Source organism: Sporosarcina obsidiansis, from assembly GCF_009651005.1.
Classification (GTDB): Bacteria; Bacillota; Bacilli; order Bacillales_A; family Planococcaceae; genus Sporosarcina; species Sporosarcina obsidiansis.
The window spans coordinates 1-57671 of record NZ_WHVW01000009.1 but is presented as its reverse complement, the minus strand read 5'-3'; the positions used below and the strand labels follow the sequence as shown (position 1 = coordinate 57671).

General features: G+C 41.0%; 63 protein-coding genes and 1 riboswitch (1 of these 64 running past the window's edge). Of the genes, 45 read left to right on the top strand and 18 right to left on the bottom strand.

Going from position 1 to position 57671, the window contains the following annotated elements; genetic code table 11:
* Nucleotides 1–199, top strand: the final stretch of a protein-coding gene (sufU, locus tag GD002_RS09290) for a Fe-S cluster assembly sulfur transfer protein SufU (protein WP_153732076.1). Its footprint begins 239 nt before the window's first position; only the last 199 of its 438 coding nucleotides appear in the window; its start codon lies off the left edge, out of view; it ends in the stop codon at nucleotides 197–199.
* Between the two features lie 43 nt (nucleotides 200–242).
* Nucleotides 243–1640 carry a Fe-S cluster assembly protein SufB gene (sufB, locus tag GD002_RS09285; protein ID WP_153732075.1) on the top strand — a complete coding sequence of 466 codons (1398 nt, stop codon included), beginning with the start codon at nucleotides 243–245 and terminating at the stop codon, nucleotides 1638–1640.
* A 117-nt stretch (nucleotides 1641–1757) separates the two neighbouring features.
* Here the strand turns inward: sufB and GD002_RS09280 are convergent, their stop codons facing one another.
* A complete protein-coding gene (locus GD002_RS09280) occupies nucleotides 1758–2180 on the bottom strand; it encodes a hotdog fold thioesterase (RefSeq protein WP_408020090.1) in 423 nt (140 codons plus the stop codon).
* A 444-nt stretch (nucleotides 2181–2624) separates the two neighbouring features.
* Here GD002_RS09280 and GD002_RS09275 point away from each other — a divergent pair, with 444 nt between their 5' ends.
* From GD002_RS09275 to GD002_RS09265, 3 genes are all read left to right on the top strand, one after another.
* Nucleotides 2625–3089, top strand: coding sequence for a MarR family winged helix-turn-helix transcriptional regulator (locus GD002_RS09275; RefSeq protein WP_153732074.1), 465 nt, complete (start codon nucleotides 2625–2627; stop codon nucleotides 3087–3089).
* A gap of 299 nt (nucleotides 3090–3388) precedes the next feature.
* Nucleotides 3389–4369: an NAD(P)H-dependent flavin oxidoreductase gene (locus GD002_RS09270; protein ID WP_153732073.1), complete on the top strand. Its 981-nt coding sequence runs from the start codon at nucleotides 3389–3391 to the stop codon at nucleotides 4367–4369.
* A gap of 16 nt (nucleotides 4370–4385) precedes the next feature.
* Nucleotides 4386–5924 (top strand): class I adenylate-forming enzyme family protein, encoded by a 1539-nt coding sequence (locus GD002_RS09265; RefSeq protein WP_153732072.1) that lies wholly within the window; start codon nucleotides 4386–4388, stop codon nucleotides 5922–5924.
* Nucleotides 5925–5991: 67 nt separating this feature from the next.
* Here GD002_RS09265 and GD002_RS09260 read toward each other — a convergent pair whose 3' ends face one another.
* Both GD002_RS09260 and GD002_RS09255 read right to left on the bottom strand, forming a co-directional pair.
* Nucleotides 5992–7545 carry a flotillin family protein gene (locus GD002_RS09260; RefSeq protein ID WP_408020089.1) on the bottom strand — a complete coding sequence of 518 codons (1554 nt, stop codon included), beginning with the start codon at nucleotides 7543–7545 and terminating at the stop codon, nucleotides 5992–5994.
* Nucleotides 7546–7562: 17 nt separating this feature from the next.
* Nucleotides 7563–8096: a hypothetical protein gene (locus GD002_RS09255; RefSeq protein ID WP_153732145.1), complete on the bottom strand. Its 534-nt coding sequence runs from the start codon at nucleotides 8094–8096 to the stop codon at nucleotides 7563–7565.
* Nucleotides 8097–8513: 417 nt separating this feature from the next.
* Between GD002_RS09255 and ureA the strand changes: the two genes are divergently transcribed.
* From ureA to GD002_RS09195, 12 genes are all read left to right on the top strand, one after another.
* The gene (gene ureA / locus GD002_RS09250; RefSeq protein WP_153732070.1) at nucleotides 8514–8816 is read left to right on the top strand and encodes an urease subunit gamma; all 303 of its coding nucleotides are present in this window, start codon (nucleotides 8514–8516) and stop codon (nucleotides 8814–8816) included.
* A gap of 16 nt (nucleotides 8817–8832) precedes the next feature.
* Nucleotides 8833–9213 (top strand): urease subunit beta, encoded by a 381-nt coding sequence (gene ureB / locus GD002_RS09245; RefSeq protein ID WP_153732069.1) that lies wholly within the window; start codon nucleotides 8833–8835, stop codon nucleotides 9211–9213.
* Entirely contained in the window at nucleotides 9197–10912 is a 1716-nt protein-coding gene (gene ureC / locus GD002_RS09240) for an urease subunit alpha (protein ID WP_153732068.1), read from the top strand. Before ureB ends, ureC begins: the two co-directional genes overlap by 17 nt.
* 42 nt (nucleotides 10913–10954) lie before the next feature.
* Nucleotides 10955–11401, top strand: a complete 447-nt coding sequence (locus GD002_RS09235) for an urease accessory protein UreE (protein ID WP_153732067.1) — start codon at nucleotides 10955–10957, stop codon at nucleotides 11399–11401.
* On the top strand, nucleotides 11343–12083 hold the full coding sequence (locus GD002_RS09230; protein ID WP_228548345.1) for an urease accessory protein UreF: 741 nt from the start codon (nucleotides 11343–11345) through the stop codon (nucleotides 12081–12083). The genes GD002_RS09235 and GD002_RS09230 overlap by 59 nt, the downstream gene beginning before the upstream one ends.
* A gap of 18 nt (nucleotides 12084–12101) precedes the next feature.
* Nucleotides 12102–12725 carry an urease accessory protein UreG gene (gene ureG / locus GD002_RS09225; protein ID WP_153732066.1) on the top strand — a complete coding sequence of 208 codons (624 nt, stop codon included), beginning with the start codon at nucleotides 12102–12104 and terminating at the stop codon, nucleotides 12723–12725.
* Nucleotides 12715–13482, top strand: a complete 768-nt coding sequence (locus GD002_RS09220) for an urease accessory protein UreD (RefSeq protein WP_228548344.1) — start codon at nucleotides 12715–12717, stop codon at nucleotides 13480–13482. The genes ureG and GD002_RS09220 overlap by 11 nt, the downstream gene beginning before the upstream one ends.
* Before the next feature lie 82 nt (nucleotides 13483–13564).
* Nucleotides 13565–15145 (top strand): ABC transporter substrate-binding protein, encoded by a 1581-nt coding sequence (locus tag GD002_RS09215; protein ID WP_228548343.1) that lies wholly within the window; start codon nucleotides 13565–13567, stop codon nucleotides 15143–15145.
* Complete coding sequence (locus tag GD002_RS09210) at nucleotides 15135–16103, top strand: ABC transporter permease (RefSeq protein ID WP_153732065.1); 969 nt, start codon at nucleotides 15135–15137, stop codon at nucleotides 16101–16103. Before GD002_RS09215 ends, GD002_RS09210 begins: the two co-directional genes overlap by 11 nt.
* Nucleotides 16100–16903 (top strand): ABC transporter permease, encoded by an 804-nt coding sequence (locus GD002_RS09205; RefSeq protein ID WP_228548342.1) that lies wholly within the window; start codon nucleotides 16100–16102, stop codon nucleotides 16901–16903. Before GD002_RS09210 ends, GD002_RS09205 begins: the two co-directional genes overlap by 4 nt.
* A complete protein-coding gene (locus GD002_RS09200) occupies nucleotides 16904–17665 on the top strand; it encodes an ATP-binding cassette domain-containing protein (protein WP_153732064.1) in 762 nt (253 codons plus the stop codon).
* Nucleotides 17666–17668: 3 nt separating this feature from the next.
* On the top strand, nucleotides 17669–18337 hold the full coding sequence (locus GD002_RS09195) for an ABC transporter ATP-binding protein (RefSeq protein ID WP_153732063.1): 669 nt from the start codon (nucleotides 17669–17671) through the stop codon (nucleotides 18335–18337).
* A gap of 240 nt (nucleotides 18338–18577) precedes the next feature.
* Here GD002_RS09195 and GD002_RS09190 read toward each other — a convergent pair whose 3' ends face one another.
* The gene (locus tag GD002_RS09190; RefSeq protein ID WP_153732062.1) at nucleotides 18578–19030 is read right to left on the bottom strand and encodes a hypothetical protein; all 453 of its coding nucleotides are present in this window, start codon (nucleotides 19028–19030) and stop codon (nucleotides 18578–18580) included.
* A gap of 168 nt (nucleotides 19031–19198) precedes the next feature.
* Between GD002_RS09190 and GD002_RS09185 the strand changes: the two genes are divergently transcribed.
* The 13 genes from GD002_RS09185 (at nucleotide 19199) to GD002_RS09125 (ending at nucleotide 31030) form a co-directional block, all read left to right on the top strand.
* A complete protein-coding gene (locus GD002_RS09185; protein WP_153732061.1) occupies nucleotides 19199–19435 on the top strand; it encodes a glutaredoxin family protein in 237 nt (78 codons plus the stop codon).
* Between the two features lie 168 nt (nucleotides 19436–19603).
* Complete coding sequence (locus GD002_RS09180; protein WP_153732060.1) at nucleotides 19604–19957, top strand: rhodanese-like domain-containing protein; 354 nt, start codon at nucleotides 19604–19606, stop codon at nucleotides 19955–19957.
* A 199-nt stretch (nucleotides 19958–20156) separates the two neighbouring features.
* A complete protein-coding gene (locus tag GD002_RS09175; RefSeq protein ID WP_153732059.1) occupies nucleotides 20157–21017 on the top strand; it encodes a DUF72 domain-containing protein in 861 nt (286 codons plus the stop codon).
* Nucleotides 21017–21841, top strand: coding sequence for a sulfite exporter TauE/SafE family protein (locus GD002_RS09170; protein ID WP_153732058.1), 825 nt, complete (start codon nucleotides 21017–21019; stop codon nucleotides 21839–21841). The genes GD002_RS09175 and GD002_RS09170 overlap by 1 nt, the downstream gene beginning before the upstream one ends.
* 5 nt (nucleotides 21842–21846) lie before the next feature.
* Complete coding sequence (locus GD002_RS09165) at nucleotides 21847–23226, top strand: bifunctional metallophosphatase/5'-nucleotidase (RefSeq protein WP_228548346.1); 1380 nt, start codon at nucleotides 21847–21849, stop codon at nucleotides 23224–23226.
* Between the two features lie 46 nt (nucleotides 23227–23272).
* On the top strand, nucleotides 23273–24040 hold the full coding sequence (gene yunB / locus GD002_RS09160; RefSeq protein WP_153732056.1) for a sporulation protein YunB: 768 nt from the start codon (nucleotides 23273–23275) through the stop codon (nucleotides 24038–24040).
* A 54-nt stretch (nucleotides 24041–24094) separates the two neighbouring features.
* Nucleotides 24095–24269, top strand: a riboswitch (Lysine riboswitch).
* 182 nt (nucleotides 24270–24451) lie between these two features.
* Nucleotides 24452–26020: a Na+/H+ antiporter NhaC family protein gene (locus GD002_RS09155; protein ID WP_153732055.1), complete on the top strand. Its 1569-nt coding sequence runs from the start codon at nucleotides 24452–24454 to the stop codon at nucleotides 26018–26020.
* Between the two features lie 166 nt (nucleotides 26021–26186).
* The gene (locus GD002_RS09150) at nucleotides 26187–27707 is read left to right on the top strand and encodes a sodium-dependent transporter (RefSeq protein ID WP_153732054.1); all 1521 of its coding nucleotides are present in this window, start codon (nucleotides 26187–26189) and stop codon (nucleotides 27705–27707) included.
* A complete protein-coding gene (locus GD002_RS09145) occupies nucleotides 27708–27845 on the top strand; it encodes a methionine/alanine import family NSS transporter small subunit (RefSeq protein WP_228548341.1) in 138 nt (45 codons plus the stop codon). It begins immediately after the preceding gene.
* 553 nt (nucleotides 27846–28398) lie between these two features.
* Nucleotides 28399–29364, top strand: coding sequence for a lipoyl synthase (lipA, locus tag GD002_RS09140; protein WP_153732139.1), 966 nt, complete (start codon nucleotides 28399–28401; stop codon nucleotides 29362–29364).
* Entirely contained in the window at nucleotides 29365–29685 is a 321-nt protein-coding gene (locus GD002_RS09135; RefSeq protein WP_408020088.1) for a YutD family protein, read from the top strand.
* Nucleotides 29686–29810: 125 nt separating this feature from the next.
* Nucleotides 29811–30257, top strand: coding sequence for a DUF86 domain-containing protein (locus tag GD002_RS09130; RefSeq protein WP_153732053.1), 447 nt, complete (start codon nucleotides 29811–29813; stop codon nucleotides 30255–30257).
* 5 nt (nucleotides 30258–30262) lie between these two features.
* Nucleotides 30263–31030, top strand: coding sequence for a TIGR01457 family HAD-type hydrolase (locus GD002_RS09125; protein ID WP_194841538.1), 768 nt, complete (start codon nucleotides 30263–30265; stop codon nucleotides 31028–31030).
* A gap of 39 nt (nucleotides 31031–31069) precedes the next feature.
* On the opposite strand, the gene GD002_RS09120 is transcribed toward GD002_RS09125, so the two are convergent.
* The gene (locus tag GD002_RS09120) at nucleotides 31070–31306 is read right to left on the bottom strand and encodes a YuzB family protein (protein ID WP_153732051.1); all 237 of its coding nucleotides are present in this window, start codon (nucleotides 31304–31306) and stop codon (nucleotides 31070–31072) included.
* Nucleotides 31307–31445: 139 nt separating this feature from the next.
* Between GD002_RS09120 and GD002_RS09115 the strand changes: the two genes are divergently transcribed.
* Nucleotides 31446–32513: an NAD(P)/FAD-dependent oxidoreductase gene (locus GD002_RS09115; RefSeq protein WP_153732050.1), complete on the top strand. Its 1068-nt coding sequence runs from the start codon at nucleotides 31446–31448 to the stop codon at nucleotides 32511–32513.
* A 178-nt stretch (nucleotides 32514–32691) separates the two neighbouring features.
* Here the strand turns inward: GD002_RS09115 and GD002_RS09110 are convergent, their stop codons facing one another.
* A complete protein-coding gene (locus GD002_RS09110; protein WP_153732049.1) occupies nucleotides 32692–33018 on the bottom strand; it encodes a YuzD family protein in 327 nt (108 codons plus the stop codon).
* A gap of 83 nt (nucleotides 33019–33101) precedes the next feature.
* Between GD002_RS09110 and GD002_RS09105 the strand changes: the two genes are divergently transcribed.
* Nucleotides 33102–33341, top strand: a complete 240-nt coding sequence (locus GD002_RS09105) for a NifU family protein (protein ID WP_009498020.1) — start codon at nucleotides 33102–33104, stop codon at nucleotides 33339–33341.
* A gap of 55 nt (nucleotides 33342–33396) precedes the next feature.
* On the opposite strand, the gene GD002_RS09100 is transcribed toward GD002_RS09105, so the two are convergent.
* Entirely contained in the window at nucleotides 33397–34092 is a 696-nt protein-coding gene (locus GD002_RS09100) for a DUF2225 domain-containing protein (protein ID WP_228548340.1), read from the bottom strand.
* Between the two features lie 119 nt (nucleotides 34093–34211).
* On the opposite strand from GD002_RS09100, the gene GD002_RS09095 reads away from it, so the two are divergent.
* The 3 genes from GD002_RS09095 (at nucleotide 34212) to GD002_RS09085 (ending at nucleotide 36743) form a co-directional block, all read left to right on the top strand.
* Complete coding sequence (locus tag GD002_RS09095; RefSeq protein ID WP_153732047.1) at nucleotides 34212–34577, top strand: HesB/IscA family protein; 366 nt, start codon at nucleotides 34212–34214, stop codon at nucleotides 34575–34577.
* A gap of 401 nt (nucleotides 34578–34978) precedes the next feature.
* Nucleotides 34979–36193 (top strand): NAD(P)/FAD-dependent oxidoreductase, encoded by a 1215-nt coding sequence (locus GD002_RS09090; RefSeq protein WP_153732046.1) that lies wholly within the window; start codon nucleotides 34979–34981, stop codon nucleotides 36191–36193.
* 223 nt (nucleotides 36194–36416) lie between these two features.
* A complete protein-coding gene (locus GD002_RS09085; RefSeq protein WP_153732045.1) occupies nucleotides 36417–36743 on the top strand; it encodes a YuiB family protein in 327 nt (108 codons plus the stop codon).
* A gap of 125 nt (nucleotides 36744–36868) precedes the next feature.
* Here the strand turns inward: GD002_RS09085 and GD002_RS09080 are convergent, their stop codons facing one another.
* Nucleotides 36869–37345, bottom strand: coding sequence for a divergent PAP2 family protein (locus GD002_RS09080; RefSeq protein ID WP_153732044.1), 477 nt, complete (start codon nucleotides 37343–37345; stop codon nucleotides 36869–36871).
* Between the two features lie 243 nt (nucleotides 37346–37588).
* Between GD002_RS09080 and GD002_RS09075 the strand changes: the two genes are divergently transcribed.
* Both GD002_RS09075 and GD002_RS09070 read left to right on the top strand, forming a co-directional pair.
* Nucleotides 37589–39097, top strand: a complete 1509-nt coding sequence (locus GD002_RS09075; RefSeq protein WP_153732043.1) for a leucyl aminopeptidase — start codon at nucleotides 37589–37591, stop codon at nucleotides 39095–39097.
* Between the two features lie 95 nt (nucleotides 39098–39192).
* Nucleotides 39193–39438: a hypothetical protein gene (locus GD002_RS09070; protein ID WP_153732042.1), complete on the top strand. Its 246-nt coding sequence runs from the start codon at nucleotides 39193–39195 to the stop codon at nucleotides 39436–39438.
* Nucleotides 39439–39455: 17 nt separating this feature from the next.
* Here GD002_RS09070 and mnhG read toward each other — a convergent pair whose 3' ends face one another.
* From mnhG to GD002_RS09035, 7 genes are read right to left on the bottom strand one after another with little or no spacing between them, the layout of a single operon-like run.
* Entirely contained in the window at nucleotides 39456–39836 is a 381-nt protein-coding gene (gene mnhG, locus GD002_RS09065) for a monovalent cation/H(+) antiporter subunit G (protein WP_153732041.1), read from the bottom strand.
* Nucleotides 39820–40101 (bottom strand): Na(+)/H(+) antiporter subunit F1, encoded by a 282-nt coding sequence (locus GD002_RS09060; RefSeq protein ID WP_153732040.1) that lies wholly within the window; start codon nucleotides 40099–40101, stop codon nucleotides 39820–39822. The genes mnhG and GD002_RS09060 overlap by 17 nt, the downstream gene beginning before the upstream one ends.
* Entirely contained in the window at nucleotides 40098–40577 is a 480-nt protein-coding gene (locus GD002_RS09055; protein WP_153732039.1) for a Na+/H+ antiporter subunit E, read from the bottom strand. Before GD002_RS09055 ends, GD002_RS09060 begins: the two co-directional genes overlap by 4 nt.
* A 6-nt stretch (nucleotides 40578–40583) precedes the next feature.
* The gene (locus tag GD002_RS09050; RefSeq protein WP_153732137.1) at nucleotides 40584–42071 is read right to left on the bottom strand and encodes a Na+/H+ antiporter subunit D; all 1488 of its coding nucleotides are present in this window, start codon (nucleotides 42069–42071) and stop codon (nucleotides 40584–40586) included.
* On the bottom strand, nucleotides 42064–42405 hold the full coding sequence (locus GD002_RS09045) for a Na(+)/H(+) antiporter subunit C (RefSeq protein WP_153732038.1): 342 nt from the start codon (nucleotides 42403–42405) through the stop codon (nucleotides 42064–42066). The genes GD002_RS09050 and GD002_RS09045 overlap by 8 nt, the downstream gene beginning before the upstream one ends.
* The gene (locus tag GD002_RS09040) at nucleotides 42405–42827 is read right to left on the bottom strand and encodes a Na(+)/H(+) antiporter subunit B (RefSeq protein WP_153732037.1); all 423 of its coding nucleotides are present in this window, start codon (nucleotides 42825–42827) and stop codon (nucleotides 42405–42407) included. The genes GD002_RS09045 and GD002_RS09040 overlap by 1 nt, the downstream gene beginning before the upstream one ends.
* Nucleotides 42814–45225 carry a Na+/H+ antiporter subunit A gene (locus GD002_RS09035; protein ID WP_153732036.1) on the bottom strand — a complete coding sequence of 804 codons (2412 nt, stop codon included), beginning with the start codon at nucleotides 45223–45225 and terminating at the stop codon, nucleotides 42814–42816. The genes GD002_RS09040 and GD002_RS09035 overlap by 14 nt, the downstream gene beginning before the upstream one ends.
* Nucleotides 45226–45560: 335 nt before the next feature.
* On the opposite strand from GD002_RS09035, the gene GD002_RS17770 reads away from it, so the two are divergent.
* Complete coding sequence (locus GD002_RS17770; protein WP_194841536.1) at nucleotides 45561–46133, top strand: YufK family protein; 573 nt, start codon at nucleotides 45561–45563, stop codon at nucleotides 46131–46133.
* Nucleotides 46134–46178: 45 nt separating this feature from the next.
* Here GD002_RS17770 and GD002_RS09025 read toward each other — a convergent pair whose 3' ends face one another.
* Nucleotides 46179–48032, bottom strand: coding sequence for a transglycosylase domain-containing protein (locus GD002_RS09025; RefSeq protein WP_194841535.1), 1854 nt, complete (start codon nucleotides 48030–48032; stop codon nucleotides 46179–46181).
* Between the two features lie 519 nt (nucleotides 48033–48551).
* Complete coding sequence (locus GD002_RS09020; protein WP_153732034.1) at nucleotides 48552–49793, bottom strand: MFS transporter; 1242 nt, start codon at nucleotides 49791–49793, stop codon at nucleotides 48552–48554.
* 248 nt (nucleotides 49794–50041) lie between these two features.
* Between GD002_RS09020 and GD002_RS09015 the strand changes: the two genes are divergently transcribed.
* From GD002_RS09015 to yugI, 4 genes are all read left to right on the top strand, one after another.
* Nucleotides 50042–50632 carry a peptidylprolyl isomerase gene (locus GD002_RS09015; protein WP_153732033.1) on the top strand — a complete coding sequence of 197 codons (591 nt, stop codon included), beginning with the start codon at nucleotides 50042–50044 and terminating at the stop codon, nucleotides 50630–50632.
* A gap of 141 nt (nucleotides 50633–50773) precedes the next feature.
* Entirely contained in the window at nucleotides 50774–50995 is a 222-nt protein-coding gene (locus tag GD002_RS09010) for a hypothetical protein (protein ID WP_153732032.1), read from the top strand.
* 143 nt (nucleotides 50996–51138) lie between these two features.
* Nucleotides 51139–51390, top strand: a complete 252-nt coding sequence (locus tag GD002_RS09005) for a DUF1871 family protein (RefSeq protein ID WP_153732135.1) — start codon at nucleotides 51139–51141, stop codon at nucleotides 51388–51390.
* 127 nt (nucleotides 51391–51517) lie between these two features.
* Nucleotides 51518–51892: a S1 domain-containing post-transcriptional regulator GSP13 gene (yugI, locus tag GD002_RS09000; RefSeq protein WP_153732031.1), complete on the top strand. Its 375-nt coding sequence runs from the start codon at nucleotides 51518–51520 to the stop codon at nucleotides 51890–51892.
* 37 nt (nucleotides 51893–51929) lie between these two features.
* Here yugI and GD002_RS08995 read toward each other — a convergent pair whose 3' ends face one another.
* Nucleotides 51930–53231 (bottom strand): sigma 54-interacting transcriptional regulator, encoded by a 1302-nt coding sequence (locus GD002_RS08995; RefSeq protein WP_153732030.1) that lies wholly within the window; start codon nucleotides 53229–53231, stop codon nucleotides 51930–51932.
* 166 nt (nucleotides 53232–53397) lie between these two features.
* Between GD002_RS08995 and pruA the strand changes: the two genes are divergently transcribed.
* The 3 genes from pruA (at nucleotide 53398) to GD002_RS08980 (ending at nucleotide 57553) form a co-directional block, all read left to right on the top strand.
* Entirely contained in the window at nucleotides 53398–54945 is a 1548-nt protein-coding gene (gene pruA / locus GD002_RS08990; protein ID WP_194841533.1) for an L-glutamate gamma-semialdehyde dehydrogenase, read from the top strand.
* Nucleotides 54946–54976: 31 nt separating this feature from the next.
* Nucleotides 54977–56170: an ornithine--oxo-acid transaminase gene (locus GD002_RS08985; protein WP_153732029.1), complete on the top strand. Its 1194-nt coding sequence runs from the start codon at nucleotides 54977–54979 to the stop codon at nucleotides 56168–56170.
* Nucleotides 56171–56308: 138 nt separating this feature from the next.
* Nucleotides 56309–57553, top strand: a complete 1245-nt coding sequence (locus GD002_RS08980; RefSeq protein WP_153732028.1) for a Glu/Leu/Phe/Val family dehydrogenase — start codon at nucleotides 56309–56311, stop codon at nucleotides 57551–57553.
* The last annotated feature ends 118 nt before the right edge of the window (nucleotides 57554–57671 follow it).

Here is a 57671-nt window from a genome sequence, read left to right as displayed (position 1 = left end):
CAAAGGTAAAACGACGGATGAAGCAACTAAATTGGCGCATACCTTTTCAGAGATGATGTTAGGCAAAGATTTGGACGATTCGATTGAGCTCGATGACTTAGAGGCACTGTCGGGTGTCGCAAAATTCCCTGCCCGCATTAAATGTGCAACATTGAGCTGGAAAGCGATGGAAAAGGGAGTTTCCGGTGAGTCGCAGTGACCTTGGCCAAAGTACGAGCAATTATAGAGCGGAGGAATAAATAATGGCGAAACAAATGCCGGAAATCGGCGATTATAAATATGGTTTCCATGACAAAGACGTTTCTGTATTCCGTTCAGAACGTGGTCTGACACGTGAAATAGTAGAAGAGATCTCGAACATGAAGGATGAGCCGCAATGGATGCTCGATTATCGTTTGAAGTCTTTGGAGATCTTCTACAGCAAACCGATGCCGCAATGGGGCGGAGACTTGAATTCATTGAATTTCGATGAAATCACATACTACGTTAAACCATCTGAAGCAACAGAACGTTCTTGGGATGAAGTACCTGAAGAGATCAAGCGTACGTTTGACAAACTAGGTATTCCTGAAGCAGAACAAAAATACTTGGCAGGTGTCTCTGCACAGTATGAATCTGAAGTGGTTTACCACAATATGAAAGAAGATCTTGAAGATTTAGGAATCGTCTTTAAAGACACAGATTCTGCACTTCGTGAAAACGAAGAACTATTCAAGCAATATTGGGGTACAGTCATTCCAAACTCTGATAACAAATTCTCAGCGTTGAACTCTGCTGTGTGGTCGGGTGGTTCTTTCATCTATGTACCACCTGGCATAAAAGTGGATACGCCGCTACAAGCGTATTTCCGTATCAACTCGGAAAACATGGGACAGTTCGAGCGTACACTCATTATCGTAGACGAAGGCGCAAGCGTTCACTACGTAGAAGGCTGTACAGCACCTGTTTACACAACCAACTCATTGCACAGTGCGGTTGTTGAGATCATTATCAAAAAAGACGCATACTGCCGTTACACAACGATTCAAAACTGGGCAAACAACGTCTATAACTTGGTAACGAAGCGTGCGGTATGTGAAGCGAATGCAACAATGGAATGGATCGATGGAAATATCGGTTCTAAATTGACGATGAAATATCCAGCTGTCATCTTAAAAGGTGAAGGCGCACGCGGTATGACATTATCGATTGCACTTGCCGGTAAAGGACAGCACCAAGATGCAGGCGCGAAAATGATGCACTTGGCTCCGAATACATCGTCTACGATTGTATCCAAGTCTATTTCACAACATGGTGGGAAAGTAACGTATCGCGGAGTGGTTCACTTCGGACGCAAAGCAGACGGTGCACGTGCGAACATTGAGTGTGATACGTTAATCATGGATAAACAATCTACTTCTGATACGATTCCATACAATGAAATCCTAAACGATAACATTTCATTGGAACACGAAGCAAAAGTTTCGAAAGTATCTGAAGAGCAGCTATTCTACTTGATGAGCCGCGGTATTTCTGAGCAAGAAGCAACAGAAATGATCGTAATGGGCTTTATCGAACCATTTACGAAAGAACTGCCGATGGAATATGCGGTAGAGATGAATCGCTTGATTAAATTCGAGATGGAAGGTTCTATCGGGTAATCATACAAACCCCCTTGTCACAATTTGTGACAAGGGGGTATCTTTGTTATTTCCTAGAAGTCCACGGAGTAAGCCTTCTACATAAAGAGTGGAAACGTAGTTTGAAAAATATCAAGACTAGAGATCTTTGTTACTTTTCTTCACAACGGCTATCGTACATCGTGAAACACTGATTAATTTATCTTCCTCGTCCGTAATTTGGATATCCCATACCATGGATGTACGACCTCTATGAAAAGGAGTTGCGGTTGCAGTCACAATGCCATCTTTTTTTCCTCTTATATGGTTTGCATTGATTTCTAGCCCCACAGGATAATGTGTTTCAGGGTTAAGATTCAGGGCAGCAGCCATACTAGCAGCTGTTTCAGCCAGAGCGACGGAAGCTCCTCCATGTAGCAATCCCATTGGTTGAATTGTTTTAGGTCCAACTGGCATATCACATACAACGCGATCAGGTGTTAACTCTTTAAAAGTAATTCCTAATGCACCAATAAGTGTTTCACTAAGATCTTTCCCGTTCACTAAATCCAAATTCATCATACACTCCACTCCTTAACTTTTTCGAATAATGGTAGACTATATTTTTATCTTTTGCATAAAACTGTTTTACTTGTTTCTCAGAAACTACTTCGAATACATGTATATACATATATTGAACTATGAAAAGAGTTTAATTCTATAAGAAACCAATCTTTCAAAAAAATCTGTATACATGTACAATAGTATAGTGTATAGATAATTTGTCAAGAATAACTGAAAATATAAACGATTTGAACTGAAAATTCTACCTCCATACGTGGTAGGAACCATGTGAGTATGACTATTGTTCAGTTGGTGTTCCACATCTACTGAGTCCATATAAAGCCACCAAGCCACCGTGGCATGTTTTGAATTTTGAAAGGTGTTGCTATAAAAAGCTCAATTCAAAATCCAAACGCAATCACGCCTAGATCACATGAATTTATAAGGAAGGAGCAAAATTTCATGAATAATAACCTTGATCAGAATAAAGTAGAACATATTATACAAGTTTGCGCCTGTGCGAACCTCCGGACAGTATCAGGCTCTCTCACTCAATTATACAACAAGCTTTTGAAGCCTACTGGTTTAAAAATTACACAGTACTATATGCTAGGCAATATATTTTGTTATCCAAATATCTCAATAAGTAAGCTGGGAGAAATCATGTTGCTTGATCAAACAACAGTCACACGCAATTTAAATATTTTAAAGGATTCCGCTTATGTAAAGATCACGAGGGCTGAACACGATTCCAGAACAAAAGTTGTTTCAATTACTGATACGGGGCTTGAGAAATTAAACGAAGCGGAGCCTATTTGGTCGCAAGTTCAAAATACCATTGAAGGTATTTTTGGCAAAGAGGAATATAGTGAGTTATTAAGGAAATTAGAGAATTTACATAAGGTGATAGAGGACTATGAAAACTAAGACCAGACGAACATCACTATAAGGAATTTTATCGTTGTGTGATACTGTTTTGAACGTTGTGACTTAGATGGTAAGATAAATTAAGTGAAGGGTCATTCATAAATTGATTGACAAGTCAGAGAAAACAGTTACAATACATGTATATACATGTATTGTAAGTATGCTTACGTTTTCTATTTGTGTGTAAAGAAAAGCATGATTGCAGATTAACGCTGAAGAAGAAGGTAGTAGGACATTAGTTTTCTTGGCGGTATATGCGGCAAATAGATTGAAAGCGCTTACGGAAAAGGAGAGTGTACATGATGAATTTAGTAGATTTGAAAAAAAGTATGAGTATTCCGGTGATTGCTTCGCCCATGTTTATTATTAGTAACCCGAAGACAGTGATTGAACAGTGTAAAGCAGGAATTATCGGTTCTATGCCATCTCTAAATGCCAGACCGTCTTCTCAATTTGAAGAGTGGCTTGCAGAGATTACAGAAGAATTGGCAGATTATAATACGAAAAATCCTGACAAACCAGCCGCACCTTTTGCGATTAACCAAATTGTTCATCGGTCCAATGAAAGACTTCAAGAAGATATGGAGATTTGTGTAAAGTATAAGGTTCCAATCATCATCACGTCACTTGGTGCAAGGGAAGATGTGTATGAAGCGGCACATAGTTATGGCGGTATCGTACTGCATGACGTAATTAACAACTTTTTCGCAAAAAAAGCGATTGAAAAAGGAGCCGATGGTTTGATTGCGGTCGCAGCAGGCGCTGGAGGGCATGCAGGACCGAAAAGTCCGTTTGCTCTCATTCAGGAGATCCGTGAATGGTTCGATGGTCCACTCGCACTTGGAGGTTCTATTGCAACCGGAGGAAGTGTTTTGGCAGCCGAAGCAATGGGCGCCGATTTTGCTTATATTGGGTCGCCATTCATTGCAACCGAAGAAGCGAGAGCAGTCGAAGAATATAAGCAAGCGATCGTAGACGCAACTTCCGACGATATTGTCTACAGTAATTATTTCACGGGCGTGCATGGGAATTATTTAGCTCCATCCATTCGTGCTTCTGGCCTGGATCCAGATAACTTGCCGGAGAGTGATCCGACCAAAATGAATTTCGGCGGAGAAGCCGGACAAAAAGCTTGGAAAGATATTTGGGGCTGTGGGCAAGGAATCGGCGTGATTAACAAAGTACAGTCGACAAAAGAGTATGTTGCACAATTAGAAAAACAGTACGTCCAAGCGAAAGAAAAAATAGTAAGTGATAGAGTAAACGCAACCAGCAGATAATTTGAGGAGGGTACGCATGCAGCACATGTTATTTAGTGATCCAATAAAATTAAATGCGAAACGTTACAAAGACAGAGAAGCTATATCATATAACGGTCAACGATTTACTTATAAGGATTTTAACGAAAGAATTAACCAACTGGCTCATGCGCTGCATAGTATCGGAGTCAAAAAAGGGGATAAAGTGGCTTTCATGCTAATGAATTGCCATCAATTATTTGAATTAATATTTGCTTGCGCGAAAATTGGAGCTGTTTATGTACCAGTCAACTCTAGATTTGTCGTTCGGGAGATTCAGCATGTTCTGGATGACTCTGAGTCTGACGTACTGGTAGTAGATTCTCGATTGATTAAAGAAGTAGTCCCTTTCATTGAGAAATATAAAACAGCAAAACAGTTCATCACAATAGGAACAAATGAACAAGCTGGATTTTTTGAATATGAAAACTGGATTTCGGGTTTCTCCAAAGAAGAACCTGTCCCTTCGTCACCTATTAGTGAAGTAGATACACTTTCTATCATGTATACTGGCGGAACGACCGGTTATCCTAAAGGAGCAGTCCGTTCACATCGTAGCATGTATTTAGTTGCTTTATTATTTAGTATTGAATTTAATATAGGCAGGCTTGGAAAAGGGCTAGTAGCCGGTCCTTTATACGGTGCAGCCGCTTTAAGTATTTCGCTCCCTAATTTATTTGTCGGAAACAGTGTTCATCTTTTGGAGAAATTTCATCCCGTTGATGTGTTGAAAGCAATTGATCAGGAGAAGACGACGACTACATTTTTAGCGCCACCCATGTTAGAAGCGATCTTTTCATTGCCTGAAGAAATCTTGCATCAATATGATGTATCATCATTGAAATCATTAATTTCAGTCGGGGCACCTTTGCATACGAGTACAAAGGAAAAGGTATTTGAATATTTTCCTACTGTTGAATTGAATGAATTTTATGGGGCAACTGAGTTAGGCGGCGCTGCTAATTTATTTCCGGAAATGCAGAAAGAAAAAGACCGGTCGGTTGGCGTGCCAATGCTGGGGATGGAAATTGAATTACGTAATGATGATGGTGTACCTGTGCAAGGTAGTGAAGCAGGAGAGTTTTTTGTCAAAGGAATTACGTTATGCGATGAATACTATCGAAGACCAGAAGCAAACAATACATCATTTACAGGTGAATGGCTCAGTTTAGGTGATGTAGGAGTTCAAGACGAAGAGGGATATTACTATATCGTAGATCGAAAACAAGATATGATTTTATCAGGTGCGATCAATGTCTATCCTGCTGAGATTGAAGGTGTCCTACACGAACATCCTAAAGTGGAAGATGTAGCGGTGATCGGGATTCCAGATCAGAAGTGGGGAGAAGTTCCATTGGCAGCTATCGTGCTGCGCAAGGGTGAACAAGCCGAGAAAGAAGAGATTATTGATTTTTGTAATGGGAAATTAGCAAAGTATAAAATTCCGCATCATGTCGATTTTGTCGAAGAATTACCGCGGAGCTTGCAAGGGAAATTACTGAAGTTTCAAATACGGAAAAATTATGACAGAAATTGAAGTGTAACACAACAATAGAGAAATAGAAGATCCGGAGTGCCGCTGTGTACACTCCGGATCTCTCTATTTATTCTTCCGTATCCTGAACTACCGCTTTTGTTACGGCTGCAATAGGATCTGGCTTAGAACGTCTTACTTCATTCGTTAACTCTTCAATACTCGGACGGATATTGCTCTTACCTGAATAGTTTTCAAGCATTTCTTTGACATCAATACCAGACGAAGCTTTTAATGTTTCTTGCAAAGTGGACATTAAATCGGTCGCATAGGAAGTGACTTTATTGGCACCGCCGCCTTCACCGCTACCTGTATCAACGACAGTGATTTTATCAATATTGCCGAGCGGGCTTGCGACTTCCTTAGCGTATTCAGGCAGCATTCTGACAATCATATCGAGCACAGCTGCTTGACCGTAAAATTCAAAGGCTTCTGCGATTTTTCGTTTCGCTTCGGCTTCCGCCAGACCTTTTAATCGAATGATATCGGCTTCTGATTCACCTTGAGCGCGTTGGGAATCGGCTTTAGCCAAACCGTCTAAACGAACTTTTTCAGCATCGGCTTGCGCGCGTGCTTCAATCCGATACTTTTCTGCGTCTGCTTCAGCTAGCTGCCTTGATTTTTCAGCCGCTGCATTTTGCTCAATAGCATAGCGATCCGCGTCGGCTTTTTTCTTTACTTCCGAGTCGTATTGCTTTTCACGACGCAGTATTTCTTTTTCTTCTAACTCAATTTGTTTTTGACGTTCAATAATTTGAATTTGCATTTCCTGCTCGGTTACTTCTTGTTTGGAGCGAGCTGTTTGCAATTCATACGCTTGGTCTGCGCGTGCTTTTGCGACATCTTGCTCACGTCGATACTCGGCAACTTTTAATTGGTTTTCTTTTTCAGCTTCCGCAATTTCTGTCGCACGTTCTAACTCTGCTTTTTGTGCTTCTTTTGAGGCTTCCGCGTTTTTAATGCGGGTTTCTTTCTCGGCTTCAGCGGTCGCAATGTCTGCATCGCGTCTTACTTGTGCAATACGTGGCTTTCCTAGTGAATCAAGATAACCGTTTTTATCACGAACATCTTTAATGGTGAAAGATACAATGACAAGCCCCATTTTCGCAAGGTCTTGAGAAGCAACTCGCTGAACTTCCTGAGAGAACTTATCACGATTTTTATAAATTTCTTCTACGGTCATGGAACCTAAAATGGAACGAAGATGACCTTCTAGCACTTCTTTAGCTTCATTTTCACGATCTGCTTTTGATTTCCCTAAAAACTGCTCTGCTGCGGTCGCAATTTCGGATATGGAGCCACCGATTTTAATGATTGCCGTGCCGTCTGCCATAACGGGCACGCCTTGTTCGGTATATACTTCAGGCGTAGTGACTTCAAGTTTGCTTGATAATAAACTTAGAGGTTCTGCTTGTTGGAAAACAGGGAATACAAATGTACCGCCCCCTCTAATAATTTTTATCCGATTACCTGATTCATCTGTATGAACATTTTTCGAACCTAGATAACTTCCTGTTACAATCAATGCTTCGTCTGGTCCTACTGTTCGATATTTCATCACATACACTGCAATGACAGCTAGTAAAACAAATCCAACTATTCCTAATGTAATCCAAAGACCCATCATAAATTCCCCCTTTATTATTTGAAGCGGAATGGCTCATACTCTTTTACAAAAAATGTTCCATTTTCCACCTCGATCAGTAGCACTTCTTTTCCATACTCAATGGCCTCATTTTCATATCCGACAGCTCGTTTCGCTAAATTCCCATTCACCGTCTCGATAAGAATCTCGCCAAACCCATCTACAGGTATCGGAACAATTACTCGCCCAACTAGACCTGTAAGTGATTCATCGGTATAGGCTAGCGATACTTCAGCCGATCGTAGCGGAACTAATACAAAGAAATAGAGTAAGAAGTCCAGTACAATAGCAATAACTACCGCCATGATCAGTATGCTCCAACTAGTCAGTGAGGTGAGAAGTTCACCTATATACGCAGTAGCTGAAGTAAATGTAACAAACGCAAGAATGACTGCAGGATCCAGGAATGGACTCAGTTCACCGATACCTTCAGCCATATCACTAATCAATACATACAACAAGCTGGCAATTCCTGCGATGATCAATATATACAAATAGAGCTGTTGAATCGCTATGCCGAATAACTCCATTTTCATCCCCGCCCTCCTATTATCTTTCGTTAATACTTATACGGACAAATGAATAAAAAGTTTCAATATTATCAAAGAAGTGTAGAAATTTACATAAATAGATGGTATTCAATAACATATTCAGGGAGCTAGCTGTAAAAAGGTGATACTGGCAATGATTATGCATAACTTTCCTCTGCAAAACAGAGTTCTAAACCTTGTATTCCAGTAACCTATATTCTATAATAAGAAAGCTATTACTATAACCTTCACAAGCCCTACTTTCTCCTGGGCGCTATTATTATTGGGCACCCGTCCAATTTGTACGTCAACTCAAAAAAGAACCACAAATACAACTGAATATTTTTAAAACAGCCTATATAGCTGCTTTTTTGTTGAGCCTTTTTTTGCTAAATTACTTTTAAGGGGGTGATAACTATGAAATTATCTCCAGTCGAACAAGAAAAATTATTATTGCATGTTGCCGGTGAATTGGCGATAAAAAGGAAAGCACGTGGAGTTAAATTAAATTATCCTGAATCCGTCGCGTTTATCTGTCATTACATAATGGAAGGTGCACGAGACGGAAAAACTGTCGCGCAACTAATGAGCGAAGGAAAGCAATTATTAACGGTAGAAGACGTCATGGAAGGCGTTGCCGACATGATTACGGATGTACAAATAGAGTGCACGTTTCCTGATGGCACGAAACTAGTAACCGTTCATGAACCCATTCAATAAAAGGAGGCCGCAACTTTTGATACCAGGAGAGATTAGACCTGCAAATAAAACGATTGAAATCAATGTAGGACGTTCTGTTACCTCAATTCGTATTGCCAATACAGGCGATCGTCCTATTCAAGTAGGTTCACATTTCCATTTCATTGAAGTCAATAAGCACTTGCAATTTGACCGTGAAAAAGCAGTGGGGATGCATTTAAACATTCCAGCTGGAACCGCTGTTCGATTTGAACCAGGGGAAGAAAAGGTAGTCGAATTAGTGGAGTTTGGTGGCAAGCAACATGTTTTTGGCTTGAATCAATTAACTGAAGGTTCTACACATAAAAAAGACGAAATTATTGAAAAAGCGAAAGAAGGTCAGTTTAAAGGAGCAGATACGAATGAAATTGACTCATGAACAATATGGGAAAATGTTCGGTCCAACAGTTGGCGACCAAGTTCGTTTAGCAGATACAGATTTATGGATTGAAATTGAGAAAGATTATACCACGTATGGGGATGAAGGGATATTTGGTGGAGGAAAATCCTTACGTGTTTCGATGGGGCAAAATGGTCAAAAAACAGCGGATGAAGGTGTGTTAGATACAGTAATTACAAATGCTGTGATTATTGATTATACAGGTATTGTAAAAGCGGATATTGGCATTAAAGATGGACGAATTGTGGGCATTGGAAAAGCAGGAAATCCGAACACGATGGACGGTGTAGACCAAGGAATGATCATTGGTGTAGGAACGGAAGTGTATGCAGGTGAAGGATTAATTGCAACTGCTGGCGCCATTGATACGCATATTCATTTTATTAGCCCTGACCAAGTAGAAGTGGCACTAAGCGCTGGAACGACCACGTTTATCGGAGGTGGAACTGGTCCAGCTGCGGGTTCGACTGCAACGACCGTAACCCCTGGAAGATGGCATTTGCATCGTATGCTCCAAGCAATTGAAGATATCCCTCTGAATATTGGTCTATTTGGAAAAGGAAGTGCGTCATTACCGGAGCCTCTGATCGAGCAAGTACGAGCGGGCGCAATCGGGTTGAAAATTCACGAGGACTGGGGGGCTACTCCGTCAGCATTGGATCAAAGTTTACAAATTGCAGATGAGTATGACATTCAGGTCGCACTTCATTCCGATACATTAAACGAAGCAGGTTTTGTAGAAGAAACTATTGAAGCAATTGATGGGCGCGTTATCCACGTCTTCCATACAGAGGGAGCGGGTGGAGGGCATGCACCTGACCAATTAAAAATGGCGAGTTTTCCTAACGTATTACCGGCATCGACAAATCCAACAAAGCCTTTTACCACAAATACGATAGATGAACATTTAGATATGTTAATGGTGTGCCACCATTTAAAGCAAGATGTCGCTGAAGATGTTGCATTTGCAGATTCAAGGATTCGCCCTGAAACCATTGCCGCTGAAGATATTATGCAAGATTTAGGTATTTTAAGCATTATGTCATCCGACTCACAAGCGATGGGCCGTGTTGGGGAAGTTGCGATGCGCACATGGCAAACCGCTCACAAAATGAAAAAACAACGAGGGTCATTACCGCAAGATGATGGTAAAGAACATGATAATTTTCGTGTGAAGCGATACGTCGCCAAGTACACGATTAATCCAGCAATTGCGCAAGGGATCGCACATGAAGTAGGTTCTTTGGAAGAGGGAAAATTAGCAGATATTATACTGTGGAATCCAGCCTTTTTTGGTGTAAAAGCAGAAGTTGTCATGAAAGCAGGGATCGCTGTATTTGCACAAACTGGAGATCCAAATGCGTCAATTCCAACGCCGCAGCCAGTGATGGGCAGAAGAACATACGGTTTTCATGGACAAGGTCCGCAAAATGTGGCGATGACATTTTTACCGAAAATTGCAATAGAGGAAGAACTTCCTGAAAAATTAGGCTTAAAAAGAATGATTGGTACCGTGGTGAATTGTCGGAATATATCGAAAAACGACATGAAATTAAATAATGAGTTGCCTGAAATTGATGTGAATCCTGAAACGTATGAAGTGAAATTAGATGGAGAGCTTGCAACATGTGAGCCGCTAAGTGAGTTGCCGATGGCGCAACGCTACTTTCTTTTCTAAATCAAGACAAATGTACGGGAATGATAAAGGAGAGTGGACAGAATGTTAATTGAAAAGGTAATTGACAATATTAATGGACAAGAAGAAAAATGTACAAAGAACATTGAATGGGTTGAATTAGATTGGGAGCATTTAAGCAAACGGATCTTACGGACAGAAACGACTGGTAAGACTGATATCGCCCTGCGTATTGAACAAGAAGGGCCGTTACAATACGGCGATGTATTGTACGAAGATGAGGAGAAGATTATTGCTATTCGAACAAAAATGGAATCTGTTATTGTGATCAAACCAAAAGATATGACGGAGATGGGGAAGGCTGCATTTGAGTTAGGTAATCGTCATACCCCTTCTTTAATTGAAAATAATGAGATTATTGTTCGAGCTGACCATACATTGGAACCGTTATTAGAAGAAGTAGGTGTTGCGTATGAAACAACTGAAAAACGATTCAAGCAACCATTTAAATACCGTGGACATTCACATTAACTCTACGTTTCTTCATCTATTACAAATCCATGACTCTGCATTTCCAATTGGCAACTATACACATTCTTATGGTATGGAAACGTTTATCCAAGAAAACAGAATTCATACGAAAGAGCATTTATTGGAGTTCTGTAAAACATTTCTGAAGCACAATCTAGCATATGGAGATGCGATTTTCATTCAGGAAGCATACAAAGAAACAGAAAAAAGAGATATGAATGCTCTTTTATCTTTAGATGAACTTTGTGGTGCTGTAAAACTTGCCAAGGAATCGCGTGAAGCAAGTATAAATGTAGGAAAGCAATTTATGCGTACGATTCTTCCATTACACGAGTATCCGTTGTTATCTGATTGGCAAGCACATATAAAAAGTGGTAAAGCAAAAGGACATTATGCCATTGTGTTCGGTATATTCTGCTCACTAAATAATTTTGACCGAGATCAGGCCGTGATGTTGCATTTGTATTCTACGATTAATGGGCTCATCCAAAATGCTGTTCGCGCAGTACCATTTGGACAAAATACAGGTGTACAAGTGCTGCATGAGTTACTAGAGTGTATTAGTGAAGTGGCAAATAGTGTTCGGGGTTTAACAGTACAAGATATTTCAAACAATGCGTTACACATCGAATTAGCTTCGATGAAACATGAATATTTATTTTCTAGATTATTTATCTCATAGTATTCGAGGAGGATTTTTATGAAACCAGTACGATTAGGAATTGGCGGACCAGTTGGATCAGGCAAAACATCACTCGTGGATCAATTAACTCGAATGATGTACCAAGATTATAAAGTGGCGGTTATTACAAATGATATTTATACACGGGAAGATGCACAGTTTTTAATTCAAAATGGTGTGTTAGATGAGAACCAAATTATTGGAGTGGAGACGGGTGGATGTCCACATACGGCGATTCGCGAAGACGCATCAATGAACTTCTCGGCAATTGATGAACTGAATGAACGTTTTGAGGATTTGGATATTATTTTTGTTGAAAGTGGCGGAGATAATTTATCTGCTACGTTTAGTCCTGAATTAGTAGATGCCTATATTTATGTAATTGATGTAGCGGAAGGACAGGATATTCCGCGTAAAGGTGGACCTGCATTAACGCGTTCGGATTTGTTGTTGATTAATAAAACAGAATTGGCACCTCATGTAGGAGTAGATCTTGAGATCATGCATGGGGATGTAGAAAAAATGCGTGAAGGTAGACCTTATATTTTTGCTGATGTGCGCACACAAAAAAACGTAGATAAAGTTGTAGAATGGATTCAACGACACTTATTACTTGAAGGTATGACGACAAGTGGCAATTAATTCAAAAGGGCAATACGTGCATCATGGCGTATTACAACTTGGATTCGAAATGAGGAGAGGCATGACAAAAATGCCTTTCGTTTTTCAACAGCCGCCATTAAAAGCGAGCCGTGCATTATATGATGGTCCGAAAGATCGCGCCACTGTCTATATTATGGAATCTTCAGGAGGAATGGTTGCAGGTGATCGAAATGATATTACGATCACTATTGGTAAAGATGCGAATGTGACCATGATTCAGCAGTCTGCCCTCAAGATCTATCCATCTCCGAATGAAAAAGTATGTGTGCAAGAAATTGTTGTAAAAGTGGGGGAGCATGCACGGTTAGAATGGATGCCAGAAGTCATTATCCCTTTTCGTGAAGCTCGGTTTGAAATGTCGACAACGATTGAAATGTGTTCGACATCGACTTTGATCTGGGGTGAAATTATTGCACCAGGACGTGAAAAAAGAGGGGAAATATTTGATTTTGAAAGTTTTCGTTCGAAGTTATCGCTTCACATGGACGGTCAGTTAATAGCCCTCGACTCACTGTCATTAAAGCCCGGTGAAATGAATTTGCAAGCGATTGGAATGTTGGAGAACGCACAATATATTGGATCGATTTGGGTAGTATCACCGAACGTACAAACTTTGGATGTACGTGAAATTCAGCAAACGTTCTTGAACCATTCATCTGTAAAAGTCGCCATTACGCGTTTGGATCGTAATGCCATACATTGCCGCTTTTTGAGTGAAGAACAATGGGAGATGTAAGAAGAGTTGAAGAGAGTATTCGAGCTGTTTTCGGATCGTCTTTAATTGAATGTTATAATTTTGGGAAAAGGAATTGAAAAGCATGTGGAATAGAAAGTATTTGAGTATGTTATTCGTTCTGTTATTGGTAGTAAGCGCATGCGGCAAACCTTCTGCTGATCCTGCTTCAGAAGAGAGTGGGAGCAAAGAAAATCGAATAGTGTATGCTTCAGAGTCAGAGTTTGCGGGTTTAAATCCACTACTTGAAGAGACGAACGTAGATGCTTTACTTTTTAGAGGATTACTCCGTTTTGATGAAAACAATATACCGCAAAATGATATTGCACAGCAAGTAGATATTTCAGAAGACTTATTGACGTATACATTTACGTTAAAAGAGAACATCCATTTTCATGACGGAACACTACTCTCCGCAGATGATGTGGTCTTTACGATAGAAAGTATATTGGATGACCAAAATGCTTCATATTTGAAGTCGGATTTTATTGCGGTAGATACAGTTGAAAAAAATACGCAAGGTCAAGTCGTTATCACATTAAAGTATCCATTCAGCCCCTTTCTAGATAAGATGACCGTACCGATTCTGCCAAAACACGCATTTGAAGGAGAGACGATGCGAGACTCCGCATTTAATCGGTCGCCAATCGGAGCAGGTCCTTATCAAATAGAGGAATGGAATAGTGGAGACTACTTATCACTGAAAGCATTTCCTGAGTTTTTTGGAACTGTTCCATCTATTGATCACGTCGTTTTTAAATTTATCGAGGATAGTACAATGCGTGCTTTGCAATTAAAAACAGGCGAGGTGGATGTTGCCTTGCTCGACCCATCTCAAGTGAAAGCTGTCTCGAAAGAGGATTCTATTACGCTCTATGATATTGACTCTGCTGATTATCGAGGTATGCTCTTTAATATGAATCATGAGATCTTTCAAGATGTGAATGTACGAAAAGCATTGAGTTTTGCAACCGATCGCGAAAATATGGTAAAAGGAATTTTGTTTGGATTTGGGGAAGTAGCCTATTCGCCTTTACAAAAGAATACCTATCAGAATTCCGACATTGAGAAGTACAGTTATCATATTGAAAAGGCAAACGAATTATTGGAGAGTGCAGGTTGGAAAAAAAGAACGGATGGCTTCCGGTACAAAGGAACTGAAAAGCTGGCGTTTACCATCACATCTCCGATAACGGATGAAGTCCGAGTAGATATGGCGAATTACTTATCTGAAAGCTTTAAGGAAGTGGGAGCGGATGTGGATGTGGCGGCTCTGGACTGGAGTGCTATTCAAATTGAAGAAACCGATGCATTTATGATTGGTTGGGGAAGTCCATACGATGCAGACCACCATACTTATAATTTATTTCATTCAGATGAAGCAAGTTTGACTAGTTCAGGTTATAACTATGGAAGTTATTCCAATGAAAAAGTGGATCAGCTCATAACAGAAGGAAGAAAAACGGTGGATGAAGAGAAACGTAAACAAATTTACGAGCAACTTCAATATGAATTAGCAGAAGATCCTCCTTTTATTTATATTGCCTATATGGATGCGGTGTATGGGATGAATAAAAATATTACAGGAGTGAAGGAACGGACTCTTGGTCACCATGGATCCGGATTCTTATGGAATGTCGAGGAGTGGCAATGGAATGACCGTTAAGTGGATGATAAAGCGAATGATGATGGGCATAGTCGTGCTCATTGTCGTAAGCTTTTTTTCTTTTTGGATGTTGGACCAAGCACCGGGGAATTTAGCTGCTTCCTATTATGGTGGCAATGCCCAAACATTGAACGCTTCAGAAATTGAACGCATCAATGAAACATTTGATTTGAATCGGCCGATGATGGAAAGATATTTTTCATGGTTGCAAGAAGCTACACAGAAAAACTTGGGCTATTCTTCTAAAGAGGGCAGACCTGTAGTGGACATACTTTCGGAAAAAGTTCCGAACACGATTGTGCTAGTTGCCGTTTCATTGTTATTAATTATTGCACTATCGATTCCTCTTGGTTTGAAAGCAGGGATGAAAAAAGACTCAATTCTTTCTAAACTAGTTTCGAATTTATCTATCATCATGTCTTCCATCCCTGCATTTTGGTTAGGGCTCGTATTGATTTGGCTATTTTCATTGCAACTCGGATTATTGCCATCGTCAGGTATGAAGAGTATAGGTAGTGACGGGTCCCTTTTAGATCGTCTAACGCATTTAGTGTTACCTGTCACCGTCCTCGTCGTTTCACATGTTGGGTTGTATGCAAGGTTTTTGCAAGAGAGTGTCATCGTGGAGAATACAAAGTATTACGTTTTGGTGATGAATGCGAATGGTGTGGATAAAAAAACTATAGAACGGGGTATTTTGAAAAATGCACTTTCACCTTATATTAGTTACTTTGCGATGACGCTACCTTCTTTTTTTGGCGGCTCTGTCATCATTGAATCGTTGTTTTCTTTTGGGGGACTCGGCCAGCTACTTGTCAAAGCAGTAAGCAGTAAAGACTTTCCTGTGCTCATGGGCGGTGTCTTAACGATGGGAATATTCGTTGTCGTGACGTTATTTATTGCAGATTGCATTTTATACATCGTGAATCCTCAAATTAGAAAAGAGGGAGTTCGGTGAGTACGCATAAAAAGCAAATGTTTTGTTGGAGTTTCTTATTGGTAGTCTTTCTCGTCACGCTATTTTCCTCTTATTTAACTCCATATGATGCAAATACTATGAATATGAGTGAGGTATATGAATCGCCAAATGGAAGTCATTTATTTGGCACCGATCATTTAGGAAGGGACGTTTTGACAAGGTTGATACAGGGAGGAAAGGTAACATTAACTGTAGCTACTGTGGCGACCATACTTTCATTCATAATTGGATTGATTTATGGGGGAATAAGTGGCTATTTGGGTGGAGTGCTAGATACAGTTATGATGCGTATAGTAGAAGTTTTGCTTACCATTCCTTCCATCTTAATCATTTTAGTATGTCAAGCGTTCATGCAGGGGAATATTTGGAGCATGATACTCATTATTGGTTTAACAAGTTGGTATACGACGGCCCGCATGATTCGGACAGAGTTTTTAAAACTGAATCAAATGGAATTTGTTCAAATGGCAAAAATGATCGGTACACCCTCATGGAAAATCATTTTGGACCATTTGTTGAGAAATAGTATTCAAGCAGTTTTTGTAGTCACCCTATTTAACTTTGCAGGTGCAATCTTCGTGGAGGTTTCACTAAGTTTTCTTGGCATTGGAGTTCCACCAGCAGTACCTTCATGGGGGAATATGCTATATCATGCACAAAGTGATTTCATTGCGGGCGCTTGGTGGATTGGCCTTTTCCCGGGACTTCTCATTATTTTCACGGTGTTGGCAATTAATATGATTGGCAGTTCCTCAATAAAAGCGAAGGGAGGTCAATGAATGCTTGAAATAAAAGAACTTTCAATTGGCTTGGATGAGCAACATATTGTGAAACATGCTAGTTTTTTGATTAAACACGGAAAGATCTCGACGATGATCGGAGAGAGTGGCAGTGGGAAAAGTCTTACACTGTTGGCGATTCTGGGCATGCTTCCGAAAGAGATGCGAGTTTCAGGAGATATTTTATTCGGAGTTAGAAGTTTGTTCGGCATGTCAGTTGAAGAGCTCCACTCCTTTCGCAGGGATGAAGTCTTTGTGATACTTCAAGATGCATTCAATAGTTTCAATCCTTCTGTAAGATTGGGGAAACAATTATTCGCTTTGTCTGAAGGAAAGCGTACAATTGGATATTCAACGTTTTTGGAGAGAATGTCACCGATTTTTAGTCGACTACATTTGTCTAATGATGTCTGTGAAAAGTATCCATTTGAACTCTCAGGAGGAATGCTGCAACGGTGTATGATTGCTTGTGCATTATATAAAAAGCCATCTCTATTAATAGCTGATGAACCTACTTCTGGTTTGGATCTCTATAGTCAAAAGGCTTTCATAAAAACGGTAGTAGAGATGAATCGTGAAATGGGTACGACGATTTTTTTAATCACACATGATATTGATGTTGTGAAAGAACTGGCGGATGAGGTGATCGTGATGTTTCAAGGGGCCGTTGTTGAAAGTGGAAAGTCAGACATCCTATTAAATAGTCCAAAACATTCTTACACAAAGCAGTTAGTAAATAGCAGTTTTCGAATGGTGGAATAAAGTATGGCAAACCTTGAAATTCGTAATGTGACAAAAGTTTATTCCGTTAGAAAAAAAGAGAAAGTGGTTTTAGATAATTGTGATATGTTCGTACCTTACGGCCAGATTACAGGCTTAATCGGACGAAGTGGCAGTGGAAAAAGTACGTTATCTCGATTAGTCATGAGATTGGAAGAGCCGACAAATGGAACGATTTATTTGGGTCAGACGCCAATTTCACAAATAGACAAAAAACATTATTATAAGCAAGTCCAAATTGTTTTTCAAAATGCTACTGCCGCATTGAATCCATCCTGGACAATTCGAAAAGTATTGGAAGAAGTACTCATTGTGAAGAAAGAAAAGTGGGGGAGCCATCATAACGAAATGCTGCGGAAGATGAATTTATCTCCGAGCATACTTAACGTGTATCCATCGCAATTAAGTGGTGGAGAAAAACAAAGAGTGAACGTGCTACGTGCATTACTGATGAAACCTTCCCTACTGGTATGTGATGAAATTGTTTCCAATCTAGATCGTCTGAATCAAAAAGAGTTAATTTCATTGTTAGTTGAGATTCAAAAAGATACGGATATGACGATCTTATTTATTTCACATGATCTAGATATTGTGAGATCCATATGTTCTACGATTTTTGAGTTGGAAGATGGGAAGTTGAAACAACTGCTTTGAAGTTTGTCTGTTTGATTTATGCTGAGAGAAATCATGCCGCCATCACGGTGTTGGAAGTGAAAAAAGAAGCAGGTAGATATAGGTTTGTGGAATGATCCCATTGAGCAGTGGGCTGAAGAATAGTATGGATGGCTAGAGGTGTAAATTGCAGAGCATTAAAAGTGCAACATAAAAAACAAGACTACCAGTTTTCCACTAATGGCAGTCTTGTTTTAATCTTATTAAAGAATTTGCTTCTGTTCATTGTTTTTGAATAGAGTGTGTTTCAATGCGATTAATTTTCAAATCATTCATAGCAGTTTTTTGATACGTAAATTCGACATCGGATTGAAGGCGTTCAAGAAGAGAAAGAGTTTTGGATTGGGATGCAGTTAAAGAACCAGTTTGTCCATAGATAATTTGCTGCTTGTTTTCAATAGAAGTTAATCTTTCGTTTGTCAACTTCTGCTCTTCTTTCAAACCTGAAACTTCATTCGACAAAGCTACTATGTCACTTTTCACTTCTTGCATCTCTTGCTTCAATATGTTGACATCTGATTTCAGCTCGCTAACATCTGTCTTAAGTTGAGTAACATCCATCTTAAGTTGATTCACATCATTTTTTAGCTCACTGACATCCGTTTTAATTTCAGAGACATCCGTTTTGATGCCTTTCATTTCATCCAGAATCTGTTGCAATAACACTTCACTCATAATAAATCGCCCCTCTCCAGTGTAGATTTGCTTATCTATATACTATCATGTATTTCCTTAAAAACAACTGAATCATGACCTTACGAATATATGTAAAATCAATTAGTTGACTATATACCTATAGGGGTATATACTATTGATACTAACTACTAGTAAGGAGTTGTAATTATGACTGCAAAAGCAACTGTTTATGTTTCATCCACTTGTCCGTATTGCACGATGATGACAAACTATTTAGAAGAGATCCATGTTCCTTATGAGACGATTAATGTGTCTACTGACCCCGCAGCAGGTCAGCGCTTGGTGGAAATAACTGGACAGATGGGTGTGCCGCAAACTTTGTTGAACGGCAAATGGATTTTAGGGTTTGATCCAGCAAGTGTTCAAGCCGCTTTAGACGCATGAAGCGCATCAAACAGCTCTTCACATGTAGAACGTGCACGATCCAAACAGCCGAGGAGCTAGAGAAGAAGATGTTTCCTAGGTTTTGCATTGGCCATGTAGCGTTTGTGGTGATGGGCGTGGTACTTGTCATGATGGAGTGGACTCGCTAAATAAGAGGAGGCAGCACAAATGAGTTGGATCTTTATCGCACTTCTTGTCGGAATTTTAGTCTGGCGTATGAAACCAGCAAAAGGCATACGTACGATGTCGACGGATGAACTGAAAAACATCTTGAAAGATAAAAAGATTCAGTTCGTGGATGTACGCACACCGGCAGAATATAAAGGAAACCATATTAAAGAGTTTCAAAACATTCCATTACACGTATTAAACAATAAAATCTCTAGTTTGAAAAAAGACCAAGAAGTCGTCGTCATCTGTCAAAGCGGTATGCGCAGTTCAAAAGCAGCAGGTCAACTGAAAAAGGCAGGCTTTACTAATGTCATCAATGTGCGCGGCGGAATGAGTGCATGGCGTGGATAACTACAAAGAACGTTTCGGGTATAGAATCCGAAACGTTTTTTGTATTCTAGAAAGTTTGATATAAATGTCTGGACAGCGTTTATGAGTATTACAAGGTTTCTATGAGTAGCGCTATTATTCAAACTAGATAGTAACGATTTTTCCGAAAATACATAAGGTATGATACACTACTAGAAAGGTAAAAGGAGGCGGACTTTCCATGATTCATATCGGATTGACAGGATGGGGAGACCATCCGAGCCTATATAATGAAAAGACACCAACGAATAAAAAATTAGTTGATTATAGTAAACATTTTCCGATCGTTGAACTGGATTCGACGTTCTATGCTATACAGTCTGAAAAAATGATGCGGAAATGGACAGAAGAGACACCAGCTAACTTCCAATTCATCGTCAAGGCGTATCAGGGAGTCACGGGTCATCAGCGTGGCAAACTACCATATGACTCGGAAGAAGAAATGTTCTCGTTATTTAAATTGTCGATGAGTTCATTCGTAGAGGCAGGCAAGCTTGCGATGGTGCTCGTCCAATTCCCGCCCTGGTTTGATTGTCAGAAAGAAAACGTCGAGCGCATACGCTATGTGCATGAACAATTGCAGCCGTTGCCGATCGCAGTAGAGTTTCGCCATCAATCCTGGTATTCACCTGCTTACCAGAAGAAGACGCTAGAGTTCCTACGCAGTTTGAACATCATCCACGTTGTCTGCGACGAACCACAAGTCGGTGACGGAAGCGTCCCGCTCGTGCCGACTGTAACGGATCCGAAAGTATTATTGCGTCTTCACGGCCGCAATGACAGTGGCTGGGTCAATACGTCAGGTGATAGTAAAGCTTGGAGAAAAGTCCGTTATTTATATGACTATAATGAAACAGAGTTAGAAGGCGTGAGCAAGATCGTCAAAAATCTGGAACAACAGGCACAAGAAGTATTTGTCATTTTTAATAACAATTCCGGTCAGCATGCAGCGAAGAATGCCAAACAGTTTGCGGGGCTTGTCGGTGTAGATTACGGACAGCCGCTCACCAAGCAGATGGATTTGTTTGAGGAGGATCAATAATGGAATATATATTGTTGGCATTAATCGGTTTGGCTTCAGGGGTGATCGGCTCGATTGCGGGGCTTGGTGGAGGAACTATACTTGTTCCGGTCACGTTGTTTATCGGTCTAAATCTGGGCATGATACCTAATATCACTCCACAAAGTGTAGTGGGCTTGTCAGTCATTATGATGATCGCGAATGGTCTTGGTTCGACGATTTCTTATATGAAAGTAAAAACGATTGATTATCGCAGTGCCTTCTTGTTTTTTATAGCCAGTATACCAGGTATTATAGTAGGCGCCTGGATTAATAAAAGCCTGAGCATTCAATCATTTAATTTATATTTCGGTATTTTATTGATCGTATTGTCCACACTCCTACTAACAAGAAAGTATTTGAAACCAATTCGTTGGTTTGTTGATAACGGAAAAAAGATGACGTTCACTGATCCGCAAGGCGAGACGCATGTGTACGGCTATCCGATCTGGTTCGCTATTCTGCTTTCATTGTTTATCGGGCTGACATCCGGAGTTTTCGGAATTGGTGGTGGCACGATGGTTGTGCCTGCCATGATTTTGCTGTTCTTGTTCCCTCCACATGTGGCGGTTGCGACATCGATGCTAATGGTATTTCTATCCGCAGTCGTGAACTCTGTTTCTCATATTTCGCTTGGGCATGTGCCTTGGTTATATACGATCCCTGTTGTGCCGGGAGCATATTTCGGTGGAATGCTAGGTGCCTACTTAAATGGGAAAATGAAGTCAGATACATTGGTTTTGGTTATCCGCATCATTTTACTCGTATTTGGATTGCGTTCCATCTATGAAGGGATCTGGGGTTGAAATATATGAAGGAAACGGTTTCTACGATACACATTTATCATACCAATGATGTACATAGCCATTTTGAAAACTGGCCGCAAATTAAACGATTTCTACAGCAACGAAAAGAACAAGCAGCAAAAGTGGGAGAGGCTTGTTTCATTTTTGATATTGGAGACCATATTGACAGATCGCATCCTTATACTGAAGGTACAATTGGCAAAGGCAATGTGAAGTTGCTGAATGAAGTGGGATATGATGCGGTAACAATCGGTAACAATGAAGGCATTACGATGTCTAAGCAAGCGCTGAATATGCTGTATGAAGAAGCACTGTTTGATGTAATCATCTGTAATTTGAAAGAAGTAGATGGCGAGCAGCCGTTTTGGACGAAACCATTTAAAATTTTGGAAACTGAGGATGGTGTTAGGATTGGACTGGTGGGTGCCACTGCTCCTTATTATGAATTCTATCGTCAACTTGGTTGGGAGATTGTTGAGCCACACGCTGAATTGCAAAAGATTGTAAGGGTGTTGAGAAAGGAATCGGATATTGTTGTTTGCCTATCGCATCTGGGTATCCGTGATGATCGACTGTTGGCAGCTGAATGTCCAGAGTTGGATATAATTTTAGGAGCGCATACTCATCATTTATTGCAAAATGGCGAATGGGTTGAGGATACATTGCTTGGCGCGGCAGAAAAGTTCGGTCATTATGTTGGCCATATTCGAGTGGATGTGGATCGTATGACGAATCAGGTTATCCATATGGAAGCGGAAGTGTTTCCGACAAATATGATGGAGCAAACAGCAGAAGATGTTGAACAGGTAAATGCCTATATAATCGAAGGAGAAAAGGCTTTGAACGTACCTGTTTTTTATAATCCGTCGCCATTATTTCAGAAGTTAACAGGAGATAGTTCGCTGTCCTCTTTTTTTGGACGAGCGCTTTTGGCTTATACAAATGCAGATTGTGTCCTCTTCAACGCAGGGATTTTTCTTGGGAGTCTCGACGAGGGATGGGTGACAAAAGGAGATTTGCATGCACTTTTGCCACATCCGATTAATCCTTGTATTGTACATCTTGACGGATCAGAATTACTGACGATTTATGAACAGTCGTTAGATCCGAAATGGGCTGAAATGGAGATCAAAGGCTTAGGTTTTCGTGGAACGTTTATGGGAAGCATGATTCACGAACGATTATTCCGCAATCGGGAAGGGCAATTATTTGTAGGCAATCAACTGGTAGAGCGCGGAAAAACGTACAAACTGGCTACACTTGATATGTTTACATTCGGTTTTTTCTTTCCTTCATTAAAAGAAGCACCGAAGGAATATATCATGCCAGAAATGATTCGTGATGTGCTTGGCTGGTATGGAAAAAAGTATTTTCATGAGAGATAGTATGAACGCCTCCTGATTTGCATAATGTGAAGCAGGAGGCGTCGCTTTGCGGTTTTATACGAATAATACAAGACCGAAAAAAACTAGATATTCGAGAAATTGGCTACGATTTATTATTCCTACGATTTTTGTGGCTGTCGCCATATTTTTCTATACAGTCAATAAACAGCTGACTCCTATTTACACACAATATGCTGAAGTGCAAACGCAGAAAATCGCAAGTCATGTGATCAGCCAAGCGATCCAAGCTCGTTCTACGAGTGTCTATGATGTAAATGATGTGATTGAAAATGTGCCAGACAATACGAGTGATACCGTTACGACAAAGTTTAATGCCGAGATTATTAATCAAGTAATGTCTGAGATTCATCAATTAGTAGAAGATCACTTAGAGCGGGCAGAGGGTGGAGATCTAGATATGTTACCTCCGTTAGGTGATTTAGAGTATAACCCAGATATGATGGAAAAAGAACAAGGTATCGTGTTCTTTGTGCCGCTTGGTCAAGCAACAAATATCCCACTGATCGGAAACTTAGGACCGAAAATTCCTATACGTTTCCACGTGATAGGTGATGTCCATCTCGATGTGGGTACGGATATCACTGAATTTGGTATCAATAATGCCTATGTGGAAGTGAACTTGCTCGTGCAGGTAAATGTGCAGATTATCGTCCCCCTCGCAACAAGTCGAAGTGTAGTGGAACAAAAGATACCTGTAGCAATGGGATTGATAAGAGGGAAAGTACCACAAATTTATTCGAAAGGAGAGCAGACGCCCGCACAGATTGAAGTGCCATTGCAAGAACCACAATAAATGGGTATTGTGAACGTTGTCGATTATTGCTACACTGATAACAGAAGAATATCGAGACTTAGTAGAGGCTGCATTGTTTATTAGTAACTTGTGAGAGAGTGACGTCCATGACCACAAGTGAAAGGAGACGATGCCGAAGTTTGAGAAGGGTTGACTTCTCAGGTTGGGGTCATTTCGAAGAGGAATGGCACTGTCATACAATGACAATGTATGGAGAGCTACAGCGACTAGATGATCCGCATACACTTATCTAAACACGATGATTGATTAGCAGATGAACTGTTAGGCCGACTCCTACATGTTAGTGAAACTTGTTGGGGGTCGGCTTTTATCTATTATTAGTTTTTCACTCTTCGAACAACCTTTCTACCTTTCGATATTATCTAGCAACCAGAAAGAGGAGGAATTTATATGATTGGAACGTGGGTATCCATTTTGCCTCCTGTTATCGCTATCGTGATGGTATTGGTGACGAGGAGAGTACTATTGTCTTTAGGAGCTGGGATTGTAACAGCGGCTTTACTCATCGCGGAATTTTCCCCAATGGCCACATTGAAAAATGTCTGGACGGCTATGACGGTTTCATTTTGGGATGAAGGACTGAATACGTACAATATATTTATTATGTTATTTTTATTATTATTAGGTGTCATCACGGCTTTTGTTAGCTTATCTGGTGGTAGCACTGCGTTTGCGAGATGGGCAGTCAAACGTATTCGTACGAAACGGGGAGCTAAATTGCTAACATTGATTCTCGGGATTGCTATTTTTGTAGATGACTACTTCAATGCATTAGCAGTTGGACAAATTGCACGTCCAATTACCGATCAGCACAAAATCTCTCGTGCAAAACTGGCATATTTCATTGATTCTACTTCTGCACCGATTTGTGTGGTATCGCCGATTTCAAGCTGGGGGGCGTTCTTGATAGGGCAACTTGCTCTTATACTAGGCACGACAGCTACCCTTAGCTATTCGCCATTAACAGCGTTTATCCTGATGGCGCCAATGAACTTCTATGTAATTGCTACACTTTCCATGGTGTTTTTCTTTGCTTGGACGAATCATGATTTCTTTGAAATGAAAAAACACGAAGATCGAGCAGTAAACGAAGGTTTGTTATATGATCCTGAAAAAGAAATCCCAGGTGAGTTAAAAGAGGAATTTCCAGAGCACTCGCATGGGAAAGTACGCGATTTGGTTGCGCCGATCGTGACGTTAATTGTGGTAACTCTAGGAATGATGGTCTACACAGGTTACAAAGAAGCAGGTGTCTTTGACATTTGGGCTATTTTTGAAAATACTGATGTGCCTAAATCGTTAGTGGTTGGTGGCGTGACAGCTACTTTACTAGCTATGCTATTGTATACCCTACAAATGAAAGTGAATAAAACAGCAAGTGTATCTTGGATGGGGCGTGCATTTATTAGTGGTTTGAAGGCTATGATGCCTGCTATCCTAATTTTAATTTTTGCATGGGGCTTAACCGATTTGATTGCCACACTTGATACAGGATTATTTTTATCTACAACGGTGGAACAGCTGAATATTCCGATAGCTTTCTTACCTGTATTAATTTTTGTTTTGGCGGGATTAATGGCATTTTCAACAGGTACTTCATGGGGATCATTTGGTATATTATTACCAATTGCGGGTACGATCATGGTCAATGCAGCGCCTGATCTACTATTGCCTGCGTTAGCAGCAGTTCTAGCGGGAGCGGTTTTTGGAGATCACTGTTCACCGATTTCAGATACTACTATTTTATCTTCTACTGGAGCGGGCTGTAACCACATGGATCATGTAGCTACTCAATTACCATATGCATTGGTGGCTGCCGGGATATCCGCACTAGGCTATTTTGTTCTTGGTTTGACAGGTTCCGTATGGATTGGTTTAGCAGCAGTTGTTATTGTATTAATAGTATTATTTACGTACTGGACAGCAAAAGGAAAGCAGCGTCAAGCCCGTACGATATAAATTTAAAATTAGACTAAGAGTGTTGGTGGTATCGGCTCTCTTAGTCTAAAATTGTTTTGACATCTACTAAAGTCCTGTTTATACTAAATATACAGAACTTTAATTGTCAGAAAAAAATGAATGGTGGTAAGTTTTGTGAAATAACAATATGAAAGGAGAGAGTAGTATGGAAAATCGTTCGCAATGGGGAACGAGAGCAGGTTTTATTCTAGCTGCGGTTGGTTCAGCAGTGGGTCTTGGAAATATTTGGCGTTTTCCCTATGTCGCGTATGAAAATGGTGGCGGTGCATTTTTCATCCCTTATTTATTTGCACTTTTAACAGCTGGGATTCCTATCCTCATCATGGAATTCACAATCGGACATAAGTACCGTGGATCGGCACCACTTTCTTTCTTCCGGCTAAATGGGAAAAAGACAGAATTTCTAGGTTGGTGGGGGATTTTCGTTTCATTTGTCATTTCGACCTATTATGCAGTCATTATTGCCTGGGCAATGAAGTACACAATTTATTCATTTAGTTTATCGTGGGGAGATAAACCACAAGATTTCTTCTTTGGAGATGTCTTGAAATTGGCAGATACTCCAGGAGAAGTAGGAGGATTAGTTGGAGGCGTTGCATTACCACTACTACTCGTTTGGGCAATTTGTTTTATTATCTTGCTCGGTGGTGTCAAGAAAGGGATCGAGTTGGCGAATCGGATATTTATTCCTGTCCTTTTTATACTATTTTTATTCGTCGTCATCCGTGCGATCACGCTTGATGGAGCAATGGTAGGTTTGGACGCATTCTTCAAACCAGATGTCGATAAATTACTGAACCCACGGGTATGGGTAGCTGCATATGGACATATTTTCTTCAGTTTGTCGATTGCGTTTGCAATTATGATTACGTACTCCAGTTATTTGCCGAAGAAGTCTGATATAACAAATAATGCATTCATTACAGGTTTTGCAAACTCCTCTGTTGAGTTATTAGCAGGTATCGGCGTATTTGCGGTACTAGGATTCATGGCAACTTCACAAGGGGTAGACGTGGGGGATGTAGCCTCTGCAGGGGTAGGTCTTGCCTTCGTTGTGTTCCCTGAAATTATCAATCAAATGCCAGGATTGAACGGGCTATTCGGAGCATTCTTCTTCCTGTCGCTTGTGTTAGCGGGTCTAACTTCGCTCATTTCGATATGTGAAACGTATATCGCAGGATTATCAGATAAGTTCAATATTTCTAGACGCCGTTCTGTTTTTATCGGTGTTGGTCTTTCAGGAGTAATTTCTATGCTATATGCAACAAAGGGTGGTTTGTATTTCCTGGATGTAGCAGATTACTTTATCAACCAATTTGGTATCGCGGTTATCGGTCTAGTCGAAGTTATTTTGCTGGCTTGGGTTTTCAGAAAACTCGGTGTTTTTGAACAACATGCGAATGCGGTCTCAGATATTCGCTTGGGTTGGTGGTGGAAGTTGTCACTAACATTTATCACACCTTTGGTACTCGGTACTATGTTATTCTTCTTGATCAAAGATAATATCGCTGAAAACTACGAAGGATATCCTACATCATTCTTATGGACGATCGGGTGGCCTGTTGCTATTGGAGCGTTTGTCATGTCGATTGTCTTTACTTCTATGAAGTGGAAGCATAATACTCACGTAGTTTCTGATTATGAAGAAGACAAAGGAGGGCTTTAAATGGATACAGGAATGAGTGGTTCTGCAATTCTCATGATGATAGTCGGTATAATTATTATCTGGGGCGGTCTATTTTTAAGTATCTTCTATGCCTCCATACTGACGAAATTTAAAAAGAAATTTAAGGTTGAACAATAATACCCATTGCCTGTAGCCGAGAAATTGGTTGCAGGCGTTTTTTTGACTTATTGACAAAAGAAAGTAAGACGATTACATGGTGTGTGGTCCGGGATTTATACTTCAGATGGGACGCTTTCCGGAGGGAGCTACTTGAGCCTCAAGGAGTTGCCCCTCTTACGTTCCAATCCTATAAGTGGTGTAATAATACTTTTAGACATTACTGTAGTTATCAAGTATCTTAGAAACTGTTCTTTACTTTTTTAAGTTCAAATTCAAATGTACAATTTAAGTAGGAATCTGAACATTCAACTTACTAACTTCAGAAAATTACGCTAGTGAATCGGAGTGGAAGGCGGCGACTCTGGGAGGATCAGCCCGACAGGTGAGACAACCAATAAGCGTAGCGAAGGTTGGCTCACCGCGGGCCCTCCAGAACGCGTCCGCCTGGAACGCAGAGAAACGGTAACCTTACCGCTCACTCTTTCTTTTATCTACCGCCTCTAAGCTCCATCTATAATTGAACACTTTCTGAATTTATGTTACATTGACATGAGTAGAAACTATGAACAGAATGGAGACGGTAGCGTTGTCATGTAGACCTGAAACAGGAAGAAAATCAGAGCATGTAAAGAAGCCTGATTGGCTGAAGATTAAGCTGAACACCAATGAGAACTATACAGGTTTAAAGAAATTAATGCGTGAGAAAAATTTACATACAGTTTGCGAAGAAGCACGTTGCCCGAATATACATGAATGTTGGGGAGAGCGTCGGACAGCGACGTTCATGATCCTGGGGGCTGTATGTACAAGAGCATGCCGTTTCTGTGCGGTGAAAACAGGTTTGCCGAACGAATTAGACACTGCTGAACCTGAGCGCGTAGCAGAATCTGTTGAGTTAATGAATTTAAAACATGTGGTGGTTACAGCAGTCGCGCGTGACGATTTGAAAGACGGTGGTTCTGGAATTTTTGCCGAAACCATACGTGCGGTCCGTCGTAAAAATCCATTTACAACGATTGAAGTACTACCATCCGACATGGGTGGCGATCGGGACAATTTGCAACGCTTGATGGATGCGAAGCCTGATATCTTAAACCACAATATTGAAACAGTACGTCGGTTAACGCCTAGAATTCGAGCACGTGCCACATATGATCGTTCATTGGAATTATTAGCTCGTGCAAAACAGATGTACCCTGAGATACCGACTAAATCTTCACTGATGGTTGGGCTAGGTGAGACAGTTGAAGAAATCATCGAAACAATGGATGATCTTCGTGCACACGATGTGGATATTATGACAATTGGTCAGTATTTGCAACCGACCAAAAAGCATGCGAAAGTTGTGAAATACTATTCTCCTGATGAGTTTGGTGAATTGCGTAAAATAGCAATGGAAAAAGGGTTCTCTCATTGTGAAGCGGGGCCGCTTGTACGCTCAAGCTATCATGCGGATGAGCAGGTGAATGCTGCTGCTAAAGAAAAGCAACGGCTAGGTGACGAGCAGCTTGAACTAGAACAGCAAGCGAGCAGTTAAATGGAAGTGAAGCAGACAATGGTTATTTTAGAGAACGTTCAATATGAAATAGCGGAAGAATTTCGAGAAGGCTTTGATGAAGAAGCACTGAATGAACGATTCAGCGAAGTACTGTTGAAATATGATTATATTTTAGGGGATTGGGGATACGGTCAACTGCGATTAAAAGGATTTTTTGAAGACCGTAATGCCAAATCTACCTATGAAACGAAAATCAGTACGGTACAGGATTATATTTATGAATACTGTAACTTTGGATGCGCATACTTTATCTTGAAAAAGATTGGTAAAATCAAACCTGAATTACAAGAGAACGAATAATAATGAAGCTTCGAGCAAATTGCTTGGAGCTTTTTTCTAGTCCACATATTGAGGGGACTTCTGCTGAATGCCGTTGAAAATATGATAAGATAGAGTGAGGAAAACGATGAGGAGGAAGACGTATTATGTATTTTGTCGATCAAAAACAAATTAGTAAAACACTTGCGTATATGGAGCAATTACTCCGGATTTTTGAAAAGGAAAATGGTTGGCAGCAGAGTGAATTAAACAAGCTAGCGATTGAACGTATCGCTCATGGTTTAATTGAAGGAATTATTGATGTGGGGAATTCCATGATCGATGGGTTTATTATGAGAGATCCAGGGAGCTACGAAGACATTATTGATATTCTAGAAGATGAAAAAGTCATTCAACCAGAACAAGCTAGTCCATTGCGAACGTTTATTACGTTGCGTCCTATGATTGTCCGTCAATTTATAGAAGTAGATACCGTACAAGTTGAAGAAGCTATCCGAGAAACAACTGCAGAGCTAAAACTATTCCCGAAACAAGTCCGAGATTATTTGACTAATGAATTAGGACCAGTTTCTGCGTTTCTCCCAACGGAGTAATGGGTATGACACAATATAAGGCGTATTGTTTTGATTTAGATGGCACAATATATCGTGGAAAAGAGCCAATAACCGAAGCGGTTGATTTCGTCACTCGCCGCCAAGAAGAAGGATATGAAACGTATTTCATTACAAATAACGCAGCTTTGACACGTGCTGCACAGCAGAAGAAGTTAGCTGGATTTGGGGTGAAAACAGATGTAGAACACATTATGAATTCCGCTATCGCCCTTGCTAGATATTGCAAACAATATTATGCAGGAGCGACCGTGATGATGATTGGCGAAGAAGGGTTGGAAGAGGCTCTAGAGGCAGAGCAGATTACAATTACTTCAGAAAATCCAGATGTAGTTCTGATGGGACTCGATCGGCAAATCACGTATGGTAAATTGGCGGAAGCATGCCTAGCGATACGAAATGGCGCGCACTTCTTAGGAACTAATCAAGATGTGAAGTTTCCTACAGAAAGAGGGTTGGTTCCAGGAAATGGTTCTTTCCTTCATTTGATGGAAGTAGCAACAGAAACGAAACCGATCGTGGTGGGCAAACCGGAACCTCATATGCTGCAGTTCATTCAACAGCAAGGTGAATATGGAAAAGACGAGATGATTTTGATCGGTGATAATTATGATACAGACATTTTAGCAGGAATCCGCTATGGGATCGATACGGCATATGTAGCAACAGGGGTTACTCCTGTAGAGGAAGTACTGACAAAAGAATTACAGCCAACCTATGTGCTGTCCTCGCTTGCTGAATGGCCAAAAAAATAAGCATAGTGCTCTAAGAGGACTATGCTGGTTCATTTATGATTAGAAAAGTGGATTGTCATCGATGAATTGATAAATGCGTGCTGTCAATTCATCGGGGGTATCCGCTTCGACAAGTTCACCGTTAACGATCGCATATAAAGTATCCGTACATTTTGTACAATAGCTCAAACATCCATACTCGAGTACATCAATGTTCGGGTCTTTTTCTAATGTCTCAAATACCGGATAGGAACCATTTGCCAAATTACTGATACAAAATTCCACGATGGGATTCATAACTCTCACCTCACCTATTAGAAATGGTACTCTTTTTTTAGGTAGGCGTCAATGAACTTGGCATATTGTGAAAAGTATCACAAACTGCTATAATAGCAAATGAGGTTTGATCGGAAAATAGACATAGAAGGAGAACATTATGAGGAAATTACTGTTATTAGGTGCCGGATATGGCAATATGCGAATATTACTTCGCTTACTCAATAAGGACTTGCCCAGTGATATCGAAATTACGCTTGTTGACAGGACTCCGTTTCATAGTTTGAAAACGGAATTTTATGCGTTGGCTGCAGGAACGGTTCCTGACTCCGAAATTCGAGTGGCAATTCCAAATCATGAACAATTGAAAGTGGTCGAGGGTGAGATTAAAGAAATTAAACCCAATGAGAAGGAAGTAGTGCTTGCAGACGGTCAAACGCTTACTTACGATAATTTAGTCATTGGGTTAGGTTGTGTGGATAATTTTCACAATGTTCCAGGGGCTGAAGAAAATACACTAAGCATTCAGACGATCGGTAAATCCAGAAAGACCTATCAAACGCTTCTTGGCTTGAGTGGAGGAGCGACAGTAGGGATTGTTGGTGCAGGTTTGAGTGGGATCGAATTAGCAAGTGAGTTGCGTGAGAGTCGTCCGGACTTGAATATTAAATTATTCGATCGCAGTCCTCGAATCTTGCGCGATTTCCCTGAACGATTGAGTAACTATGTGAAAAGTTGGTTTGATCAGCATGAAGTGGAAGTAGTAGCGAATTCAAACATTACAAAAGTGGGACCGACTATTCTATATAATCATGAAGAGACGATTGATGTAGATGCGGTTGTTTGGACAGCAGGTATTAAGCCAAGTCACGTCATCGAGGAAATGGAAGTTGAAAAAGATCGTTCAGGAAGAGTGGTACTAAACCAGTACCATCAAATCCCGAACCATCCGAACGTCTATGTCGTCGGTGATGTAGCTGCACTTCCTCATGCGCCGAGCGCACAGTTGGCCGAGGTTCAAGCAGAGCAAATCGTTCAAGTACTGCGTCTTCTATGGAATAATGAACCGCTAATGGAGAAAATGCCAGAATTAAAGCTGAAAGGTTTTATGGGTTCATTAGGCAAAAAGCAAGGGTTCGCTTACCTGGCTGATCGTACAGTTACAGGTCGAATCGCACGGCTCATGAAATCGGGCTTGTTATGGATGTACAAATGGCATAATGGGTAAAATGAAGGGGATGTCCAGAAAGTCAGTAAAAACTGATTTTCTGTGACAGCCTTTTTGCTTTGAGGAAACCGAATGAAAAAAGGTTACTATCAACCTGTTATAGAAGCATGAACTAGTAATGATTTGAACACTTTTAACACATACTAATAGTTCTCAATTATAAGCTGAGATTATCATTTTATGCTTCTTGGTAGCCATGTGCTTCCATTGCGGTGAAAACAGGTTTCAACTGAATGTGACCCTCGCCAATCATTTCATCTTCGATCATTACAAGTGGATAAAAATATTCTTCTTCACGTACTTTTTCCGCAATTTCTTGTTGGCGTACATCCGTGATTTCCTTGTTAATATCGATATACGCAATAGAGAATGGTTGATTGGGATACTTTCGAGAAAGTGCTGCTTCGAGCCACTCATACGTATCTTTTGAAGAAGGTGCATTGACACAGCTGGCGCAGATAACATCCGCTCCATAAATTTCAATTGTGACTGGTGATGTCGACATAAAAATCAATCCTCCGAATCATTATTGGATTTTTTCTGCTTGGCAGTTTATAATAAGTATAAGGAAAGGAGAGAGTGATTACAATGACAACAGATACTCAACTATATGAACCGGTAAAAGAAGTTTTAGATAAATTACGCCCATTCCTCTTGCGAGACGGGGGAGACTGTGAACTCGTTGATATCGACGAAGGGATCGTCAAATTACGTTTATTAGGCGCATGCGGAACGTGCCCGAGTTCTACGATCACATTAAAAGCGGGAATTGAACGTGCGCTACTTGAAGAAGTGCCAGGTGTCGTAGAAGTAGAACAAGTCTTTTAAGGATACTCTAAAATAAGCCGTACAGAGAAGTTTTGACTTCTTTGTACGGCTTTCGTCATTCGTTAGTTTCTTCACCACGAATTTCTTGCCATCTATCCTTTGCTAGTTGGATAATGTTCGGTTCAGTCGACCTTTTTTGGCTCTCAATTACACGTGAAAAATTACGTATTGCTTCTTCTCGATCATGTATACGCCATGATAATTCGGCTATCATATACTGTACTCGAGTTTCTGACATTTGTGTTCCCACATAATCACCTTCTGAAAACGCGTGAACATATAAATTACGAGAGATTGTCAAATAGCGTTTTTCTTCTGTTTCATTCTCTGCTTCTCGAAAGATCCAGGCGATTCTTAACATCATACCGGCCATTGTCAAGTGCTTTTCTTTTTTTAAGTTCGCACTTAAATAAGCTAGTTTATAGGCTTCTATCGCTTCTTCTTTCGTGCGTATGCCACCAAAAGATCGGCTGTGCCATTTAGCTGTAATATTTTGAGCAATCATTTCTTTTGTGCCTGGCGCAAAATATGGAGAGAAATCATCTGTAGATGCAAAACCACAATGGGGACAAACGGTAACATTATAGAAAAGGGGATTAATTTCCTTGTTTACATATATAGGTCTAAAGTCACTATCGTGTTGTGCTACCCTAACTTGACGTGAACGGATTCTAGTAGTAGGAAAATGCTCTTTACACTGCAAGCATTGCATTTTCTTTTCATAAAAAGGGCTTACTTCCACTGTTCTCATTCCTTTCATTTCTATTACTTATTATACAGCAAAATAGACCTATAGAGGGGAGTATTTGTTTGCAATTCAGTGAAATACATTGATATGATAGATGAAAACGTGGAAAGTGAGTGTGAACAATGAATAATCCAGTAGAAATTACAGAAGCAGCGGCATTTCACGTGAAGAAGATGATGTCCCATAATGAAGAAGAAGGTTCATATCTGCGTGTCTCCGTCAATGGTGGGGGATGTAGTGGTTTAACATATGGGTTAGGTTTTGCCCAAGAGAAGAATGAAGATGATGTAGCATATACACAACATAATATACCTGTACTCGTCAAGGAGGAAGATGCGGCGATCCTTCAAGGGACGAAAGTGGATTACAAAGAATCCCTCATGGGCGGCGGCTTCACCATCGACAATCCGAATGCGATTGCAAACTGTGGGTGTGGGACTTCCTTTCGAACGGCTCAAAAAGCGGGTACTCCTGCAGAATGTGAATAAAATAGTAAACAGTATGTAACAGAAAAGAACATGCATAAAAAACGTCCATCCCGCCATTACTATAGAGCGGGATGAATGTGCATTTGCATATAAAATATGTCGAAACGTATTTATTCGTCGCTAAATGAAAACGGATACATGTACGGTGTATTGTCCTTTAATTCAATTGGAACACGATGTAGCAAGGGAATGAAAATTAAAAAAAATTCATATGCTGTTTCCTGGTCGTAATTGATTATTTGCACAATAAGAATACTATTGAAAAGCATGCTCAAAAGGGCTACTATAGGTAAGGAAAGCTATTCAATTTAATTCTAAATGCCAGCATCGCGTAAAACCATGTATTGATCGATTTTACACGTACTCGGCATTTAATAAACTTAAAGGTGGTTTCGATTTACGTGAAAAGACCGACAATCTTAGTGTTAGGTGCAGGTTACGGTGGTTTGATGACTGTTGTCAACTTGCAAAAGTCATTAGGTGCAGACGAAGCTGACGTCGTCCTGATTAATAAAAATGATTATCATTACGAATCTACTTGGTTGCATGAAGCAGCAGCTGGGACATTAACACCTGAACAAGTCCGTTATGATATTTCAAGTGTCATTAACAGTAACAAAGTGAAATTTATTAAAGCAGAAGTAACAGGTATTGATGTAAAGAATAAGAATGTTACGACAAATATTGGTTCGCATACATATGACTACCTTGTGATTGCACTTGGTTTCGAAGGTGAAACATTCGGCATTCCAGGTCTTGATCAATATGCATTATCTATTGCGAACGTAAAAGCAGCCCGTCAAATCCGGGATCATATGGAATACCAATTTGCGACTTGGTCTCTTGAAGAAGAGAAGGACGATAGTCGCCTTACAATCGTTGTCGGTGGAGCAGGTTTCACAGGCATCGAATACCTCGGTGAGTTAGGCAACCGTGTTCCTGAACTATGTAAGGAATATGACGTGCCTGCTGAAAAAGTAAGAATTCTATGTGTAGAAGCAGCACCTATGGTATTGCCTGGTTTTGACCCTGAACTTGTTGAATATGCAGTGCGTCAATTGGGTTCTAAAGGGGTAGAATTCTCAATTGGAACACCTGTTGTGGAAGCGACTCCTGAAGGCGTCAAGATCAAAAAAGGCGAAGATGAATTTGAGTTCATTAAAGCTGGTACAGTGGTATGGGCTGCAGGTGTTCGCGGAAATCGTTTGATTGAAGAATCAGGTATTGAAAATATGCGAGCTCGTGTAAAAGTAGATAAAGATCTACGCGCACCTGGTTTCGAAGATGTCTTCGTTGTAGGAGATTGTGCGTTAATGATTAACGAAGCAATCAATCGTCCGTATCCACCAACAGCTCAAATTGCGATGCAACAAGGAGATATGTGTGCTAATAATATTATCGCTCTGATAAATGGCAAACAGACAGCTGAATTTGTGCCAGATTTAAAAGGAAGCGTTTGTTCACTGGGAGATTCTGATGCGATTGGTGTCGTATTCGACAAGAAAATAACAGGAGCTAAAGCTTCATTCATGAAGAAAATGATAGATAATCGTGCGCTCTTTATGGTCGGTGGAGTGGGATTAACGATTAAAAAAGGGAAGTTTAATTTCCTATAAGAAACAAAAGAGAAGCACTCGCATTGAGCGGGTGCTTTTTTCAGGAATTCTATATACTAATGGTATAAGTCAACCTTGGTGATGGAGTAAACGTCTTAATCTATTAGTTATTCTTTAAGAATTCATGACAACTGACGAGTTCGTTCCTTAATCTCTATCTCATTCTATTGAAAGCATTCATACCATCCTGTAAAATAATGATGTGAACTGGAGGTAAGCGAAAATGCAAACTATATCCATAGCACAAGTCATGCTATCGATCTTGATATTTATGGTCATGTTTTTCGGCATCGGTTTTTTGCTGAATATGTTGTTACGTATGACATGGCTTATGGCGATCATTTACCCAATTGTAGTCATTTTCATTATTGATGATATACCGATGTATCAATACGTGACGAAACCTGGTTTTGCTTTTAGTGAGCTGGGAAGCAATATACTATCCCTTCATATGGTAGACATTGTCATTCTGTCTAGCGGGCTAGTGGGTGCGATTATTTCTGGGTTTGTAATGAAAGCGTTACGTAAACAAGGGTATCAAATGTTTTAACGTGCAAATAGCTACATACCACAAAACCCTCAGGCAATTGGCTTGAGGGTTTTATAGCGTTAAACAACACATACGAAAGAAAAACACGTCAGTCTGGAATGATTACGCAGTAATGATAATTTTACTTATAAAATTACGGTATACGTAATGATCGATATGACGATCCCGGTTACTGCACCAAAGAACACTTCGTTCGGTTTGTGTCCGAGTAATGTCTTCAACTCCTGGATTTTCTGCACATTATCTTTCTTTGGCCAACCTTTAATATCATCTACAAATACCTGGAAATCAGTTCTCATTTGGTTAATGATAATAGCTTGTTGACCTGCTTGATATCGGATACCTGTGGCGTCAAACATGACGATCACTGCAAAAATGGCAGATACCGCAAACAAGGGCGAATCAAGACCTGCTTCAAAAGCAATTGCAGTGGTTAACGCAGTAACTGCTGCAGAGTGGGAGCTAGGCATGCCGCCTGTTGAAGTCATTAAGCTGAAATCGAGTTTACGTGTCAATAGAAAATGAATAGGGATTTTTACAAATTGAGCAAACAGAATGGCAAATAACGCTGCGAGGAGCGGTACGTTTTCAAAAATGGCCAATTGATTCCACTCCTTTTCATTGATTTTAACATAACCCACCACGTAACCAAGCGGTGTAATTGGTTCGGCTTATTGAGAATAAGTATATCATAATCTGTTAACTGAATTCAGCAGAAGTTGTCCATAGTTCAACCATGTAATTTTGAATAGACGTAAATACATATTTCTTGTTATTGGAACAGCCAATCTTCGTAGTCTATACTAGTGGGGAAGAATCGTAAAGAATAGGGAGGACATCGCGATATGATTACTGTTGAATCCGTATCTACACTTGAACAGCAAGAGGTGGATGTACTAATTATTGGAGTACCCGATCATCCTGAAAATGTAGAGGGGTGGGATGCGTTTGTACAGTCGTTCCATCCTTCTATCCCCGAGTGGATTAAATCGCATGATATCAAACAGGATTTTAAACAATTGACTAAAATGCCTGCACTGTCTAAAAGAAATTATGATCGTGTGTACTTTGTAGGAGTAGGCAAGCAGAAAGAGTTAACAGAGCAGCCAGTACGCGAATTATTTGCTATGGTAGGAAAACAATTGCACAAGGACCGTGTACGAACGGCAGCGGTATGGACTGCTCCTTTTTGTAATGAAGAGATGACCTGCGAGGATGTCGCGTATTTAGCATCCGAAGGTATTAGCCTAGGAGCATACGAGTATGAGGGATTTCATACCACATCAAATGAAATCGATGTCTCTCTCACTTCCATTACATTTATCACGGCGGCGGATGAACAAAGTGTCAAAGGGGCAGGAGAAGTAGGCATGATTTATGCGCATGCTGTCAATGAAGCACGGACACTTGTCAATGCACCGCCGAATTTGTTGACTCCGACTAAAATGGCGGACTATGCGAGAGAGTTGGCAGACAACTATGATCTAGAGATTGACGTGTTGGGCAGAGCGGAAATGGAGGAACTGGGCATGGGTGCGATCCTAGCGGTGAACCAAGGCTCTGTTGAAGAACCGCAGTTAATTGTATTAAAGTATCAAGCGATGGAACAGTGGGAAGATGTAATTGGTTTAATCGGTAAAGGAATTACGTACGACACGGGCGGCTATTCGCTGAAACCTCGTGAAGGCATGATAGGTATGAAAGGGGATATGGGAGGCGCTGCGGCCGTTCTGGGGGCTATGTGTATCATCGGAGAGACTCGTCCAAGAAAGAATGTAATTGCGGTGATAGCATCTACTGATAATATGATTTCGGGCGCTGCTTTCAAACCGGATGATGTCATCACCTCATTAAGTGGTAAGACAATCGAAATATTGAATACGGACGCAGAAGGGCGTTTAGTGTTGGCAGATGCGGTGACATATGCGAAGCAAGCAGGAGCAGAATATTTGATTGATGTAGCCACACTTACTGGCGGTGTAATTGTTGCGTTAGGCAATGATAAGACGGGGACTTTGACGAACCATGATGCATTCTATAAGCAATTCGAGGAAGCGGCAGAAGAGTCCGGAGAATTCATTTGGCGCCTACCTTTGACTGAAAATGATAGGAAGCGGATTCGTAAAAGTGATGTCGCGGACTTAAATAACTCACCAGGTCGTGATGGTCATATGATCTTCGGCGGTGGGTTTGTAGGTGAATTTGCTGAGAATACACCCTGGATTCACTTAGATATCGCGGGAACTTCTGATGCAGCTAGTCCTCACGTGCTAGGTCCTAAAGGCGGCACAGGTGTCATGGTCCGTACGTTAGCAACATTTATAGAACGTTTAGCTGCTGAAGAAGCGCAATAAAGAAGACTTATAACATTCATTCAGGTCGTGACTGGGCGCTTTACCCAATCTCCTGTATCCCATGGGCATAGGATAAAGGGAAAGGGGGAGCATACATGTCAAGAGCACAATATCGTGGCGGTGGTGGCGGCGGCTTTGGTAGAGGTGGATTTGGATTTGGAGGATACGGATTTGGTGGTCCATTTCTAGGTGGTCTGGTTGGAGGAGTTTTAGGTAATGCACTTTTCCCGGGCTATGGTTACGGTGGCGGTTATGGTGGTGGTTACAGCGGCTATTATCCGCAACCTTATCCATATTATCCGCCCTATTACCAGCCTTACTATCCATACTATTACAGGTAAAAAACACGCAGAGAGGATTAGTCCTCCTGCGTGTTTCTTTTTGCAGTCGTTCTTTTTTGTTCTATTACTTCTTGCAAATCATCCGCAACAGTTAATTCGGTTGGCTTGACACCTGCCACATAGGCGGCACGGCTCATTAAGTGACCACCAATTGGGGAAGTGATAAACAAAAATGCGATTCCTAATAATAATTGAATACTGAAATGGCCTTCGTTCCACCAAAAATGAAAGAAGACACCAAGCAAGAGACTCATGACACCGAGCGTAGCACTTTTTGATGCAGCATGTGCACGTGTATAGGCATCAGGAAGTCGTAAAATTCCAATGACCGTGACAATCGTAAAGATGATTCCCACCACAACGAGTAATACAATGATGATATCAGCGATCAGATCCACGTTCGATAATCTCTCCTCTCTCAATAAACTTCGAGAATGACACCGTACCGATGAATGACATGATCGCGATCAATAAAATGACATCAATAAAAAATGGTGTGTCAAACAAGATTGACAATAGTGCGATTGCAGAAATCAACATGACGCCAATTGCATCGAGTGCGATGAGTCGGTCGGGTATTGAGGGACCCTTCCACACACGGTACAATAATCCGAGCATGGACAGAATGACCAAGACTAAGCAGACTGAGTAAAAAATATTCATCCCCGACTCACCTCCATAATCGCTTTCTCAAACGTATTTTTGATGGAATCAATTGCTTCATCTACATCGTTCACGTCAATCGCATGAATATATAGCGTTCGCTGATCATCCGATACATAAATGACAATGGTACCAGGTGTTAGGGTGATCAAACTGGACAATAGGGTGATTTCCCAATCTTGTTCCAACTCTGTAGGTAGAGCGAAAATCATTGGCTGAATCGATAATTTGGGCTTAATGACTAACATCAAAACAGAGATGTTAGACAAAACTAATTCCTTCAAGAAAATGACGGTGAGTTTAATTGCTGCCCACAAGCGCCAGACATATAGATGTCCCTTAAAAAAGCGCCGCGTCATAATGATGAGAAGGAGACCAATAATATATCCAACGATAAACGTAGAAGGTGTCAATGAACTTGTCATGAACATCCAAACGACTGCAATGAAGAAATTTAAAAGTATCTGAAAAGCCATTGACATCTACTCCTTTAACACCGAATTTATATAGATGGAAGGCTCTTGTAACACATTAGAGGCATCCGTCATAAAAGGCATAAGCCATTCTGCTCCAACACCGTACACCACTGTTACGAGCACGAGCAGAACAGCAGGCACCATCAATTGACGATAGGTTTGTTTATTCGTCTCAGGTAGCGTACGAGTTCCAGGTTCTCCCCAGAAAGCATAGATGAAAATCCTGATGACAGACAGCAGAACGACTAAACTGGAAGCTAAGATGACAATACTACCAAATGCGTTATCAGCCTCAAATCCACCTTTAACGATCAACAATTTCCCAATGAATCCACTCAATGGCGGAATTCCTGCTAAGCCGAATGCTGCGATCAAATAAAACCATCCGAGCGAAGCATGTGTTTTGATCAATCCGCCCATTTCTCGCAAATTCGATGTGCCTGTCACATAGATGATGATCCCAATTAAGACAAATAAAGCAGCTTTGATCAACATATCATGAATTAAATAATAGACAGCGCCCTCAAGTCCAGACGTATTCATTTGAGCGACACCGAATAGGATGACACCGACTGCAATAATAATGTTATAAATAATAATTTGTTTCAAATCGAAGTACGCAAGCGCTCCGATACAGCCCGCTACAATGGTCAGTAGCGATAGGACGAGCAGAAATTGATGGGTAAAACCAATATCATGCACGAAGAATAACGTATATGTACGCGTAATGGCATACACTCCGACTTTCGTCAGCAGTGCACCAAATAACGTTAAGACTGGAATTGGAGGGGCTGCATACGATCCTGGTAACCAGAAATAAAGAGGAAAGATCGCTCCTTTGATTCCAAATACGATTAAAAACAAGATCGCAATAACGGAGATGATGCCAGGCTGGTTAATCTCTGCAATTTTCACTGAAATGTCGGCCATATTCAATGTACCAACCACTGAATATAGATAGGCGACAGTAATGACAAATAATGCAGAAGAAATCACGTTCACTAAAACATATTTAATGGATTCCCGAAGTTGTCTCTTTTCGCCACCTAATACGATTAGCAAGTAAGAGGCAATCAGCAACACTTCGAAAAATACAAACATATTAAAGATATCGCCTGTTGTGAAAGCACCATTGATTCCTGTTATCATGAACAAAATCGCTGGGTAGTAGAAGAAACGTTCTCTCTCTACACCAATTGATTTGAAACTATACCACACGACAAAGAATGTGAGTAAAATCGTAGTCGTGACAAGCAGGGCAGAAAACATGTCCGACACCATTGTAATGCCGAATGGTGCTGGCCAGCTTCCGAGCGTCACGGTTTGGATCCCTTCTGTTTTCACTGTTGCGACAAGCCAACAAGAAGCAACTAGACTGAGAGCCAATCCGATCAGTGTCAAAACTCTCTGGATGACCACCTGCTCTTTGAAAAACAACAAAATCATCGCGAAAAAGAACGGAATAATGATCGGAAATAAAAGAAGATTAGTCATGTTCATCATTCCCTCTCAATTCATTCATATTATCTGTTTTGTGTTCTGCATACATCCGATACGCCATGACGAGAATAACAGCTGTAACCCCAAAACTGATGACGATCGCTGTTAAAATAAGCGCCTGTGGTAGAGGATCTGCAAAATCCGTAACACCATCTATCAAAACAGGAGGTGCGGAACCACCAAGCCCTCCCATTGTTAAAATAAGTAAGTGTGCGCCATGACTTAGCAAGCCGGTACCTAAAATGACTTTCAATAAACTTCTGGAAAGGATCAGATAGACCGATGCGGTGAATAGAATGCCAATGACGATCGCAAGCAATAATTCCATCAGTCATCCCCTCCAATCGACTGAATGATCGTGATGGCAGAGCCAACTACTACTAAATAGACTCCACTGTCAAACAACATGGCGGTATGAAGGGACGTTTTGCCGAAGAGCGGCAACTCGAAATAATCGAACGCATGTGTGAAAAATGGAACATCGAAAACGATGGCGCCCGCTGCAGTACCTAATGCTAAGAGCAAGCCGATCGCTGTCACGACAGTAAAGTTAAAAGGCAAGGCTAGTTGAACTGTTTTTAAATCAAATGCCAACAGCAATAGAACAATTGCGCCTGTTGTCAAAAGTCCGCCTACAAATCCTCCGCCGGGTGTATAGTGTCCAGCGAAAAAAATGTGAATGGAGAACAAGAAAATGATGAAAAACACTACTTTAGTTGTGGTTTGTAAAATGACGTCATTTGTTTTCATCAGTTGTCTCCTTTCTGCTGGATACACGCAGGCGAATCATACCAAGCACCGCAATCCCAGCAATGGCTAGTACGGCAATCTCAAACAATGTATCAAATCCACGGTAATCGACGAGGATAACGTTGACGATATTACCGCCACCCGCTTCCGTAGCGACTGTATCTTTATAATACTGCGAAATAGAAGGAATCAATTTTTGTGAATGGCTAGAAAGAGCAACCAATGTCACCATCACCCCAACACTCAACGAGATAATCAAATTGACGACTTTGTTTTTCGTTGTTTCACCATGTGTGTTCAATGCAGGCAAATGCTTGAATGCCAGCAAGAACAAAGCAACTGAAACAGTTTCAATCACCAGTTGTGTCAGTGCCAAGTCAGGTGCTTTGAAAATGACAAAGAATAGAGCGACTGAATAGCCGACACCACCGAGTGCAATGATCGCAGCTAAACGAGAGCGCGAGAATACGACGAATCCGACAGACAACAAGAGAATGACCGCATTCAATACGCCATAAAGTGAAATGGCTGCAAAACTATTCATATCGATCATAAAAGCATCTTTCATGAACAGCACAGCGATGACCGTGACCGATAAAAATGCGAACATATACAGTAAGTACGTTCGTAATCGGCCTGTCATATAGACGCGTGATAAACGATTCATCCCTTTTTCACCTAATCGCATCAATGCATCGTAAGCTTCATTGAGAGATAGTTTTGCAGGCTGTAATCTATACAATGGCTGCCATTTTGGGATAGTCAGGTAAAGCAAGGTACCCGTAATGACAATAGCAACAGTAAGCCAAAGAGCAACTGAGTCAAAGCCATGCCAAGCAGATACATGAATCTTAATGTCAGAAGGACTCGCATATAGTGTTGGCTGTACGGCCATCACTGCAGGTTTAATAATCCATTTGCCGACAAGATTCGGAATAAAGAAAATAACGAGCACCAAGCTAGCTAACACGAGTGGTGAAAGTAGCATTCCAATCGGAGCTTCGTGCGGTCGTTTCGGAAGCAGATCCACTTTTCCTTTGCCTAAAAATGTTTTCAATACGAAATATAGGCTATATGTAAATGTGAATACGCTTGCAATCCAGGCAATGATTGGGAACAAAATGCCCCATGTATCGAATTGAAATAACTCAAAATGCTGAAGAGCTACCATCGAATCTAAAAACATTTCTTTACTTAAAAAGCCGTTAAATGGCGGCAGTCCGGCCATGGATAATGAACCTATCAAAGCTACCGTAAAACTTAGCGGCATTAAACTCATTAATCCGCCTAGTTTTCGAATATCTCGCGTGCCTGTTTCATGATCAATAATTCCGGCAATCATGAACAGACCACCTTTAAATGTCGCGTGATTGATCAAATGGAAGATCGCCGCATACGTTGCAAAAGCGAACATTGCATCAGTTGTATGATAGGAAATCGCTCCAGCACCGAGTAATGACATGATTAATCCAAGCTGACTGACCGTGGAAAAGGCTAAAATTGCTTTTAAATCGGTTTGTTTCACTGCGAAAAATGAACCCCAGAAGAGGGTGAGTAATCCGATACCCGTCACAAGCCAAATCCATGTGGAGGACGTACCGAAAATAGGTGTGAAACGAGCTACCAAATAAATACCCGCTTTTACCATTGTAGCGGAGTGCAAGTACGCACTGACTGGTGTAGGTGCTTCCATCGCATCCGGCAACCAAATATAGAATGGGAATTGGGCGGATTTTGTAAATGCACCTAGTAAGATGAGCACTAATGCCAGTGTGAAATAGGGTTGATTCACCAATTCAGGAGCTTGCGCAATTAACTCACGAATGGAGAAAGAATCGCCCATCATACTGAGAAGGATAAACCCTCCAAGCATCATTAAACCACCAAATACTGTGATCATCATGGACTTTAACGCACCAAAACGCGATCGATCACGCGTATACCAGTAACCGATCAACAAGAATGAGGAAATGGAAGTTAATTCCCAAAATAAGTAAAGCGTCATCGTATTGTCTGACTGTACAACGCCAAGCATGGCGGTCATAAAGAGTAATAAATAGACGTAAAAGCTACCTAAGTCTTCTTTATGTTTGTCCATATAAAAAATGGAATACAAAACAACTAACGAACCGATGCCGGTAATTAATAGCGTAAATAACAAACTAAGACCATCTATGTATGAAGTAAACGTGATGCCTAACGAAGGTATCCATTTTATTTCAGATATAGCATGACCGCCATCCATTGTCAGAGGTATAAAGCTCAGGTAGTAGCCGAACAACAGAAGAGGTACGAGTAAAACGAACCAACCTGTATGTATTCCTTTAACGTATTTATAAGCAAAAGGAATAAGTATTGCGAATACTAAGGGTAAAAAAATCAATAACACGAATTCCAAGAAAATCCTCCTTCCATACATAATTAGTAAGAATTTATTGATCCCTTACGCTCCGGTGTAAGGGTGTCCTGGTTTGCCAAACTGTATCCATGAGGATTTGTGACATGCGCCGGAAGCCTAACTTCATGCAGTTTAAGCTGTGCAGTGATACCGCCACTTAAAGAGTGGATAACGATTGAGTTACGTATAATAGTCCGGTAGCATAAGCGAGGACGTAATTGTTAGTATAGCGCAAAACATTTCAAATTGCATAGACAACAACTGACCAATTATTGCTTTATTCGACTTCCTTCTTATATTATTAAGAAGGTGAAAAAATTTTTTTGAGGTGCTTTATGAAGAACCCATACTTGTTTGGTTATTTACCGTTTGTCACAGTCGTTTTATTCAGTTTAACTTTCGGCGTGTACAGCGTAGGTGAATCCGTCATCTTTTTTAAAGAAATCGGTTTGTATCAAGGAATGCGGGAATTCCTGTCTGACTTTCAACTACGAATTTTCTTATTGACCATGTACGCATTATTCTTTTTCATGGTGTTCGCTGCGTTGAAGTTGATTGCTGCGACGATTCACGAGACAGCGTTATTGTTTTTCATGAGAGAAGAGGCAGACGCTTCGTACAGCGCATCAAAATCCGGAGCGGTCATTTATTTTTTTGGAGCACTTGCTTCTGCTGTGGGTATTCAGTCTTGGAAAGTACTCGTGCTGATCTTCATTGTCACTTCCTTTGTGTATTTCATATACGTAGTCTATAAATTAAGCCCGTTTATGCCGTTGACTCATACGGTGGGCTTGATTTTCTTTCAAATTGTAGTCTGGAGTGTGTTATTGGCTGTTATCGTGTACATCGTCATCCGTTTATATAATGGTTTACTGGCCAGCATTCCGTTATCCAATCCGGTAAAATGAAAACACCATCTTGATCCAAAGATTCCGGATTGAGATGGTGTGATTTTAATTTTGCATGGTAGCGGAAAATGCGCGGAGTTGTAGTTTCTGATCACGTAAATGGGGGATGGGTGTCGGTTTATCATATCCGATCCAAACGGCAGAGGTATACCGATCATTCATGCCAATTACCCATAAATCTTTAAATGCGTCAGTAGTTCCTGTTTTAGCGCCCGTATAGCCTGTCGTATAGGAAATACCTTTACCGGTACCGGTCAAAACCACTTCCTGCATAAGGGATCGAATACTTTTGACGGTGGACTGCGACCAGACTGTTTTTGGCGTCTCTTTCCAATGATATAGTACATTACCTTGGATATCTTTTACTGCCCGTATTGCGCGAGGTGTTTCATAGGTACCATCCAAAAAGCTCGTTGTCGCACTCGCCAACTCTAGAGGGGTGACGCCCTTAGAAAAACCGCCTAACGCAGCGGTGTAGGAATGATCCGCTTCCGTCACATGTTGAAATTGAAATGGTTCGAGATGCTTAAAGGCATTGTCAATACCCACTCGTTGCAATAAACGAACAGCAGTCGTATTATAACTATTACGAAATGCGTCTCGCACTGAAGTGGTTCCGAATTGATAACCACCAAAGTTCCGAGGACAATATCCGTGGATACATATATTCGCACTATTGACGGGCGTATCAGCATGGTATGGGCCGCTTTCGAAAAATGGAGCGTAGACAAGCAAAGGTTTGATAGCGGAACCCGGCTGACGTACGGCTTGGAAGGCACGGTGAAAATCGGTTTTTCGGTAACCTGCGCCCGCATACAGACTGACAATTTCTCGCGTTGGATTGTCAATTACTGCGGAACCAGCCTGAACGCCACCGCTTCCAATCAAAGCCGTCAGTCTGTTTTCATCATGCTGTTGCTTCACGGGATCTAATGCTGTTTCGATTACTAAGCCTTGCCTAATTACATCGCTTGCACGCCGATTGATTGCATCTTGCCAACGCTGTCGTTCTTCGGGTGTTTTGGCTTTTAGTAAAGACGCATCAAGGCCTTCTGAACGTGCGATAAGTTGTTTTAATTCTTCAAGGACATAGGAACTGTACATCGGAAAATCCTGTTCCTTCTTCTTGACGTGTAATTGAATAGGGAATTGCCGATACTCTTCAAATTGCTCGGGAGTAATGACTTGTTGTTTGACAAGGACATTGAGCAATCGTTCCTGCCGCTCTTTTGTTCGATCAAAATGCCGCAAAGGATCGTAAAGAGAGGGATTGTTTGGAATAGCTGCCAAAAAAGCAATCTCCGCTTCGTTTAATTTATCGAGTGGCCTACTGAAATAAAACGTAGCAGCCCCCCCGATCCCATAGACTCGATTGCCGAAGTACATTTCATTCAAATACATTTCCAAAATCTCATCTTTTGTCGATTGCTTCTCCAATTCAGCAGCTAAAAATAACTCCTTAAACTTCCGTTCATACGTCTTTTCGGTGGATAAATAGCGCATGCGCACCACTTGTTGAGTGATCGTAGAAGCGCCTTGCCGTACGTCATCCGTGGCTGTATTAATCGTGAAAGCACGGATGATCGCTGCAATATCGTAGCCTCGATGGTCATAGAATGTACGATCTTCGCTCTTCAAGAAAATCTGTCTAGTAAAATACGTCATGTCTTTTAAATTAATTGGCCGTCGCCACTCCACATACTCCTCTGCAAACATCTGCCCATTTCGATCCTTCATTTGAACCGGCACCTTAATCACAGGTGCATCCAATTGCACAGCATCCCGAATCGACTCGTGCAAAGTCTCCGTCTGCACAGTCTCAGCCTGTATTTGATTCTGAATAAACAACAACAATGGAATACAACCTAACGTAATTACCAAGCCAAACAACTGCCTCACAATGCAAGCCTCCCTAACCAATGACAAACCCAAATAGCACTTTAGAAAAATATAACATATATTGATAGAATATGAGTGAGTACAGAAAAATGAAAATGGATTAGCTAGCACAAAAAAATCTCGTACATCACAGAGTATGTATGAGATCTCAGACTGTAGACAAAAGATATAGAAAGTGGTCATGCTACCGTTGATCTGCGTTCCAGGCGGACGCTTTCCTGGGGGCGTGGCTTGAGCCTCCTCGTCCGCTTCGCTACCTGCGGGGTCTCAAGACGCACGCTGATCCCCAAGGAGTCGCCGCCTTCCACTACGATCAACTAGCGTAGTTCATTGATTTTTTAGTAGTTATTGCCTCTTCATCTAAATGATTAAAAGCGATGGTTAAGTTCATATTTTAGAATAAACAGTAGAGCACTAAGACAATTGTAAAAATTAAAGGTTGTGAGCATACTTTTTAGTTTTTGGAGTTTGTCTACAAGCTGAAATCTCGTACATCACAAAGTATGTACGAGATCTATTCTAACCTTTATCGTTAGCTGCAAATTGTCGATCTTCCAAGAAATGTTCGAAGTCCTGCGTAGGCCGCCTAATCGCGAGTGTTAAGAATGTATACCCAAGCAGGAATAGTACACCTGTTACGATGAACACAGCTGGAATTCCAATGTAGCCACTGACGATCCCACCGAACATCGGACCGATAATATTGCCAAGAAAACGAAAACTGGTGTTATAGCCCATTACCTCGCCTTGCACTTCAATAGGGGCCTCCCTACGAACGAGTGCGGTTGTAATCGGAATCATGCCCCCCGTAGATATCCCAAATAAAAACCGGAGCAAGACGAGCTGCCATAGGGAGGAGACAAACGCTTGTGGAATAATGAATACAAAGGATAGTACAAGCAAAATACCCAGCACCTTTTCATATCCTACATCGTCGCCAATTTTCCCCCAGACACGAGCAAACAATAAATTTCCTAACCCTGTTGCACTAAATGTCAAACCAGCCAAAAAAGCAACATTCGTGGTAGCATGCGTTAAATCTGCTACGTACAACGAAAGTAATGGTTGAATACTAAAGTTACCCACCTGAATCAACGTGGTCACCACCATCACATTAAACATTAAACGATGCTTAAACAAACCGCCTAATATGACTTTTCGTGAATACGCAACGACTTTACGAGTCTTGACACGGTGTTCTTCCTTGATACCTACTAACACGAGCAATGCAGCTATTACGACGGATACGGACGTAATGATAAACGTGTAGCTGAAGCCGAAACTATCCGCCATGATTCCACCTAAGATCGGGCCGAACAGCATACCTGCGACACCGCCCATTTGTAGGGTTCCAAGCATCTTCCCCGCCTGTTCACGAGGAGTTTGAGATGAAATGAAAGCCAAGGAAGTCGGCAAAAAGCCTGTTACGAGTCCGTTTACTAACCGTAAAACAAAAAAGGATTCAACAGAATTCACAAAACCCATCAAAAAGACGGAGACTGCGATACCGAATCCATTAATTAACAATATAGGCTTAAAACCAAAGCGATCAGCAAAGCGGCCCCAAATAGGTGACATGATTAACGCTGTAATGAAAGTAGCGCCAAAAATTAACCCCGCCCACTTTTGTACATACTCCTCGGAGTAGTCGCCAAATGTTTCAATGTATAACGAAAGAAAAGGCATGATCATGGTCATCGTGCCGGCTACAAGAAAGTTGGTCACCCAGATGATAATAAAATTCTTTTTATGTCTATTCAAAATCGGACCACCTTTATGAAATGGTATAGTAATCATTATAAAACAATTCGGTAGGCGAAGGAAATATATCGCTCACCCTATAGTACCCACGACAAAGCAACGTTACACATGTCGTACTTCCCCGATTGTTGTCAACTAACTGTCACAGGTAGAAATATCGAAATTTTACCGTATGTATGGTAGACTACTTTTATATGTCGTACACTAACAAATGCAGTACATTGTAAGCAAACTAGAGGAGGAATTCCATGTATCCGCAATTATCAAATGAAGTAGCAGAAAACGAAGCTCTCGTTGTCATGAACACAACGATGGGGCCTATAAAAATAAAGCTTTTTAAAGAGCGAGTGCCTAAAACTGTAGAAAACTTTTTGACTCATGCGGAAAACGGTTATTACGATGGCATTATCTTTCATCGCGTAATTCCTGACTTCATGATTCAAGGTGGAGACCCAACTGGAACAGGTATGGGTGGAGAAAGTATTTATGGCGATTCATTTGAAGATGAATTCACAATGGACCTATTTAATTTGCGTGGAGCGCTATCTATGGCGAATGCAGGCCCTAATACGAATGGCAGTCAATTTTTTATTGTTCAAGCATCTGCATTGGCAGGCGCATCATCTGATCAATTGAAAAAAGGCGGTTGGCCTGATGAAATAGCGGAAGCTTACGCAGAAAATGGAGGCACTCCGCATCTTGACCAACGTCATACGGTATTTGGTCAGGTGCTAGAAGGTATGGATGTCGTCGATAACATCGCAGGGGCTAAACGTGACCGACAAGATAAGCCGAAAGAGGAAATCAAAATCGAATCGATTGAAATCCTTCAAAAATAAGCCTGATATATCTGGGTTCAGTAAAAGAGCGGCACTTCTATAAGTGACGGCGTGAATGCGAGTAATTTTTTGTTCAATGAGAATTCGGACTCCGGCTGACTCCAGATAGAGCCTCCGGTAGATGTAGAGGGGGAAACTAGCATGAAATTTGTTTTACTAATGCCGTTCCTTTACTTTCCTGAAGATAAGAGCGAATATATTCCGGCTGCCATTTCATTCGTGATTTTCATGATCTTAATGGCACTAACATTTCGTTGGATTTTGCGAAAATCAAAACGGCAAGAAGAAGAAACGAAGGAGCTTGAACAGCGTATTTTGAAAGAACGTGAGCTCAATAAAAATCAAGAACATCCCGTCGACTAAACGGGATGTTCTTTTTGATATATCTGGAGAAGTTATAACGTATGCTAGAATTTGTCGAAAGTATGGCGTCTTCTCTTTTTTCTTTCATCTCGCTATGCTATGATGAAAAGAAAATACAAATAAGGTGACGTATCGTGCAAACCATGGAAATGAACAAAAGAGCTGTCGTCCTATTGAAGCAATGGGATCCCTTCTTAGCCGGAGAGGACGCGTATGACTTGGAAATCGCTGATGTAGTGGCGGGCCTCCAACATATAGATCATCCGACAGACTTGGCCAAATGCATTCGAGATGTATATGAGCATTCCTATGAAATTTGGATACCTTTTGAGAAATGCATGGAAATTTCATATAAACTGCTAGCGATTAAATACGAAGCCAAGTGCATTGTATAACGCTATATTGATCAAAACCACCAACCTACAGGATGGTGGTTTTTTGTTCAAATGTTCAAAATATGATATACTATGAAGCGGCCTGAATGGCAGAATAGATACTACTATAGATTGGGAGCTGTTTTGCATGTCTCACAAATTTGCAGTAGGAGATGAGCTTACCGGAAAAGTAACCGGCATACAGCCATATGGCGCGTTTATTGCACTGGATGCAGCCACACAAGGGTTGGTGCATATCTCTGAAATCACGTATGGATTTGTCAAAGATATTCATGACTATTTGGAAATCGGTCAAGAAGTTCGCGTCAAAGTGCTGGATGTGGACGAAGGAGCTAGCAAAATCAGCTTATCGATTCGTGCATTACAAGAACCACCCAGTTCCTATCAAAATCATCATCGCTCCCGTCAATCCCTGCAGGAACGTGTGAATCAGCATGATGCGGATGGCTTCAACTCACTAAAAGACAAATTGAAAGACTGGATCGAACAATCCGGTCATTGAAAAAATCACGAAAGCGGACGTCTGCTTTCGTGATTTTTTAATTTTTCAACTTTCGTAATCGGTATTGTAGATTTTGCCTGCTCATGCCGAGAGCTTTGGCTGTCTTCGTAATATTATCGTCATGTAATTTCATCGCTTTTTGTAAATAATAGGTTTCGGCTTCGCGTAAATATTGATCAAGCGGCACTAATTTTGATTCGCTGTGAATGATGAAATCCATCGGTTGAGGTGTTTCATTCGAAATTCGTTCCGTCTTTGTTCGGAATTGTGAAGGCAACATATCCCATGTAAGCGTCTCTTCCGTTGTCCACATAGAAGAAATTTCATCCAATAAAAGTTCTAGCTCCCGTAGGTTTCCTGGCCAGCTATATGTATAAAATAGCTTTTCCACTTTAGGATCAATTCGAGAAAATGATGTTCCATGCGTCTCTTTTCTCCTGGTCATGTAAGTCGCTACGAACGATGAAATATCTTCAGGTCGCTTACGAAGCGGCGGAATACGGATGGTGAATGAAGCAAAAAAGTAATATAGTTCTTTTAATAATGTTCCCGAAGATATCAACTCAATCGGATCTTCCCCGATACTTGCTATGAACTGAGGGCGTGCTGATGAGCTCTGCAACATATGTAATAAAGCTTGTTGCAAAGGGATAGAAAGGAAGTCGATCCGTTCACAAAATAATGTCATGTTAGTAGGCTGTTCTGCGAGCATCTTCTCCATTCGTTGAATGAGGTCAGTATCAGCGTGAAGACAATGAAATGTGTAAAAAAATTGCGCGTCTGGCGAAGATGCGTAATGAATCGCTTCCGCAATGATATCTTTTCCTGTGCCAGTTTCTCCAATCAATAAAACTGGCAATCCAGCAGCTGCTGCTTTTTCTGCTGTCAAAATGACAGATTTCATCGCCTCCGAATCGGCAGCAATTTGATTGAACGTCATTGGTCCGCATATTTTCCTCAGTGGCTGTATGATGAGTTTTTCCAATGCGGTGATGTCTTGAGCGAATTCAATTGCACCTATCAAGTCTCCATTGTGAAAGACGGGATAGGTATCGTTCATCGTCGTAATTTCCATATCCTTCGTATTCCAATAGGTCTGCTTGACGTGTAGCTGAGGTCGTCCGCTTTGCAACACTTTTAACAACGTACTCTCATTTTTATCAAAGTTGAATAGTTCTAGAATCGAATGATCTTTTATTTCCTCTAGATTTAGTCCTTCAATTTCTTTCATTTTTTGATTATAAATGATTGTTCGCCCCGACCCATCCACAGCGTGAATCCCAATATTCGCATGGTCTACTGCAAATTGGTTACATATTTCTATTATCGTATCTATCATACTTGAACACCTTCCTTAAACCTTCTCAGGTGAGATGTAATTAATTTATCCCAGTTCTTATTTATTGAAACGCTTGCAATGCGCAATTTTTTCTTGCATTATTATATATGTAAATGCTATCAAATGCAAATAAATTTTGCGTTTAGATGAAAAGGAGGATGTAGTAATGATGATTCCGTACAAACATGAACCTTTTACTGACTTTACAATCGAGGGAAATCGAAAAGCTTATCAAGAAGGTTTAGAGCTGGTAGACAGCTACTTAGGTCAAGATTATCCTTTGATTATCGGTGGCAAGCGCGTAATGACGGATAAGAAATTAGCATCAACTAATCCGTCGAATAAAGAAGAAGTAATTGGGAATGTATCTCAATCTAGCCGTGATCTCGCTGAGGAAGCGATGAACGTAGCAAAAAAGACCTTTACAACTTGGAGAAAAGTAAAACCGGAATTTCGGGCTGATGTGTTGTTTAAAGCAGCTGCAATTATTAGGCGTCGAAAATTTGAATTCTCTGCTTTGTTAACGAGAGAAGCAGGGAAGCCTTGGAACGAAGCGGATGCTGATGTCGCGGAAGGTATTGACTTCATGGAGTATTACGCTAGGCAGATGTTGAAACTTAAAGATGGAATGCCAGTTGAGAGTAGACCGGGTGAATATAATCGGTTCGATTATGTTCCACTAGGAGTTGGGGTTGTTATTTCTCCTTGGAATTTTGCTTTTGCGATTATGGCGGGTACAACTGTCGCAGCATTAGTGACTGGTAATACAGTATTATTGAAGCCTGCATCGACCACCCCCGTTGTAGCATACAAATTTATTGAGGTATTGGAAGAAGCAGGAATGCCGTCGGGCGTAGTGAATTATATTCCTGGCTCTGGATCTGAAATTGGCGATTATTTAGTGGATCATCCATCTACACGTTTTGTGTCGTTTACAGGTTCACGTGAAGTGGGCACGCGTATATTCGAACGAGCTGCTAAAGTTCATGAGGGTCAGATCTGGTTGAAACGCGTTATTGCTGAAATGGGTGGTAAGGATACAATTGTAGTGGATAATGAAGCGGACTTAGAACTTGCTGCACAGTCAATCGTGAAATCTGCGTTTGGCTTTAGCGGCCAGAAATGTTCAGCTTGTTCTCGTGCAATTATCCATGAAGACGTCTATGACGAAGTGGTTAATCGAGTGGAAGAAATAACGAAATCGTTCAGTTGGGGTGATCCAGCCGAAAGAGATAACTTAGCTGGTCCAGTAATTGATCAAGCTGCATACGATAAAATTATGAACTATATTGAAATAGGTAAACGAGAAGGTCGTCTCGTAGCGGGTGGAACAGGTGATGACACGAAAGGGTACTTTGTGGCACCAACAGTTTTTGCAGATGTGGATCCGAATGCTCGAATCTCACAAGAAGAAATTTTCGGTCCAGTCGTTGCGTTGTCTAAAGCTTCGTCCTTTGACGAGGCGATTCGATTTGCAAATGATACGGATTATGGCTTAACGGGTGCAGTCATTACAAAGAATCGTCACCATATTGAAAAAGCGCGCGAAGACTTCCATGTCGGAAATCTATATTTCAACAGAGGTTGTACAGGAGCAATCGTAGGATACCAGCCATTCGGTGGTTTTAACATGTCTGGTACTGATTCAAAAGCAGGCGGACCAGATTATTTGCAATTGCATATGCAAGGGAAAACTACGTCTGAAATGCTGTAAGTGACTGAGTGGATCATGAGGAGTGAAAGATATGTCGAAAACAGATAAGATTATTAATCAAACGAAAAAATACGGAGCCAACAACTATCATCCGCTACCTATTGTAATTTCTCAAGCAGAAGGCGTCTGGGTAAAAGATCCGGAGGGCAATAAATATATGGATATGCTGGCTGCCTATTCTGCGGTCAACCAAGGTCATCGCCACCCCAAAATTATTCAAGCATTGAAAGATCAGGCGGACCGTGTAACGTTAACATCTCGTGCGTTCCATAACGATCAGTTGGGTCCTTGGTATGAAAAGGTTTCCGCTCTTTCAGGGAAGAATATGGTCCTCCCGATGAATACAGGAGCTGAAGCTGTGGAAACGGCTTTAAAGGCTGCAAGACGGTGGGCATATGACGTAAAAGGTGTAGCGGATGATTGTGCAGAAATCATCGCTTGTATAGGAAACTTCCACGGCCGAACGTTAGGAGCTGTTTCTATATCCTCTGATGAAGAATATAAAAGAGGTTTTGGTCCTTTACTGCCAGGAATTAAGTTAGTGGAATACGGTGATCTAGAGGCATTGAAACAAGCGATTACACCGAACACTGCAGCTTTCCTTATTGAGCCGATACAAGGAGAGGCGGGGATCATCATTCCGCCAGAAGGTTTCTTACAAGAAGCTGCGAATCTTTGTGAAAAAGAAAATATCTTGTTCATTGCGGATGAAATCCAAGCGGGACTTTGTCGTACGGGAAAGATGTTTGCATGCGAATGGGAAGGCGTAACGCCGGATATGTACATTCTGGGAAAGGCATTGGGCGGTGGTGTATTTCCGATTTCTTGTGTAGTGGCGAATGATGATGTGCTAGGCGTTTTTAATCCAGGATCGCATGGCTCGACATTCGGTGGAAATCCAATGGCTTGCGCTGTTTCGATTGCAGCTCTTGAAGTATTAGAAGAAGAAAAGTTAGCGAAGCAATCCGAGGAGTTAGGCGAGTATTTCATGAATGAACTGAAAACTATTTCTCATCCTTCCATAAAAGAAGTGCGCGGCCGCGGGTTGTTCATTGGGATGGAATTGACAGAAGCTGCACGTCCGTATTGTGAAGAGTTGAAAGCGTTAGGACTACTCTGCAAAGAAACGCATGATACAGTGATCCGTTTTGCGCCTCCTTTAGTGATTACAAAAAGTGAATTAGATTGGGCGATCGGTAAAATTCGCTCTGTATTTGAAAACTAAGGAAAATTCGCCCAGTCCTATACTTTAATTGTATGAACAAATTCGAAAAAGGTTTGAATTCATGGGTGGAAGTTTCAGAATGCTCATGTTATAATATGGCCGTGAAACACAATACCAAACAAAGAGGCGAACCATACAATGACTGAAAACCTGAATCTATTTACGTCTACGCAAGTCGTTATCAAAGAAGCACTTGAAAAGTTAGGCTATGATGAAGGAATGTACGAACTACTGAAAGAACCACTTCGTATGGTGGAGGTACGAATTCCTGTCCGCATGGATGACGGGAAAGTAAAAGTATTTACAGGTTTCCGCGGCCAGCATAATGACGCGGTTGGACCAACTAAGGGCGGTGTACGTTTCCACCCTGCAGTCAGTGCCGATGAAGTGAAGGCGCTTTCTATGTGGATGACATTAAAAGCGGGTATCGTTGACTTGCCATATGGTGGAGGTAAAGGCGGTATCATCTGTGATCCACGAGAAATGTCAATGGGTGAGTTAGAACGCTTAAGTCGCGGATATGTGCGAGCGCTCAGTCAAGTGATGGGGCCTGCAAAAGATATTCCAGCACCGGATGTATTTACGAATTCGCAAATTATGGCGTGGATGATGGATGAGTATAGTAAAATTGATGAATTTAACTCTCCTGGATTCATTACGGGTAAGCCAGTTGTCCTAGGTGGCTCTCATGGGCGTGACCGTGCGACTGCGGAAGGTGTAACAATTATTATTAATGAAGCGGCAAAACGTCGCAATATAGATATGAAGGGTGCACGTGTGATCGTGCAAGGTTTCGGTAACGCAGGAAGCTTCTTGTCGAAGTTTCTTCATGATGCGGGCGCGAAAGTTATTGGAATTTCTGATGCTTACGGTGCGTTGCATGATCCTGATGGTTTAGATATCGACTATCTATTAGATCGTCGTGATAGTTTTGGAACGGTTACTACGTTATTTGACAATACGTTAACCAATGCGGAGCTGTTAGAGTTAGACTGTGATATTTTGGTTCCTGCAGCAATCGAGAACCAAATCACTGAAAAGAACGCTCATAACATTAAAGCAGATATCGTAGTGGAAGCGGCAAATGGTCCTACTACGTCAGAAGCAACTAAAATTCTAACAGACCGTGGCATTTTGTTGGTTCCTGATGTGTTAGCTAGTGCGGGTGGAGTTACTGTTTCCTACTTCGAATGGGTACAGAACAATATGGGCTACTACTGGACAGAAGACGAAGTACGTGAGCGTATGACGAAGAAAATGGTCCAGGCATTTGAAAACGTTTATAACGTTGCGACTACTCGCAATATGGATATGCGTCTTGCTGCTTATATGATCGGCGTACGCAGAACAGCAGAAGCTAGCCGTTTCCGTGGCTGGGTGTAATAGAAATAATTAAAAGGCATCTCCTCAAATAGAGGAGATGCCTCAGACTGTAGACAAACTCCGGAAATTTGGAGTTTTCCTACAGTCTATTTTCTTTTACAATAGAGTAAACGCCAGG

Coding starts and splice junctions, on each gene's coding strand:
- sufB (WP_153732075.1), top strand. CDS start 243: ATGGCGAAACAAATGCCGGAAATCGGCGATTATAAATATGGTTTCCAT.
- GD002_RS09280 (WP_408020090.1), bottom strand. CDS start 2,180: ATGATGAATTTGGATTTAGTGAACGGGAAAGATCTTAGTGAAACACTT.
- GD002_RS09275 (WP_153732074.1), top strand. CDS start 2,625: ATGAATAATAACCTTGATCAGAATAAAGTAGAACATATTATACAAGTT.
- GD002_RS09270 (WP_153732073.1), top strand. CDS start 3,389: ATGATGAATTTAGTAGATTTGAAAAAAAGTATGAGTATTCCGGTGATT.
- GD002_RS09265 (WP_153732072.1), top strand. CDS start 4,386: ATGCAGCACATGTTATTTAGTGATCCAATAAAATTAAATGCGAAACGT.
- GD002_RS09260 (WP_408020089.1), bottom strand. CDS start 7,545: ATGGGTCTTTGGATTACATTAGGAATAGTTGGATTTGTTTTACTAGCT.
- GD002_RS09255 (WP_153732145.1), bottom strand. CDS start 8,096: ATGGAGTTATTCGGCATAGCGATTCAACAGCTCTATTTGTATATATTG.
- ureA (WP_153732070.1), top strand. CDS start 8,514: ATGAAATTATCTCCAGTCGAACAAGAAAAATTATTATTGCATGTTGCC.
- ureC (WP_153732068.1), top strand. CDS start 9,197: ATGAAATTGACTCATGAACAATATGGGAAAATGTTCGGTCCAACAGTT.
- GD002_RS09235 (WP_153732067.1), top strand. CDS start 10,955: ATGTTAATTGAAAAGGTAATTGACAATATTAATGGACAAGAAGAAAAA.
- GD002_RS09230 (WP_228548345.1), top strand. CDS start 11,343: ATGAAACAACTGAAAAACGATTCAAGCAACCATTTAAATACCGTGGAC.
- ureG (WP_153732066.1), top strand. CDS start 12,102: ATGAAACCAGTACGATTAGGAATTGGCGGACCAGTTGGATCAGGCAAA.
- GD002_RS09215 (WP_228548343.1), top strand. CDS start 13,565: ATGTGGAATAGAAAGTATTTGAGTATGTTATTCGTTCTGTTATTGGTA.
- GD002_RS09210 (WP_153732065.1), top strand. CDS start 15,135: ATGACCGTTAAGTGGATGATAAAGCGAATGATGATGGGCATAGTCGTG.
- GD002_RS09200 (WP_153732064.1), top strand. CDS start 16,904: ATGCTTGAAATAAAAGAACTTTCAATTGGCTTGGATGAGCAACATATT.
- GD002_RS09195 (WP_153732063.1), top strand. CDS start 17,669: ATGGCAAACCTTGAAATTCGTAATGTGACAAAAGTTTATTCCGTTAGA.
- GD002_RS09190 (WP_153732062.1), bottom strand. CDS start 19,030: ATGAGTGAAGTGTTATTGCAACAGATTCTGGATGAAATGAAAGGCATC.
- GD002_RS09185 (WP_153732061.1), top strand. CDS start 19,199: ATGACTGCAAAAGCAACTGTTTATGTTTCATCCACTTGTCCGTATTGC.
- GD002_RS09180 (WP_153732060.1), top strand. CDS start 19,604: ATGAGTTGGATCTTTATCGCACTTCTTGTCGGAATTTTAGTCTGGCGT.
- GD002_RS09175 (WP_153732059.1), top strand. CDS start 20,157: ATGATTCATATCGGATTGACAGGATGGGGAGACCATCCGAGCCTATAT.
- GD002_RS09170 (WP_153732058.1), top strand. CDS start 21,017: ATGGAATATATATTGTTGGCATTAATCGGTTTGGCTTCAGGGGTGATC.
- GD002_RS09165 (WP_228548346.1), top strand. CDS start 21,847: ATGAAGGAAACGGTTTCTACGATACACATTTATCATACCAATGATGTA.
- GD002_RS09155 (WP_153732055.1), top strand. CDS start 24,452: ATGATTGGAACGTGGGTATCCATTTTGCCTCCTGTTATCGCTATCGTG.
- GD002_RS09150 (WP_153732054.1), top strand. CDS start 26,187: ATGGAAAATCGTTCGCAATGGGGAACGAGAGCAGGTTTTATTCTAGCT.
- GD002_RS09145 (WP_228548341.1), top strand. CDS start 27,708: ATGGATACAGGAATGAGTGGTTCTGCAATTCTCATGATGATAGTCGGT.
- lipA (WP_153732139.1), top strand. CDS start 28,399: ATGGAGACGGTAGCGTTGTCATGTAGACCTGAAACAGGAAGAAAATCA.
- GD002_RS09135 (WP_408020088.1), top strand. CDS start 29,365: ATGGAAGTGAAGCAGACAATGGTTATTTTAGAGAACGTTCAATATGAA.
- GD002_RS09130 (WP_153732053.1), top strand. CDS start 29,811: ATGTATTTTGTCGATCAAAAACAAATTAGTAAAACACTTGCGTATATG.
- GD002_RS09125 (WP_194841538.1), top strand. CDS start 30,263: ATGACACAATATAAGGCGTATTGTTTTGATTTAGATGGCACAATATAT.
- GD002_RS09120 (WP_153732051.1), bottom strand. CDS start 31,306: ATGAATCCCATCGTGGAATTTTGTATCAGTAATTTGGCAAATGGTTCC.
- GD002_RS09115 (WP_153732050.1), top strand. CDS start 31,446: ATGAGGAAATTACTGTTATTAGGTGCCGGATATGGCAATATGCGAATA.
- GD002_RS09110 (WP_153732049.1), bottom strand. CDS start 33,018: ATGTCGACATCACCAGTCACAATTGAAATTTATGGAGCGGATGTTATC.
- GD002_RS09105 (WP_009498020.1), top strand. CDS start 33,102: ATGACAACAGATACTCAACTATATGAACCGGTAAAAGAAGTTTTAGAT.
- GD002_RS09100 (WP_228548340.1), bottom strand. CDS start 34,092: ATGAGAACAGTGGAAGTAAGCCCTTTTTATGAAAAGAAAATGCAATGC.
- GD002_RS09095 (WP_153732047.1), top strand. CDS start 34,212: ATGAATAATCCAGTAGAAATTACAGAAGCAGCGGCATTTCACGTGAAG.
- GD002_RS09085 (WP_153732045.1), top strand. CDS start 36,417: ATGCAAACTATATCCATAGCACAAGTCATGCTATCGATCTTGATATTT.
- GD002_RS09075 (WP_153732043.1), top strand. CDS start 37,589: ATGATTACTGTTGAATCCGTATCTACACTTGAACAGCAAGAGGTGGAT.
- GD002_RS09070 (WP_153732042.1), top strand. CDS start 39,193: ATGTCAAGAGCACAATATCGTGGCGGTGGTGGCGGCGGCTTTGGTAGA.
- GD002_RS09060 (WP_153732040.1), bottom strand. CDS start 40,101: ATGAATATTTTTTACTCAGTCTGCTTAGTCTTGGTCATTCTGTCCATG.
- GD002_RS09055 (WP_153732039.1), bottom strand. CDS start 40,577: ATGGCTTTTCAGATACTTTTAAATTTCTTCATTGCAGTCGTTTGGATG.
- GD002_RS09050 (WP_153732137.1), bottom strand. CDS start 42,071: ATGACTAATCTTCTTTTATTTCCGATCATTATTCCGTTCTTTTTCGCG.
- GD002_RS09045 (WP_153732038.1), bottom strand. CDS start 42,405: ATGGAATTATTGCTTGCGATCGTCATTGGCATTCTATTCACCGCATCG.
- GD002_RS09040 (WP_153732037.1), bottom strand. CDS start 42,827: ATGAAAACAAATGACGTCATTTTACAAACCACAACTAAAGTAGTGTTT.
- GD002_RS17770 (WP_194841536.1), top strand. CDS start 45,561: ATGAAGAACCCATACTTGTTTGGTTATTTACCGTTTGTCACAGTCGTT.
- GD002_RS09015 (WP_153732033.1), top strand. CDS start 50,042: ATGTATCCGCAATTATCAAATGAAGTAGCAGAAAACGAAGCTCTCGTT.
- GD002_RS09010 (WP_153732032.1), top strand. CDS start 50,774: ATGAAATTTGTTTTACTAATGCCGTTCCTTTACTTTCCTGAAGATAAG.
- GD002_RS09005 (WP_153732135.1), top strand. CDS start 51,139: ATGGAAATGAACAAAAGAGCTGTCGTCCTATTGAAGCAATGGGATCCC.
- yugI (WP_153732031.1), top strand. CDS start 51,518: ATGTCTCACAAATTTGCAGTAGGAGATGAGCTTACCGGAAAAGTAACC.
- GD002_RS08995 (WP_153732030.1), bottom strand. CDS start 53,231: ATGATAGATACGATAATAGAAATATGTAACCAATTTGCAGTAGACCAT.
- pruA (WP_194841533.1), top strand. CDS start 53,398: ATGATGATTCCGTACAAACATGAACCTTTTACTGACTTTACAATCGAG.
- GD002_RS08985 (WP_153732029.1), top strand. CDS start 54,977: ATGTCGAAAACAGATAAGATTATTAATCAAACGAAAAAATACGGAGCC.
- GD002_RS08980 (WP_153732028.1), top strand. CDS start 56,309: ATGACTGAAAACCTGAATCTATTTACGTCTACGCAAGTCGTTATCAAA.